We start from the raw sequence: 56,904 nt of genomic DNA, 5'->3' as shown, positions 1-56,904 counted from the left end.
GCAGGCGAGGCCGCGCTCGATCGCCTCCACCGCGCGTTCGACACGGCCCGCGCGGGCGAGGAGGAACGCGGTCCAGCGGGCGAGCCTGTCCACCTGCACGAGCACGCCCCGGCGGCTCGCGACGGTGACCTGGGCGTCGTAGAGCGCGCCCACGGCGGTCAGCATGCCGGACGCCACGTCGGCCGCGTCCTCCCAACGCTTCGCCTCCGCGTAGGAGTTGACGAGTTCCCTGGCGATGTTCAGGTGCAGGGAGGGCGCGAGAGTGGGCGAGGTGGCGGCCAGGGCCGCGCGGCGCAGCCGGACGCTCTCGGCGCTGTCGGGGCCTTCGAGCAGGTCGACGGCCTGGGCGAGGAGCCAGGTGACGCGCCCGGTGTTGAGGAGGCCGGGGCGGGCCGCGGACAGGTCGAGCGCGGCGGTCGCGGCGGCCCGCGCGCCGTGGGCGTCCGGCGGGTCGCGGGTGAGCAGCAGGTCGGCCAGGTTGCACTGGGCCTGGGACCAGAGGGCGGGGTCGTCGCCGGGGGCGAGGTGATCGAGGGCGCCTCGATAGCAGCGCTCCGCCTCGCCCGCGTCGTCGGACTCCGCGCGGCGGGAGAGGAGCAGGCCGAGGTTGACCATGGAGTAGGCCCAGTTGACCGTGGAGCGTTCCGGGGAGCGCTCTTCGAGTCCGGCCCTGATGTGGTCGATGCCGAGGGTGAGGTCGGTGGCATCGCCGCCCGGCCGCTCCGAGAGGTGCAGTCCGTAGTTGGTCTGGATCCTCGCCCAGAATTCGGGGTGCTCCCGGCGGTCCAGGCGGCTCGCGCGCGCCAGGAGGTCGCGGGCCGTCTCCCAGACCTCCAGGCGGTCGCCGTCGTCACGCGAGTAGTGGGCGCTGGCGAGGTTGTTGGCGGTGCGCACCCACTCGAAGCTGCCCTCGGGCAGCCTGGCCAGCGCGTGTTCGAGCAGCCCGAACGCCTCGGACAGGTCGGCGTCGAGTCCGGCGTGGACGGCGGCCACCAGACGTTCGCCGAGCAGCGCGGCGAGCGAGGTCTCCGTCTCCTCCTCGCCGAGGTCGGCGGCGAGCGCGAGGCCCTCGCGTGCCGCCTCGATGCCGTCGAGCCCCTCGGCGGCGAAGGCCGTCTCGTACAGCTCGTGCAGCCGCGCCTTCAGATCGCCCCCGAACTCGCTCAGGGACGCGAAGTAGCGCCGCACCGCCTCGTCCTGCGGGGTGTGTCCGTCGCAGAGTTCCTCCAGGAGCCGCTGGCGCCTGTCGAGCACCGACTCGATGGGGGTGCCTGCCGCGTTGCGCAGCTCTTCGCGCCCGGCGTCACGCACTCGGGTCCCTTGCGTCAACTCCGGTTCCGTACGCAGGAGTTCGTCGAGCGCGTCCGGCAAGCTGGTCAGCACGGCGTAGAGCAGCCGGTCCACCCTGGCGTCCTCGCGGCTCTCCGCGAGGTACTGGAGGAAGGTCCCGTAGTTGTCGACCGTCGGCTGCCCCGCCTGCTCCAATGCCGCGCGGGCCGCGGCGGGGTCGGCCAGGTCCCGGTCGAGGTCGCGGGCCAGGACGACGGGCAGGAGCCTGCGCGGCAGCGGGATCAGCTGCCCTTCGAAGGCGTCGCCCAGGAAGGCACCGGACCGTTCGGCTTCGCCGAGCAGCGCGGTCACCGACTCCGAGGAGTCGCCCCTGAGTTCGTCGAGGGAGAGCGCGAGCAGCAGCGGCGCCGTAACGCCCGGCCGCAGGACCAGCAGCGGAGCGTCGACGTACGCCCGCGTCCCGCAGCCGGGGCAGTCCACCCACGACAGCCCCTGGCCCGGCTCGGCCAGCACGTCGGCGCGTTCACGGGCGTCGATCACGCGCCACACGACGGCGTCGCTCTCGCGCTCGCACTCCTCGCAGCGCCACGCGTACGACGCCCTCGCCGAGACCGCCATCCCGCCCCCTTGCCGCTGCCCGCCTCCTACTGGCCCCCACCGATCCGCGACAGCAGCGCCGTGAACACCCGTCCGAGAGCCGCGTCCTTCATGGCCTTCTTATGGATGGTCAGGCTCCACTTGCCGCGCGTGTCCCGCTTCACGAGCACCTCGGTCTGCAGGACCACGACGACGAGCACGGGCACCCCGATCGTCATGAGCAGGGACCGCTCGCCCGGCGAGCGGGCGAAGTCGGCGGCCTCGTTCACCGTACGCGCCATGTCCTCCCCCAGGGAGGCCACGTACACCAGGGTGGCGCGCGCCAACTCCCCTTCGGACGCTACCGGTTGTCCCGGGCTCAGATACGCGTCGACATACCCGGCGTCGAGCGTTTCGCTCAACTCCGCCTCGTCCCAGTCGTACTGGCGTGCCGCGCCGAGGAGCCCGAGCTCCTCGGCCACGGCCGCGAGCGCCTGGACGGCGGCCTCGTCGGACAGTTCCCCGATCTCCCGCGTCAACCGATCCTGATCCAACTGACCCCGCCCCATCACGCGTTACTTCACCGACCCCGCCGTGAGCCCCGACACCACGTGCCGCTCGATGAACGCGAACAGCACGATGACGGGAACGATAGCGACCACGGACGCCGCGAACAGGTAGTTCCACTGCACCGTGTAGTTGCCGATGAAGTTGTTGATGCCGACCGTCAGCGGCTGCTTGTCCGGCTGGGTGGTCAGGGTCAGGCCCATCACGAACTCGTTCCAGGACGTGATGAAGGTGAAGATCACGGCCGTCACCACGCCCGGCAGGGCCAGCGGCAGCGTCACCTTGACCATCGCGCCGAAGCGGCTCGTGCCGTCGACCATGGCGGCCTCCTCCAGCTCCGGGGGGATCGAGGAGATGTACGCCGTCAGGATCCACACCGCGAAGGCCAGGTTGAACGCCGCGTTGGTGAGGATCAGGGTCCAGACCGAGTTGAGCATGTCCAGCTGGTGGAACTCGCGGTAGAGACCGACCAGGAGGGCCGTCGGCTGGAACATCTGGGTGACCAGGACCAGGAGCAGGAAGAGCTTGCGGCCCCGGTAGCGCATGCGTGCCGTGTAGTACGCGGCGGGCAGCGAGACCAGCAGGACCAGGAGCGTGGCACCGCCCGCCACCAGGAGCGTGACCTGGAGGTTCTGGCCGAGGTCCGACTCCTTCCAGACGTCGACGAAGTTGGCCCACTCCAGGTTCTGGGGCAGGTACGTGCGATCGCGCAGCTCCTCCTTGGGGCGCAGCGCGGTGACGATCATCTCCAGGTACGGCGCGAGGAAGATCGCCGCGAGGAGCCAGGCGAAGGCCGTGATGACCAGGGTGCGGGGCCGGAAGGTGCGCCGCGGCTTCTTGGGCCCGCCGTCCTTCCGGGGCGCGGGGCGGGTCGCCGTCACGGTGGCCATCAGTCCTCCTCGTTCCACCGGCTGACCTTCAGGAAGATCAGCACGAGCACCACGACCATCAGGAAGTTGACGACCGACATGGCCGCGGACTCACCGATGTCGGTCTCCTTCAGCTTGTACATGAACACCATCGACGTGGAGGTGTCGTAGCCCGGACCGCCCTGGGTCATGGCCCAGATGATCGGGAAGGAGTTGAAGACGTTGATGAGGTTGATGACCACGCCGACGAGGAACGCGGGCCGCAGCATCGGGAGCGTGATGTGGCGGTAGGTCTGCCAGGGGCCCGCGCCGTCGATGCGCGACGCCTCGTAGACGTCCTGCGGGATGGTCTGGAGTCCGGCGAGCAGCGTGTACGTGGTGAAGGGGAGCGACACGAAGACGGCGACGGCCATCATCCACGGCCAGGCGGTCTCCGCCTTGCCGAGCCAGTCCTTGGAGCTGTCGATCAGGCCCAGGTCAAGCATCAGGGTGTTGAGCACGCCCGCGGTCTGGTTGAGCATCCACTTGAAGCCGATGGCGGTCATCAGGACGGATGCCGCCCAGGGGGCGATGAGCGCCCAGCGGGTGATGCGGCGGCCGGGGAACTTCTGGTTGAACAGCTGGGCGAGGGCCAGCGAGAGCAGCATCGTCACGGTGACGACGACGACCGTCCACACCACCGTCCACATGAGGACGGAGCCGAAGTCGCTCTCCTCGAAGAGCTTCTTGAACTTGTCGGTCCCGGCGCTGCCGCGCACCTTGCCGGCGATGGAGATGTTGAGGAACGAGGTACGGATCAGCTCGACGACGGGCCAGACGACCACGGCGAGGATCAGCAGGATGACGGGCGCGATCCAGGGCAGCGGGCCAAGCCTGGCTATGCCGCTGCGGCGGCTGACAGGCCTGGGTGCGCGCCCGCCCCGTCCCCGGCCGGACTCGGCCGGGGACGGAGGGGCCTTCAGTGACACAAGGTCTCCTTGCGAACTGGGTGAACGAGGCGAACTGGGCGAACGAGGGGAAGTGCGGTGCTGACGGGGCCCGTTGGCCCCGTCGGCCACGGCCGGGCCGGGAGGGCTACTTGGCCTCCGCCGTCGCCGTCTCCGCCTTCTTCTGGAGGTCGCCGAGCACCTGCTTGGGGTCGTCGACGACGGCCTTGCCGCCGGTCTTCTTCATCTCGGCGGAGACGAGGTCCCAGGTGGTGTCGCCCAGCGGGTAGAACTTGGCCTGGGGCAGCACCTTGAAGAACGGCTCCAGGTCCTTGTGCTTGCCGCTGGACTGCATGTCCTTCAGCGTGTCCTGGGTGACCGGCATCAGGTTGTACATCTCGTCGAACTGCAGCATCTTCTTGGTGTACGTGAAGTCCAGGAACTTCTTCACGCCCTCCTTCTCCGCGCCGCCGTCCTTGAACGCCATCATCCAGTCGGCCACGCCGAGGGTGCTGGCCAGCGGGCCCGTCTTGCCGGGGATGGGCGCGACGCCGTAGTCGACCTTGCCCTCCTTGGCCATCTGGATCAGGCTCGGGTGGCCGTTGAGCATGCCGACCTTGCCCGCCGCGAAGTCGGCGAAGGCCGTCTTGCGGTCCGTGGAGGCGGGGTTGGCGTACGTCAGGCCGGGCTTGACCAGGTTGGTCTTCAGCCAGTCGAAGGTCTCGACGTTCTTCGCGCTGTCGATGGTGTACTTGCCCTCGGCGTCGGTGTAACCGCCACCGTTGCCGAGCTCCCACATCAGCGACTCGCCCTGGGTCTCCTCGGGGCCGAGCGGCAGCGCGTAGGGGGTCTCCGCGGCCTTCTTGGACTTGATCTTCTTGGCGTCGGCGGCCAGTTCGTCCCACGTCTTGGGCGGGGACTTGATGCCCGCCTTCTTGAAGACGGCCTTGTTGTAGAACATCACGCGGCTGGAGGAGACCCACGGGATGCCGTACTGGGTGCCGTCGACCTCACCGGCCTTGGCGAAGGTGGGGATGAGGTTCTCGCGGGTCTTGGCGGACATCACCTCGTCCGCCTTGTAGAGCAGGTCGTCCGCGACCTTGTCGGCGTAGCCGCCGGTCTGGAGCAGGTCGGGCTCGTTGCCCGCCTGGATCATGTTCTTCACGGACTTGTCGATCTCGTTCCAGTTGATGACCTGGACGTCGACCTTGTAGCCCTTGTTCTCCTTCTCGAACTCCTTCTTCACGTCGGCCCAGTAGACCTTGGAGGCGTTCGACGCCTTGTCGCCGTAGTCGGCCGCGACCAGCTTGATCGTCTTGCTGTCCCCGCTGTCGCTGTCGCCGCTGCAGGCGCTGAGTCCCATGGCCATGGCGAGCGTTGCCGCACCGGTGGCGATTATTCGATTCCTCATGTGCTGACCAACCCTTTGACATCGGTGTCGACTTGAACGCGGGCGAACGCTCGCTCCCCGCGGCGGCGTGGCGCCGAGACTACTCGTCCTGTTTTTCCGCAACAGGCCTAGACCACTTTCGTGGCCAAGCTGAAATACCGCACGTCCGGGCTCACTTGATGGCGCCCGCGGTCAGACCGGCCTGAACCTGTCGCTGGAAGACGGCGTACACCACGAGCACCGGCACCATCGCGATCGTCAGGCCCGCGAAGAGCGCGCCCCAGTCGCCCCGGTAGCCCTGCGAGACGGCGAGCGACGCGAGCCCCTGCGGCAGCACGTAGCTCTTCTCGTCCTCGTTGTTGAGCAGCAGCGGAAGCAGGTACTGGTTCCACTGGCCGAGGAAGTTGAAGATGCCGATGCTGACCAGGCCCGGCTTGGCCATCGGCAGCATGATCTGGAAGAACGTCCGGGTGTGCGAGGCCCCGTCGACCATGGCCGCTTCCTGGACGCCGGTGGGCAGCGTACGGAAGAAGGAGGTCAGGAAGAACGTCGTGAAGGGCAGGGAGTACGCGATGTAGGCGATCATCAGGCCCGGCCTGGTGTCGAGGAGACCGAAGTTCTCCATGACCGCGAAGAGCGGCACCAGGGCGAGGATGACCGGGAACATCATGCCGCCCGCGAAGAGCATGAAGATCACGCGGTTGCCCGGGAAGGTGAAGCGGGCGATGACGTAGGCCGCCATCGAGCCGAGCAGCATGGTGCCGGTCAGCGAACCCGCCAGGATGATCAGCGAGTTCAGCGTGTACTGGCCGATGTTGGCCTTGTTCCACGCGTTGCTGAAGTTCTCCCAGTGGAAGGAGGAGGGCCAGCCCATCGGGTCGCTGAGGATCTCGGCCGAGGGGCGGAACGCGGTGAGCGCGACCCAGATCAGCGGCCCGGCGGCGAGGATCACCCACAGGACGAGGAAGGCGTGCGAGAAGACGTTCAGCGCGCCGCCCGTCTCCTTCTCGCGGCGGGGCGCGGCGGAAGTCCCGGTGCGGGGCGCGGCGGTGGAGGTCGTGGTCATGATGCTGTGGCTCCCGCGGTCTCAGTATTCGATCCGGTCGCGGTTCCCGACCCGCATGACGATCAGGGAGAACACCATGCTCAGGACCAGCAGCACGACGCCGATGGACGTGGCGTAGCCGTACTGGCCGTCCCTGAAGCGTTCGTAGAGGAAGACCGGGGTCACCTTCAGTACGTGCGGGGGCACCATGACCAGGCAGATCGCGAAGGTGTCGAGCGCCTGGATGCCCATGTAGATCCAGCCGGTGCGCACCGCGTCCCAGATCAGCGGCAGGGTGACGCTGAAGAAGGTGCGGGCGCGGCCCGCGCCGTCCAGGAGCGCGGCCTCGTAGATGTCCTGCGGGACCGAGCCCATCGCCGCGGAGAACAGCACGACGTAGAAGCCGACGAAGCTCCAACTGATCACGATGAGCAGCGAGATCAGGCCGAGGGTCTCGTCGCCGCCGAGCCAGGCGGGCCCGTCGACGCCGATCTTGTCGAGGCCGCCGTTGATCAGGCCGCTGTTGGTGTTGAAGACCCGCCCCCACACCACGGCGATGATGGCGACGGACAGGACCTGCGGGAAGAAGTAGACGACCTTGTAGAGCGAGGAGCCCGCGACGCCCGCGATGGCCCGGCCCCTGCGGTGCCGGCCGCCCGAGGTGATCATGTAGGCGAAGAACATGCCGAGGACGAGGGTGAGGACCGGCGCGATCACCAGGAGCAGGGTGCTGACCCGCAGGGAGTCCCAGAACCGGTCGTCGTTCCACATCTTCTGGTAATTGTCGAACCCGACGAAGTTCGCCACCGGGCCGCCGGACCAGTCGGTGAACGAGTAGTAGATCGCCTGGAGGAAGGGCGAGATCACGAACAGCGCGTAGAACGCGAGCGGCACGGCCAGGAAGCCCACGATGAAGCGGTACTTGTCGAGCGTGCGGTAGCGCCGGTCGTAGCGGACGCGTTCGGGCGTGAAGCGGGGCGGCAGCACGATGGCCAGGGCGAACAACAGCCCGTTCACCGGCCTCGGTGCTTGCCTCGGGGCCGCCTGCTTCTTGGGAGGTGGGGAACTGCTGGAACTGCCCACCCTGGTGTCGGTCTTCACGCTGCTCAGCCCCGCCCGCCCGGTCAGACCTTCTTGATCTTGGTGATGTCGGGGTCCTTGAGGATCCGGTCCGACGCCTTCTGCATGGTGTCCATCGCCTGCTTGGCGCCGATCTGGCCCTGCATGAACTTGTGGATCATGTTGTTGAAGTCCTCGCGGAACAGCTCGTTGTACCAGTCGAAGAACTTGGGGATGACGATGTTGTCGCCCGCCGCCTCGATGGCCGCCTTCGCGCTCGCCGTGCCCGAGGGAAGCTTCTGGCCGTCGATGGCGCCCTTGACGACGGGCAGCGAGCCGACCTCCTTGAAGAGGTTGAGGGCGGCCTCCTTGCTGTACATCATCCGCAGCCACTCCAGGCCGCCCTGACGGTTCTCGGCCTTGGCCGGGACGATGAAGGGCTCACCGGCCGGGGCGTAGAGCGTGCCGAACGGCATCTTGTCGCCGGAGTCGAGCGACGGGGTGGCGCCCACCGTCATCTGGAAGTCCTTGGGCGTGGTGTCCTTCGCCTCGTTCTCCACCCAGGAACCGTCGGGCACGAAGACGCACTTGCCCTCCTTGGTCCAGGCGGTCTGCATCTCGGTGTGCGCCTCGGTGCCGTCGAAGCCGGTGAGGACGTACTTCTTGGCGACCAGTTCCTCCCACGCCTCGAAGACGTCCTTGACCGCGTCGTTCTTCCAGGCGGTCGGCTCCAGGTAGTCCATCGCCGTGATGACGTCGCGGCCACCGCGCTGGGCGAACATCGCGTACATGCTGAAGAACATGTAGCGGGGGTGGCCGCCGGGGTAGCTCCAGCCGTGGATGCCCTTGGCCTTGGCCTTCTTACAGACCGCGAGCATCGCGTCCCAGGTCTTCGGATACTCGGAGTCGAGGCCCTGCTCAAGGAGCTTCTTGGAGTACCAGTTCCCGTACACCGTCAGCGCGATGTTGAGCTGGTAGCACGCCTTGCCGCCGAAGCGGCCCATCTCCTCGACGATCGGCACCAGCGTCTCGCGCACGGTGACGTTCGGATCGTCCCAGGAAGGCGCGTCGAGCACCTCGACGAGCTCGGCGACCTGCTTGTTGTGCACCAGCTTGCCGATGTTCATCTCGTCGGCGCCGGAGTTGTTGACGACGTCCGCCGTGGGCTTGCCCCGGACCAGCTTCGGCTGGACCTGGGTGGCGATCTTCTCGGTGGGCTTCTGGTCCGGCTTGGCCTTGGGGTACTTCTTGGCGTACATGTCCGTGACGAACTGGGCGTACTTGTCGCCGTATCCGCCGTTGAAGATGTAGACCGTGAGGCCCGCGTCCGTCTTCACGCCGAGCGGGTTCTTCTTGGACTTCTCGCCCTTCTCGGCCTTGTTCTCGTCACCGCCCCCACTGGCGCAGGAACTGAGCGCGCCGACGGCCGGCACCGCGAGCAGCCCGGCGGCCGCCGCCCTCTTCATGACCTCACGACGGTTGACGCTGGTGGATCCCATGCTCAAGTCCTCGCTCTCCAGGACTCAGGCGGTGAACCGGACCCTCCCCGGCACCGCGGTGGTGTGAAGCTGGGGTCGTGCGGGGGCGCGTTCGAGCACCGTCCCGGATCCGCCCTCGTGAGACGGCCGGGCGAATGCCGACAGGTATAGTCCACTCGCGCTCGGCTGGGCAAGATCGAATACAGGTTTGGTCTGCAGGCTTGTCCGAGTTGAGACCTGCGCCGCATGCGGAACGCCCCCTGCCGGACCGGCGGGGGGCGTTCGCGTTCAGCACCGGGACGTCACCCGGAGAGGTCCAGGATCCGGATGTCGTCGTGGAGGACGACGCGCGTCGGCACGTCCCCCTTCTCCAGGGACTCGTCGGGCCGGTAGAGGCCCCACTTGAGGTAGCCGAAGTCCGTCGGGTTCTCGGGGTGGAAGGTCCGCACGTCGTCGTACGACCTGCGCGGCGTGAACCCCGATTCCCCGGGCAGCCGGGTGGAGATCCGGTAGTGGCCCGTGCTGTCGTCCGTCCACTTCACGTCCACGCGGAAGCGCATCCACCGGTTGACGTACGGGCGGATGTCGTCGACCACCGTGGACTGGAGGCCGAGGAGCGGCGACCGGAAGGCGATGCTGTTCCGCTTGGTCATGAGGTAGAAGGACGGGCGGTTCCCGCCCGCGTGCTTGCCCTGGAAGATGATGTCGCCGGTGTCCGAGTCACCTGGTTCGTAGGTCTTCCAGTCCTTGAGCAGGACGCTGAACTCGTAGCGGTGCTCGTCGCCCACGTGGATCCTGCCCTCGGGGACATCGTTGGTGGCGCTCTCGCTGCGCGGGGCCCCGTCGGACTCGTAACCGGAATCGCCGAGGGTCACCTTGTGGGCGACGGCGTGGTCCGGTCCCGAATCGACGACGTACGACGCGTCGTCGGCCTTCGCGTGCGTCGTGGTCAGTTTCGGGATGCCGGAGTCCAGACGGCCGTTCTGGTAGTCGACGGTCAGCAGGGTGGTGGCGCCCCCGCCGTCCTGGCCCGCCTCCGCGGTGGCGAGCGAGGCGGCGGCGAGCAGCCCCGCGAGGCCCGCGGCGGCGAGGGAGCGCTTCGTTGTCCTCTTCATGATCAGACCTCCGGCCTGTCCTCGATGCGTACGAGATGGTGACCGCGCAGCGTGTACAACCGGCCGCGGCTGTCGGCGTTGACGTGCGGACCGCTGTACCACGCGCCGTTGATCCCGGGCACGACCGTGCTGACGGCGAAGGTCTTCGGGTGGAAGCGGAACAGGGTGGTGTCGGAGACGCCGTAGACGACTCCCCCGCTGGTCACCATGGCCGCGAACCCGGGGCAGATGTCGTGCAGGTCGGCGGTGTGGATCACGCGCCGGATCGTGAGGTCGACGACGAAGAAGCCGCCGCTCCTGGTGAGCCCGTACAGGTGCCTGCCACGGACCGCGAGCGCGGCCACGCCCGTGGACAGGGGCAGGTCGACGCGCCAGTGCTCCCGCCCGGCCACCGGGTCGAAGGCGACGAGCGTGCCGCGCGGCCCCTTCGTGGTCGGGTTGTCGCCCCCGAGGTAGGCGACGCCGTCCCGGGTGGCGACGGCACGCACCAGCTGGGTCTCGTCGACGGGGTCGACGAACGCGGACTTCTCGCCCGTCTTCGGCGCGTACGTCCACAGGGAGCCGCCGCCCTCGGTGTCGGACTGCACCCCGACCAGCATGAGTTCGTTGACCGCGTCGTAGCAGAGGTCGAGCGGGCGGTTCTGCTCGCTCGGGAACCGCGCGACCTGGTGGGGCTGTTCGTCGTCGGCGGGGTCGTACGCCCAGATGCCCTGTGCGTTGTACTGGCCGGTGTAGAGCACCCCGTCCAGGACCTCGGCGTCCTTCGCCTCGCCGGGTGCCCTGAGATTGGCCGCCTTGCCGGGGCGGCGCAGGTCGTGGCGGGCGACGACGTTGTTGCCGCCGACGTAGACGTACCGCCCTTCGGCGGCGATGCCCATCGCGGTCTGCGGGCTGACGGGGGCGCCCGCGGGGCCGAGTTCGGTGATGACGGACGCGCCGGATGCCGTGTCGATCTCGCCGACGAAGCCGTAGCCGGAGACGACGACCAGCGCGCCGTCGGTGTGGTCGAGGCCCCAGATCTCGCCGAGGTCGGGCCCGTCGTACGCGAGGGGGGTGATCGTTCGGGTCGCCATCGAGTACGAGGAGAGACCGGCGTCACCGGCGAAGTGGACCAGGTCGCCGTCGGACGTCAGGTTCTTGGCCACCGTGCCGTCGGTGGGTGTCACGGAGAAGGACGTGAGATCCGCCAGGTCCATGACAGCCAACTGTGCGCGTCCGGTCGAGGCGGAGGTGCTGACGACGAGGCGGTCGCCGAAGACGGCGAGCTCCCGGATGCTGGGATCCTTCTTCAGCTCCGGCGGCGTGATGTCGGTGAACGTGCCCGCCGCCCTGTCGTACGCGTACAGGGACGCCCTGCTCGCCCCGCCCCCGCCGCCCAGGACGCTCCCGGCACCGAAGAAGACGGTCGTGTCCGTGGCGGCGACGGCCCTGGCCAGGGTGGCCTTCGGGTCGGGCACGCCGAGCCCGGTCACCTTGCCGGTGCCCGGGTCGTACCTCCACAGCGCGGGCGCCTTGCCCGGCACGCCGCCCACCGCGTACACCGTGCCGTCCGGGGCGACGGCGAGCTCGCGGACGTCACGGTCCTCGGTCCTGCCGATGCCCACGGCGGCCTCGTCCGGAGAGCGCAGGTCCCAGCGGAAGAGGTTCGGCCTGCCCTCGTCCGCCTTGGTCAGGACGCCCGCGTACAGGTACCTGCCGGTGGGGTCGGCGGCGAGGGCCTGCACCGAGTGCCCCGTGCCGAGGTCGGTGCGGGACACCACCTTGCGGGTCGGCAGGTGGAAGGCGATGAGCCGGGTCGGGGAGAGGTTGCGCGAGCCGATGTAGACCGTGTCGCCGACCAGGACCGCGCTCATCAGCGCGAACTGCTCGATGGCGGGGCCCAGATCGGTGATGGTGGCACCGCGGGTCCTGGTCGGCGAGGCGTGCGCCTGCCCGGTGAGCAGGGAGGCCGACGCGGCGGCGAGCCCGACGGCGCCACCCGCCAGGAGCAGTTGGCGCCTGCCCACGGGTGGTAGGGGTGGTTGTCGCATGCGGGACTCCTCTGTGTGGGGGGGGTGTGCGGGGATGTGTGGGGATGCGGGGGGATTCAGGCCGATGTCGCGAGGGCGGAGGGCCGCACGGCATGGGCGAAGGGTCTTCCGGAGCAGTAACGCTCGATCTCGTCGATGGCACTGCCGCTGATCCGCTGGAGCTCGCCGCCGAGTGATCCGGCGATGTGCGGGGTGAGCAGGACGTTCGGCAACGTGTAGAGCGGTGAATCGGCGGGCGGCACCTCCGGTTCGGTGACGTCGATGACCGCGTGGATGCGTCCGGTCGCGGCCTCGGAGACGAGGGCGTCGGTGTCGACGAGGGACCCGCGGGCCGTGTTGATGAGCGTGGCGCCGTCCCGCATCAACGACAGCCTGCGCGCGTCGATGAGGTGGTGGGTCTCCGGCAGGGCGGGCGCGTGCAGCGAGACGACGTCCGACGCGCCGATCAGTTCGTCGAGCTCCACGTGCCGGGCGCCCAGTTCGGCGGCCCGCGCCGCGTCGATGTGGGGGTCGGCGACGAGCAGGTCCAGGTCGTAGGGGACCAGCAGTTCGAGCAGTTTGCGGCCGACGAGCGAGGCGCCGACCACGCCCACGGTCCTGCGGTGGTTGCCGAACCCGGGGAAGCGCCGCGCCCAGTCGAGAGGCGCGCGGTGCTCGCGGTAGAGGCCGCCGATGTCGAGGACCCGCTTGTTGGCGAAGAGGATCGCGGCGACCGTGTACTCGGCGACGGGCACGGCGTTGGCCGCCGCGGCCGACGACACCGCGAGCCCCCGGTCCCAACACGCCTGTGTCACGTGGTGCTTGACGCTGCCCGCCGCGTGGACGACCGCCTTCAGGGCGGGTGCGCGTGCCAGCACGTCCGCGTCGATGACGGGGCACCCCCACGAGGTGATCAGGAGTTCCACCTCCGCCAGGGCCGGTTCGTGGGCGAGGTCCTCCGCCACGTGGTCCGGGTCGATGTCGACGTGCGCCGCCAGCCGCCGGATCGCGGCGGCGGGGAACAGCGCGTCGCGGTGGCGCCTGCCCATGGCGAACAGGGCGCGGGGACGGGTGGTCCTGGTCGGGTGCATGCGGGAACTCCTCATGGTGTGGGCCTACTTGATCGCGCCGGCGGTCATGCCGGACTTCCAGAACCGCTGCAACATCAGGAAGACGGCGATCAGCGGGGCGACGGACACCAGGGAGCCGACGACGGCCAGCAGGTAGTCCTCGGGGTGGCCTTGGGACAGCGCGGACGAATACCACACGTACAGACCGAGGTTGACGGGATACAGGTCCTGGTCGGACAGCATCACCAGGGGCAGGAAGAAGCTGTTCCAGATCTGCGTGAACTGGAAGAGGAAGATGGTCACGAAGCCGGGCGCGAGCATCGGCAGGGCGATGCGGCAGAAGGCCCGGAACTCGCTCGCCCCGTCCATCCGCGCCGCTTCCAGGACCTCGTCCGGCACGTAGGCCGCGCTGAAGACCCGCGCCAGGTACACGCCGAACGGGAAGACGAGGCCCGGCACGAACACGCTCCAGAAGGTGTTGACCAGGCCCGCTTCGGCGGCGAGCAGGTACAGGGGGATCGCCATGGCCGTGCCGGGCACCATGACGCCGAGGAGCACGAGGGAGAACAGCCGCTCCTTGCCGGGGAACGTGAGCTTGTCGAAGGCGTAGCCCGCGGCGACGCTGAAGACCGAGGCGAGGAGGGAGCCGACACCCGCGTACGCGACGGTGTTGAGCACCCAGCGCAGGTAGATGCCGTCGTCGGCCGTGAACAGGTGCCGCAGGTTCTCCGCGAGGTGCATCTCGTCGCCCGGGGCGAAGCCGTTCGTGCCGAACAGGTCCTCGCGGCTCTTGGTGGAGGACAGCAGCAGCCAGGTCAGGGGCAGCAGGGTGTAGAGCGTGGCCAGGGCGAGGAGTGCGGTGACCCCGGCCCTGGACAGGAGTGCCGAGGGCGGCTTCCCGGTGCGGCCGCGCCGACGGGGGCGCGTGGCGGGGTCTTTCGTGGATGCCGTCTCGGGAGCGGGGGCGACGGGAGGTGCGGATGAGGTGGTCACGACTTGCTCCCGCGGCGTGAGAATCGGGTGACGGCGAACGACAGCACGGCGGCGAACAGGGCGATCAGCAGCGAAGCGGCTGCCGCGAGGCCGAAGTCGTTGTTCTGGAAGGCGGCGGTCTGGACGTACATGTTCGGGGTGAAGCTGCTGCCGATCGCGCTGGAGGCGTTGTAGATGACCTTCGGCTCGGTGAAGAGCTGGATCGACCCGATGACGGTGAACAGGACGGAGAGCGCCACCGCGGGGCGGATCATCGGGACCTTGATGGAGAGCGCCGTCCTGAGGGCGCCCGCTCCGTCGACCTTCGCGGCGTCGAGGGTCTCGCGGGGCACGGCCTGGAGGGCGGCGTAGAAGATGACCATGTTGTAGCCGGTCCACTCCCACACGGCGATGTTGGCGGCGGAGAAGACGGCGTTGTCCGCCGACAGGAAGTTGATGTCGAGGCCGCCGGACGCGAGCAGGTCGATCACCGGGCTCAGTCCGGGCGTGTAGAGGTACACCCAGATCAGCGCGGCGATGAGGCCCGGCACCGCGTGCGGCAGGAAGAGCGCGAGCTGGAAGAAGGAACGGGCCTTGGCCAGGCCCGTGTCGAGCAGCAGGGCGAGGGCGAGGGCGCCGCCGATCATCAGGGGGATGTAGACGGCGCAGTACGCGGCGATGACGAGGAATCCGTCGCGGAACTCCGGGTCGGACAGGGCGTGTACGTAGTTGTCCCACCCGGCGAAGACGCTCTCTGTGCCGCCGAAGCCCAGGCCGGACGTGCGGGTGGTGAACAGGCTCAGCCATCCCGCGTACGCCAGCGGGGCGAGGGTGACGACCGCGAACAGTCCGAGGAACGGTGACAGGAGCAGCGCGGCGGTGCGGCGCTGTCCACGGGTGGACGGGGATGCCATGACGGCCTTTCGGGGGACGAGGCGGGGGTGAACGGGTGTCCTACGGCGCGGTGACCTTCATGCCGCGCTGCCTCATCTGCTTGACGGTGGCCCGCTCGGCGAGCGAGAGGACACCGGGCAGGGACGTGCCGTCGGCCGCCTTGGGGAGCTCGTCGACGATGGCGGTGTTGGTCGTCCCCATGACCGGGCCCCACGTCCAGCCCTGCGGGATCGCCTCGTAGGACGCCTTCCCGATGGCGTAGACGTCCTGTCCGCCGTAGTACTCCGTCCCGAACGCGGCCTTGGTGACCGGCACGAGCGACGGGTCGGCGGGGAACAGACTGCTGGTGCCCGAGGCCACCCACGCCTTCATGCCCTTGGGGTCCGTGGTGATCCACTTGATGAACTCGGCGGCGGCGCCGCTGTTGTCGGAGCCCTTGGGGATCACGAAGGACGAGCCGCCGTACATCCCGGAGGCGGGCTTGCCGTCCCAGGTGGGCACGGGCGCGACGGCCCACTTGCCCTTCTGGTCGGGGACAGTCGCCTGCTGGGCTCCCGCGCACCAGCTGGCGCAGACGTAGGCGACGGTCTGCTCCTTCTGGACGCTCGTCCAGAACGGGTCGAGCGAACTCAGGGAGCGGACCAGGCCCTTGTGGGCGAGGTCGCCCCAGTAGTCGGCGGTCTTCTTCGAAGGACCGTCGTCGATGTCGACCTTCCAGGAGTCCTTCCCCGTGCCGAACCAGCGGCCGCCCGCCTGCCAGGCGAGGGCGGTCAGCAGTCCGGGGTTGTCGGTGTAGAGGACTCCGCCGCGGGCGTCGGGGTCGGCCTTCTTCACCTGCTCGGTCATCTTGCGGTAGGCGTCCCACGTGGTCGGCACGTCGATCTCGTGCCGGGAGAAGAAGTCCTTCCGGTACATCATCATCAGCGGGGCCGCGTCGCGGGGCACCGCCCAGGTCCTGCCGCCCAGGTCGACGAGTTGCCGTGCCGCGGCGGGGAACCGGTCCTTCACGAGCGGGCCGAGCGTCGCGCTCAGGTCCTCGATCTTTCCCTGGGCCGCGAACTCCGGCAGGTTCGGGTACTCGACGACCGCGACGTCGGGAGCGGTACCGGCCTTCACGGCGTTGGTGAGCTTGGAGTAGTACTCCTGGCCCGACGGCACCGTCTCGAAGGTCACCTCGATGTCCGGGTGGCTCCGGTTGAAGGCGGCGGCCACCTCGTCGGACCCCTTGACGAAGGACCAGAAGGTGACCTTTCCGGTCTTCTTCGCGGCCGGGGACGAGCCCTGGCCGGGGCCTCCGCAGGCGGTGGCGAGCAGGGCCAGGGCCAGGACGGAACCGGCCAGGGCGGTCGTGGTTCTGCGCAGCATGATGTGCACCGATCGTTCGCTGGGGCGTCGAACGAAAGCATTGAGCAGTATTCACGCCTCGTCAATGCTTTACGTTTCACTCGATGCCAAACGAAAGCACATGATGCGGAGGCGTCACCCCTCGCCGGGTGCTTACGCCCCGCCGGAGTGCCCGCCGGGGTGCCCGCCGGAGCCCCCTCCTGGCACTCCGCCGGAAACCCCGCTCGAAGCCCGCACCCGCAGCTCCGGGCGGAGCAGCAACTCGGCCAGCGGCGCGCCCGGTTCGGCGATCCTGCGCCGCAGCAGGTCGACCGCCCAGGCCCCCACGGCCCGCTTGGGCGGCGCCACGGCCGTCAGCGGCACGTCACTCAGCTCGGCGACCTCGTCGTCGTACGTCACGATCGCCAGGTCCTCGGGAACGCGCAGGCCACGCGCCTGGAGGAGGCCGACGAGGGTGACGGCGTCGAGGTCGTTGTGGACCAGGGCGGCCCGGACGTCGCCCGCCTCGACCGCGCCCGCGAACTCCTCGAACCACTCGGTGGACGTGGACCCCTCGATCGGACCGATGCCGTACTCCGGGCCTGCCGCGAGACCGAGGGCCCCGCACGCCGCCTCGTAACCGTCCCTGATCAAAGGCGTGTTGGGGCTCTCCGCCCTGGCGACCAGGGCGATCCGCCGGTGCCCGAGCCCGGCGAGGTGCCGCACGGCGAGGCCGGCGCCGTGGGCGTGGTCGGACGCGACCTGTTCGAGCCGCCCGGACCAGGCGCCCGCCCGCCGGTCCACGAGGACGACCGGCACGTCGAGACCCGCGAGCCACTCGTCGGTCCGCTCGGCGGGTTCGAGCCCCGCGCGCGGCATCAACAGCAGGCCGTCGGTGCCAGCGGCGACGAGCCTGCGCACCTGCTCCTGGTTGTCCGCGAGCGTCTCGCCGGAGACCGCGAGCACGACGCGCACCCCGTGGGCGCGCGCCGCGTCCTGCACTCCCCGGATGATCTCGGGGTAGTAGTAGTCCCCCGGCGGGACGACCAGGCCGAACGCCTGCTCCTGCCGCGCCGCCGACCGGGGCGCGGCGGATCCCGCGGCGTCGGCCGACCGGGCCGCGCCCGGCGACATGGCGCCGCCGTGCACGCGGACGACGAGGCCGCGGCCCGCGAGGTCGCGCACGTCCTGGCGCACGGTGACGGCGGAGACGCCCAGCTCCGCGGCCGCCTCCTTGACCGTGATCGTCCCCTGCCGCTCCACCATGCGCAGGACCGCCTCACGCCGCTCTTCAGTCAGCACCCGCCTACCCCTCTCTTCGCGAGTGAAGTCGTTTGCTTTCACTCGACAAACGAAAGGTACCAACGACGGCGGGGCGCGCGGGGCGCCCCGTAAGGGGCGCGAGGAACGGCGCGCCCAGCCCGCGACGCCCCGCACACAAAACACTCCCCCCGCTCTTCCCCCGCGGGCACATCGTGGTCGCTCGCGCAGTTCCCCGCGCCCCTTACGGGGCCCCGCCCCTACGGAGCCGCGCGGGGGGGGCGGCTACCTTTAGCCCAGCAGCCTCTTCAGCGCGCGGTCGAGCAGCGCGGTGAGCTGGCGCGGGGGGAGGCGGTCCGGCTCGCCGACCGCGTCGAAGGTGAGGCCGTCGACCACGGCGAGCAGCAGCTTCGCGTCGGCGTGCGGGTCGAGCGGCGGTACGCGCCCGGCGCCGAGCCCGGCGGCCTTGGCCTCGCGCAGGGTCGCGGTGATGCCGTCGAGCAACTGGGCCTGGGTCTCCCGCTGGATCGCCGCCAGCGCGGGGTCCAGCGCGGCGCGGGCGGCGAAGGCGACGTAGACCCGGCACTCGGTGCGGCGTTCCTCGTCCAGCGGGAGGAGCTGGCGCAGCACGCGGGACAGGTTCCGCCTCGGGCTGCGCCCGACGGGCAGGCCCGAGATGCGGGTCCGGGTGCGCTCGACGACGTGCCGGAAGGCGAAGGCGAGCATCTCGTCCTTGGTGGCGAAGTGGTGCTGCACGGCTCCGATGGAGACCCCCGCCGCCCCGGCCACCTCACGGACGCTGACCTGTTCCAGGCCCCGAGTGGCGACGATCCGCGTCAGCACCTCGGCGAGCTCGTCGGCCCTTGACATCGCGGCGCCCTTCCCTACCGTACGAACGTATGGAGCAACCATACACTCGTATTGGACCTTCGGGAGTCCGTCGGCGGCCCGGACTTCCCCTTCTCATCGGTACGCTGGCCGTCGCCGCGCTGCTCTGGGGGCAGTGGGCGTTACCGGGCGAGTCCCGGGACGGCGTGCCCTGGCCGGTCTGGGGGTGCCTCGCGCTGGGGCTGAACCTGGCGCTGACACTCCTCAGCCCGCGTGCGAAGCGGGCCCTGGTGCGCGCCCTGCAGAAGTATGTGATCAACCCCCCGATGCGGCTGCTGCTGCACCTCGGGCTGATGCCGCTCGGCCTCGCGCTGCTGGAAACGCGCGGACGGGTCACCGGCAAGCCGCGCCGCACCCCCGTCGGCAACGGCAGGCAGGGCGACGACTTCTGGATCGTCGCCGAGCACGGCGAGCGCGCCGGGTACGTGCGCAACATCCGGCGCGATCCCCTCGTCCGCCTCCGGTTCCGCGTCGGGCTGCGCTTCCACTGGGTCGAGGGCCACGCCGAGGTGCGCCCCGACGACGACCCGTGGGCGCTGCAGCGCACCCTCAGCCGCTGGCACCCGCTGCGCGCCCTGAACGCCGTGACGGTCCAGGTCATGAGCGCGGAACCGGTGGTCGTCCACGTCCGCCTCGCCCCGAGGCACGGCATCAGGAAGACCGGCACCGGAAGCACCGCGTGCCGGAACCGGGCCCCGGCGCGAGAACCGCAGGAAACGCCCTGAGCCGCTAGGGGTTGTCTTCAGTTGTCACGCCCACATCAGGAGTGAGGCGAGGGTGACGGCTGCCTGGTAGGACTCGGCGGTCTTCTCGTAGCGGGTGGCGATGCCGCGCCCTTGCTTGAGGCGGTTGCCGATCTGGTCGGCCCGCTCGGGAATGGTGTGGGCGATGCCCCTGCGCCTGAGCCAGGTCCGGATGGCTTTGGAGCTGTAGCCCTTGTCGCCGAGCACGTGGGCGGGCCGAAGACGGGGCCGTCCCGGCCCGGGGCGGGGCACCCGGATCCTAGGGGCGCGAGGAACTGCGCGCCCAGCCCGCGACATGCCGCAGACGAAGCGAACGCCCCCCTTCGCCCGCAAGCGCGTCGCCCCCCGGGCGCACAGTTCCCCGCACCCCTGACGGGTCTCCCCCGACGGAGCCGCACACGCGGCCGCACCCAGAGGCACGGGGAACCACGCAACCGCACCGGGGCCGACCCGCGACCCAACCCCGCCCCCGCCGCCCCCGGCAACAGCCTTGACACCACTCGCCACTTGACGCCCTACTAGACCTTGCGCACTGCTCGTGACAACGTTGTCCAACTTGCAAGGGGAGGGCTCGGGGATGCCGCACAGGGCACGTAGACCTCGATACAGACACCACCGTTCAGCCGCCGGAGCCGGAGCGGGAGCGTTGGCGCTCGCGCTCGTCGTGACCGCACAAGGCGCCGCCCGAGGCGCCGTCGCCGAGCCGGAGCAGAAGCCCCGCGCCGAGCGGGAGTTCGTCTCGTCCTTCGAGGAGGGCGAGGCCCAGCCGGACTGGCTGAGCACCGTCGAGACGGGGCCGGACGGCAAGAAGAAGGCCGCGGGCGTGAACGGCGAGTTCAGCTCGGGCCTGCCGGGGAGCGTGAACGACCACGTCACCGAGGTCCGCGCGAGCGGCGAGAACACCGGCTCCGGCGAGGTCGCCGCGAATCTCGTCGACGGCGAAGCCACCAGCAAGTGGCTGACGTTCGCGAAGGACGGCTGGGCCGAGTTCGACCTCGACCAGCCCGCGAAGGTCGTGACGTACGCGCTGACCTCCGCCAACGACCACGCCGAGCGCGACCCGAAGGACTGGACCCTGAAGGGTTCCACCGACGGCAAGGACTGGACGGTCCTCGACGAGCGCAAGGGCGAGACCTTCGCCGGTCGGCACAAGACGAAGACGTACGACTTCGCGAACACGAAGGCGTACGCCCACTACCGCCTCGACGTCACCGCGAACAACGGCGCCGACGACGCCCTCCAACTCGCCGACGTCCAGCTCTCGGTGGGCGGCACGCAGGCCCCCGCCCCCGAGGACATGCTGAGCCTGGTGGACCGCGGCCCCAGCGGCTCCCCCACCGCGAAGTCGCGCGCCGGTTTCACCGGGAAGCACGCGCTGCGCTACGCGGGCAGCCACAAGGCGGACGGGCGCGGCTACTCGTACAACAAGGTCTTCGACGTCAACGTGAAGGTGCGTGCCGACACCGAGCTCGGGTATCGCGTCTTTCCCTCCATGGCCGAGGGCGACCTCGACTACGCCGCCACGAACGTCTCCGTGGACCTCGCCTTCACCGACGGCACCTACCTCAGCGACCTCAAGGCCGTCGACCAGCACGGCTTCCCGCTGACCCCGCAGGGCCAGGGCGCGTCCAAGGCGCTCTACGTCAACCAGTGGAACAACATCGAGGCGCGCATCGGCCAGGTCGCGGGCGGCAAGACCGTCGACCGGATCCTGCTCGCGTACGACTCCCCGAAGGGGCCCGCGAAGTTCCGCGGCTGGCTCGACGACGTGTCCCTGAAGGAGAAGGCGCCCGCGAAGCCGAAGGCGCACCCCTCCGACTACGCCGACACGACCCGCGGCACCAACTCCAGCGGCGGCTTCTCGCGCGGCAACACCTTCCCCGCCACGGCGGTCCCGCACGGCTTCAACTTCTGGACCCCGGTGACCAACGCGGGCTCCCTGAGCTGGCTCTACGACTACGCACGCGGCAACAACGACGACAACCTGCCGACGATCCAGGCGTTCAGCGCGAGCCACGAGCCGAGCCCGTGGATGGGCGACCGGCAGACGTTCCAGATGATGCCGTCGGTCGACAAGGACACCCCGAGCGCGTCGCGCACCAAGCGGGCGCTGCCGTTCAAGCACGAGAAGGAGACGGCGCGCCCGCACTACTACGGCGTGACGTTCGAGAACGGTCTGAAGACCGAGATGGCGCCGACCGACCACGCCGCGATGATGAAGTTCACCTTCCCCGGTGACGACACGAGCGTGATCTTCGACAACGTCTCGGAGAAGGGCGGCCTCACCCTCGACAAGGAGAACGGGACCGTCTCCGGCTTCTCCGACGTCAAGTCCGGTCTCTCGACGGGCGCGACGCGCATGTTCGTGTACGGCGTCTTCGACGACGACGTCACGGCGGGCGGCAAGCTGGAGGGCGGCGGTGGCGGCGACGTCACCGGCTACCTGCGCTTCGACGCGGGCAAGGACCGCACGGTCAACCTGCGCATAGCCACGTCCCTGATCAGCCTGGACCAGGCGAAGGACAACCTCGCGCAGGAGATCCCGTCCGGCACCTCCTTCGACCGCGTGAAGAACCGCGCTCAGCGGCAGTGGGACGACATCCTCGGCAAGGTCGAGGTGGAGGGCGCGAGCGAGGGCCAGCGGACGTCCCTCTACTCCTCCCTGTACCGCCTGTACCTCTACCCCAACTCCGGCTTCGAGAAGGTCCGTTCGGAGAAGGGCGGCAAGTCCGCGTACAAGTACGCGTCCCCGTTCTCGCCCCAGACCGGGCCCGACACCCCGACCCACACCGGCGCCAAGATCGTCGAGGGCAAGCCGTACGTCAACAACGGCTTCTGGGACACGTACCGCACGACCTGGCCCGCGTACTCGCTGCTCACCCCGAAGAAGGCGGGCGAGCTGGTCGACGGCTTCGTGCAGCAGTACAAGGACGGCGGCTGGACCTCGCGCTGGTCCTCGCCGGGCTACGCGGACCTGATGACGGGCACGTCGTCGGACGTCGCGTTCGCCGACGCGTACGTCAAGGGCGTGAAGTTCGACGCCGAGGCCGCGTACGACGCGGCGGTCAAGAACGCCACGGTCGTGCCGTCGAGCGCGGGCGTCGGCCGCAAGGGCATGGAGAAGTCGCCGTTCCTCGGCTACACGCCGAGCGAGACCCACGAGGGCCTCTCCTGGGCGCTCGAGGGGTACCTCAACGACTACGGGATCTCCCGCATGGGCGACGCCCTCTTCAAGAAGACGGGCAAGAAGCGCTACCAGGAGGAGTCGGCGTACTTCCGCAACCGCGCCCAGGACTACGTGAACCTCTTCGACGACGAGGCGGCGGGCGCGGGCACGAAGCCCGGCTTCTTCCAGGGCAAGGACGGCAAGGGCGTGTGGCGCGTCCCCTCCGACAAGTTCGACCCGCGCGTGTGGGGTCACGACTACACGGAGACCAACGCCTGGGGCTACGCCTTCACCGCCCCGCAGGACTCCCGGGGCCTGGCCAACCTGTACGGCGGCCGCAAGGGCCTCGGCGACAAGCTCGACACGTACTTCGCGACCCCCGAGACGGGCTCCGCCGAGTTCGCGGGCTCCTACGGAGGCGTCATCCACGAGATGACGGAAGCACGTGACGTCCGGATGGGCATGTACGGCCACTCCAACCAGGTCGCCCACCACGCCACGTACATGTACGACGCGGCAGGCCAGCCGTGGAAGACGCAGGAGAAGGTCCGCGAGGTCCTCTCGCGGCTCTACACCGGCAGCGAGATCGGCCAGGGCTACCACGGCGACGAGGACAACGGCGAGCAGTCGGGCTGGTACCTCTTCTCCTCGCTCGGCTTCTACCCGCTGGTGATGGGCAGCGGCGAATACGCCATCGGCTCGCCGCAGTTCACCAAGATGACCGTACACCTGGACAACGGCCGCGACCTGGTCGTCAAGGCGCCGAAGAACAGCGCCAAGAACGTCTACGTCCAGGGGCTCAAGGTCAACGGCAAGAAGTGGAACTCGACCGCGCTCCCGCACAAGCTGATAGCCAACGGCGGCGTCCTGGAGTTCGACATGGGCCCGAAGCCGTCGGCGTGGGGCTCGGGCAAGAACGCCCAGCCGACGTCGGTCACCCAGGACGACAAGGTGCCCTCGCCGAGGAAGGACGTCCTCAAGGGTGAGGGCGCGCTCTTCGACAACTCCTCGGCCACGGACGCCACTTCGGACTCGGCGATCGAGCTCCCTGTCGACAAGGGGACGAAGGCGGTGCAGTACACGCTGACGTCGTCCACCGACAAGGCGAAGGCGCCGCGCGGCTGGGTGCTCCAGGGCTCCAAGGACGGCGAGAAGTGGAAGGGCCTGGACAAGCGCTCCGGTGAATCCTTCGCCTGGGACAAGCAGACCCGGGCCTTCACCGTGGGCAAGCCGGGGACGTACGCGCACTACCGGCTCGTGCCGGACGGGAAGGGGACGCTCGCGGAGGTGGAGCTCCTGAGCTGATCAGCGTCCCCGGGCGCGGGCCGCGAGGCGGTCGGCGAACTCGACGACCAGGTCGCGCAGTTCGTCCGGCCGCTCGACGGTGAACGGCAGGTCGAGGGAGGCGAGTACCGGAGGGATCCAGTCGAGCCGCTCCGCGCGTACGTCGACCAGCCGCCAGCACGCCGCTTCGGAGCCCGCGCCCGCCCCGGGCGCGGGCTCCGTCACGTTCGCGACGCTCTCCGGCAGCCGCGCCCTGATCTGCTCGACCGTCCCGTGGATCCGCAGCGTCACCTCGTAGCGGTACTCCGCCGTCGCGAACCCGGAGAGCACCCGCCTCGCCGGATCCGGCCCTTCCGGCTCCTCGAACGCACCCGGCAGGGCCCTGGCGTCCGTCACGCGGTCGAGCCGGAAGGTGCGGTCCTCGCCGACTTCAGGGTCCTCGCCCGTGACGTACCAACGGCCCGCGTGTGACACGACGCCGTACGGATGCAGCGTGCGCTCGCTGCGCCGCCCCCCGCGGTCGGTGTATCTGATCGCGACCGGCCGACGGTGCCGCACCGCGTCGGCGACGGCGAGCAGGACCCCGGAGTCGGGAGCGGTGGTCTCGCCCGAGGGCTCCGTGAAGGCGAGCGATTCCATGACCGTGTCGAGCCGGTGCGCGAGGTGCTTGGGCAGCACCCGCCTGATCTTGGCCGCCGCCGTCTCGCCCGCCGTGGCCGTCGCGGTCGCCAGCCCCGCCCGTCGCCCCGCGACGAGGCCGAGCAGCACCGCGAGCGCCTCGTCGTCGCTCAGCATGAGCGGCGGAAGCCGGTAGCCAGGGCCGAGGCGGTAGCCGCCGTAGCGCCCGCGCACCGCCTCGACGGGTACGTCGAGCTCGATCAGCTGCTCCACGTACCGCCGCACGGTGCGTCCGTCGACGCCGAGCCGGTCGGCGAGTTCCGCGATCGTCCGGGTGCCGCCGGACTGCAAGAGTTCGAGGAGGGTCAGCACGCGCCCTGTGGTTCGGGACATGGTGCGCACCCTCCCGCGAATACTGGCAAATACTGGACGGAACCTGTCCACTATAAGTTCTAGCGTGCGAGGCGAAGGGCAACGAACACCGCCCCTCCCCACCCCCTCCGCACCGCCAGGGAGCACACCATGGACTTCGTCTCGATCCGCATCATCACCGGCGACGTCGCACGCCTCGTCGAGTTCTACGAGAAGGCCACCGGCGTCCCCGCGACCTGGGCCACCGAGGACTTCGCCGAACTCAGGACCCCGAGCGCCACCCTGGCCATCGCGAGCACCCGCACCGTCCCGCTGTTCGCGCCCGGCTCCTCGCGCCCCGCCGAGAACCACAGCGTGATCACCGAGTTCCTCGTCGACGACGTGGACCGCGTGTACGAGAACCTGACGGGCGTGGTCCCCAGGTTCGTCAAGGAGCCCACGACCATGCCCTGGGGCAACCGGTCACTGCTCTTCCGCGACCCCGACGGCAACCTCGTGAACTTCTTCACCCCGGTCACTCCCGCGGCCGTCGAGAAGTTCGCGCGCTGACACCCGGCACGTCCGTGCCGAACTCGCACCAGACGATCTTGCCGGGATCCCGTTCCACCACGCCCCACTTGTCGGCAAGGGCCGCCACGAGCAGCAGCCCGCGCCCCGACTCGGCGTCGCCGTCCCCGTCGACGTCCACGCCGAGCAGGGGCCAGCCGTCGCCGCTGTCGTGCAGCTCGACGCGGAGCACGCCGCCTTCACGGTTCAGACAGAGCAGGAATCCGCGTCCGGGCGGCACGCCGTGCAGCAGCGCGTTGGTCGCCAACTCGCTGACGCAGAGAGTGATTTCGTCCGCTCGCTCGCGGATCCCCCAGCCGTTGAGGGCGGCGCGCGCGAAGGCGCGGGCCTGGGGCACGGACTGGCGTTCGCGCCGGTAGAAGCGTTCGCGTGGCTCCCGCCGGGACGGGAGTGGAGTTTTCTGATGCACGCGAGGAGGGTCACACTCCGTGCCCCTCGCGGAGCAGTACGTGAAGTCGTACTGAAGCGTTGTACGAGTTCCCGGCGTGAATGCACGGCTTCAGGTGGGGAGTTGGACGGCATGAGCAGCCCAAAGCGACGGCCACGGAGGAACGCCTCGGCGATGAGGATGGTGGGCGCGCTGCTCGCCGTCCACCGCGAGGCGGCGGGGTACACACAGAAGTCGCTCGCCGAGCGCTTCGTCATCGGCGAGGAACTGATCGCCTCCATCGAGCAGGGGCGGCGGCCGCTGAAGCTGGATCTGGCGGTGCAGCTGGATGAACTCCTCGGCACGAAAAGGACGTTGGAGACGGCTGTCGAGAACATGCCGGAGGTGGATCTGGTTCCGAGGTGGGCGGAGGAGTATCTGGATTGCGAGCGGGAGGCGATTGCGATCTCCGTGTACGAGAGTCTGCTCGTGCCCGGGCAGTTGCAGACCGAGGGTTACGCGCGCGCGGTCTTTCGCAGCCGAATTCCGCTGCACGACGAGGACGAGATCGAGCGGTTCGTGGCGACGCGCATCGAGCGACAGGCGATTCTTCACCGCAAGGTTCCACCGATTACCAGCTTCGTGATCTGGGAGGCAGCACTGCAAGACCGGCTCGGCGGCGATGAGGTCTACGCCGAACAGCTTCGCCACCTGCGCGAGTACGCCGAACTCCCGGGACTGGCCTTGCAGATCCTGCCTCTGGGACGCACGGCACACGCTGGCCTCGAAGGCCCTTTCGTCCTGCTGGAGACCCCTGAGCACCAGCGGCTCGCCTATACCGAGACCCAGCGTGGGAGCAAACTCATTGCTGATCCAGACGAGGTAGCGATCCTCACCCAGAAATATGCGATGCTGCGAACGCAGGCCCTGAACTCCGAAGACACAGTGGGTCTGTTGGACCGACTGCTAGGAGAGCAATGAGCGGCAGCACCGCGCTTGAGTGGTTCAAGTCAAGCTACAGCAGTGGCGAGGGCGGCCAATGCCTCGAAGTGGCCTACGCCTGGCGCAAGTCCAGCCACAGCGGCAGCGAAGGCGGCAACTGCCTCGAAATCGCCGCCCACCCCACCGCCGTACACATCCGCGACTCCAAGAACCCGGAGGGCCCGCACTTCACGGTCGCCCCGGACGCCTGGACCGCCTTCCTGTCCCTCCCCCAGGCCCGCGCCTAGCGCCACGCCGAAGCTCCTGAAGCGGCTCGCCGTCGAGACGTACGACCGACTTGACCTCGTCGAGGCGTGCTTGGAGCGGGAGTTCGACGTCAGTTGGATGACGGAGGCGCGGCAGTGGTTCCGGGGTGATCTGGGGCTGCGGATCGCGGGATACGGCTCGCCCGCCGGGCCGCCGTTCATGACGGGGCGCGAGGGCGACACCGTCACCGGACGGGACGGGCGGGACGTGCACGTGGTCATCGGCACGCCGCTGTACGTGGCGATGGCAGACGTGGACCGCGGCCAGGGCCGGGGAGCCTGAGTGGAGGCGAAAGTGGCCTTCCTATGCGGGCTGCTTGGTGATGTTGACCATCCAGGTAATCCCGAACCGGTCGATAAGCGAACCGGCCTCGTCCCCCCACGACTGCTTCTCCAGGGGCAGCGTCACAGTACCGCCGACGGACAGTCTCTCGAAGTAGCCCCGGAGTCTGGCGTCGTCGCCGCCGAGGAAGACCGCGACGTTGTTGCCTGGGGTGTGGGGCATCTCTTCCCGGACGTCCCACGCCATCAGCGTGTAGCCATCTGGGGTGCGGAGCGTGGCATGCATGATCTCCTCGGGGCGAGGCACTTCCGGGTGGCCGTATGCGGCGTAGGTACCCATGTCCAACTGGCCGCCTAGGACGTCCTGATAGAACTCGATCGCCTGGCGTGCGTTCCCGTTGAAGGCGAGGCACGGGTTGAGTTGAGAACCCATCCAAGGCTCCTTGGCGTAAGTGGTTTCGGACGGCTTGAACGTAGCAACGGGCACCGACAACCGTCCGAGCCTGACGGCACATCGATCAGCTGAGATCGACAGCCTGAATGGCACGACCACTACGCCCGCAGCGACAGGTTCCGGGCCCATACCGACGCCGAACACGCTCCTCTGGATACCGTCCTTCGCCTTGCCGGCCGCGCCTACCTGGTGCGGGCCATCCCTGCGGGCGCGAGGAACAGGGATCGAGACAGCCCCAGAGAACGCGACAGTCGGGACCACCCTCGCGCTCACAGGGGTCCGCGAAGAGAGACAGCCGTGATCGACGCCGACCCTGCTCCCTGTCGGGCCTGGTTGTGGCGGTATTGAAGCACCCCGATTGGTCATCTTTCCCGAGTGACGCGGTCCGCTCGGGCCAGCATCGGCACGGCTCCGGTCGCTGTGATCGCCGCCCAGAGGGCTGCCCAGAGCAGGCCGGAGGGATCGCCCGACCAAGTGTCGCGGAGCCAGGCGACCTGGTAGGTGAGCGGGTCGGCGTGGGCCACGGCGCGCAGGTAGGCCGGTGCGGAGTCCAGGGGGTAGAACAGCGGTGCTGCCAGCACGACGGGCAGGGTGGTGAGGGTCAGCAGGAAGTCGCGTGCGGCGTAGGACTGCACGCGGGCGGCGACGGTTGCTCCGGCGGCGATCCAGCCGGCGTCGACGAGGAGCGCGGTCAGCACCGTGGTCATCAGGTGCGGCCCTGACACGTCGGCGAGGCCGCCCAGGACGGCGGCGAGCACGAGGACCATGGCGAGTTGGGCGAGGAAGACCGTGCCGAGGATCGTGACGATGCTGGACAGGTATCCGGCGGGGCCGCCTCCGTGCAGGGCGTAGAAGGCGAAAACGCCCCATTTGCGGTCGTTGGCGACATCGGAGACGGCAGCGGTGCCGGAGCGGAACGCGAGCATCGCGAACATGCCCGGGACGACGAACGCGAGGTAGGCGCCCAGGCTTTGGCCGGGTCCGGAGGCGAGTGCTCCGCCGATGCCGGCGGCGAGGAAGAGCAGGTAGGCGATCGGCTCGATGATCCGGCCGTAGTAGACCTGTCGCCAGTTCCACAGGGAGAGCCAGTGGAAGCGGACCGCGATCAGGGGGAGGGCGAGACGGCGGGCCTGTGGGCGGGTCTGGAGGGTGCTCATGGGTGCGCGACCTCGGCCGATGGAAGCTCGGAGGTGGTGGAAGGCTGGCGGGTGAGGTGGCGGTAGCCGTCCCACAGGTCGTTGGACTCGCCGACGGGGGCCAGGAAGGCGGCCACGGACTGGTCGGCCAGCAGGCGACCGGCGCTCAGGGCCAGCACGCGCGTGCAGTGGTCGGCGAAGCGCGAGGTGTCGTGGGTGCTGACCAGGACGGTGGAACCGTTCTTGGCGCTGTCGCGGAGGTAGTCGAAGACGTGCGCGACGGCGTCGGGGTCCAGGCCGGTGGTCGGCTCGTCGAGGATCATCAGGCGCGGCCGGCCGGCGATGGCTCGGGCGATCTGGCAGCGGCGCAGTTCCCCGCCGGACAGTGTCTCCGCCTGCCGGTCGAGGAACCGCTCCAGGCCGACGACTTCGCAGATCTCCTGGGCCAGGGACCGCACACCGCGCAGGGTCCCGCGGCGGAACGCCAGTCCCATCTCGACGTTCTGACGGACAGTCAACGACCAGTCGATGATCTCTCGTTGCGGGCACCAGCCGAAGTCGGCTGCGCCCACGGAACGCCTGGCCGTACCCGAGTCGGCCTGCTGAAGGCCGCACACGATCTCGAACAGGGTGGACTTTCCCGCCCCGTTGTGTCCGAGCAGAGCGACGACCTCCCCCTCCCCGATGCGGAACGAAACCTCGGACAGGGCCGGGGCGGAGGCGCCGGCGTAGGTTCTGGAGACCGCGTCCGCGGTCAGCAGGGCAGTCATAGGACGCTTTCGAGGAGGTCGGCGATCTGAAGGGGCGAGGCCGCCTCCGTTACGGGCACGACGGTGGTCGCCTCGGGGAGGTGCTGGGCGATCTCGTGCCGGTGAGCACCGGAGAACCAGGGAGACAGATCTGTCTCCGCGGTATAGGGCGCGGGCGGCGATGCGTGGCGTTCGAGGCGAACGATTCGGTCGACCTTGCCCTGGGGGAGGTTGGGGGCGCCCAGGAATTCAGCGGGAGGTACCAGGAGCACCAGGCCGGTGTCCGGGGACACCGTTTCACGGTGGACGCCGCTGGTGATCTTGTCCAGGTGGTGTCGGCGGCTTCCCCTGCGGAAGCCGAGGGGGCCGTCGTACCGACGGAACAGACCGGTGGTCAGGTCGAGTACGGCGAGGCTGTCGCTCACCAGACGCCCTCCGCGTTGGCACAGCACCAGAGAGGTCGAGGTCTTGCCGACGTAGTTGGCCCCGGTGATGAGCAGTCCCCGGCTGTCGGGCATCACCAAGCAGGTCCCCGGGCCGACCGCGGTGGTCGTCCACAGGTGGGAGTAGCGGAAGGGCGGAAGCGGCGACGGTATCTCGGACCAGCCCGTGAACGTGTGATCGGCCACCCGGGTCCAGGCATAGTCGGTGCGTCGGTCGATCTCGATGCGCTTGGTCAGGTGGTCCTTGCGCAGCAGGCTGGTGAAGAAGCCGCGCTCGGGCCATTCCGGGCAGCTCAGGGTCACCACCACATCGGGTTCGCCTGCCGGGGGCCGCGGCAGTTACTGGTCCCGGAAGTAGAACAGGGCCTCGTCGGCGTCGGCCGGGGCGACCCGTAGCCGGGTGGTCACCCCGTAGAAGTCGAAGTACAGGTTCTGGGTCATGAAGGGGCTCCGGTGAGTTCCGTGATGATGTCCGCGACGGCTCGCCCGATGTCCTGCCTCGAATCCAGTGCGATCTCCCAGCGGGTCTCCGTCAGACGGTCCACGTGGTAGGTGGGGGACGGGCGCAGAGCGACCGTCCAGGCCCAGTCGGTCGCGGCCGGGGAGCGCTTGGCCGGCAGGAGGTTGGCGTGGACGGCCCAGGTGGTCCCGGTCGGCGTGGTGAAACTGGGGGCGTGCGCAAGATGCGCGCGCAGCCAGGGGTGGGTCTTCAGCGTCGATTCCCTGACACCGATGGGCCGGGTGTAGGAGTAGACCGTGCGCTCGTTGTGCAGCAGCGCAGTGTCGTCACAGACGAAGTGCCAGCCCAGCCGGGTCAGCTCGAGCAGGACGGACGACTTGCCGGCCTTGGAGGGGCCGTGCAGCAAGACGGCCCGGGAGGGATCCTGCGGTGAGGCCACCGCGCTCGCGTGCACGGGGCGGACGATGGATTTCAAGGGCGGCAGCAGGAACGGCGGGAGCGGCGTCGCCCGGGTCGGCTCCCCCACGTAGCTCTCGTAGAGCTGCCAAGAGTTACCGGCCGTCCGGATGTGAATGTCCTTGCGAACGTGGGCAGCTCCGCCGATGAAACACCCCTCGGTACTCAGGAGGGCGATCGAAAGGTCCGAAGGCGCTCCGCCGGGCGGCCGCAGGTAGTCCTGGAAGTAGTAGCGGACGTGGTCACGGTCCTCGGAATGCCGGAGATGGACATCGACCGTCACACCCCAGAACTGGAACGGAACTACCTCAGTTTCATCCAGTCCTGTTGGACGTTCGCCCACGGTTCGCTCCCCCCGATGAACAGAGTTGTACCGCTGTGACTGCTGGAAATCAGAGAGTCGAGGTCCCGGATCGTCGTACGGCTGATCTGGGGTGCCATGTCCGGCCGCCAGGAAGAAAGAACCGCCGCAACAGCACGGTCGGGCGGGTAGATATCCTGAAGCCTGTGAGTGAGCGGAGATATTCGGCCGTACAGATCTCCGGACTGCCGGAGCCGTCGAATGTCAAAGCTCCCGAATTGCGCCAGAATCACAGGAAATCGAATATCCGGCTCAATGTCATGCGAATAAAAGACACTCGCGTCGTAGACCTGAACTCCAAAGTCGAACCTGGCCCCGAGGTCCACTAATACCGCATCCAGGAATGAGGCCGAAGGGAGTGGCTTTACCGAGATACCTTCGACTCCGGCCTCCTCCATGAGGATCCAGGCCGACTCAACGAGATACAGGGGATGCCCATACGTCAGAAAGCACACGGGGCTCTTCCCATCACCGTCCCTGACCGCCTGGAGCACCTGAGCTGCCATGTTGCGATAGGCCTGCAGCGGATTGGGCCCATCCGCATAGACAGGTTCCAGATCCACCACCTCTGCCTGATACATGTGCCGCAGATCAGCATCAAAGGCAGTGTGGTGAAGAATGACTCCTGCACTGTGCAAGACCTCGTCCGCCTCCACGGTCCTACGCTCGAGTCCACCGATGCCAAGACCGACCAGATAGAGGTCGGCCTCGGCATCGGGGACGCGAAGGTCTTCACGCCTTACACGCACCCTAAGGATTCCTTGCTATCGGATTTCAGGGACCAAGGAAGCGCTCGCGCAGCCGCCCTGGCAGTGCGCACCACTGGCAGTGACAGTTTCCTCGATCGTCGGAACGTACGTCGGGATCACTACGCCCTTTTCCTCCCGAGAGGTTTCGATCCCAACGTCCGCAACCTTCACCTTGACGGCGACATCAGAGATAACAGGCACTTCTCTCCCACTTTCCCAATCGAAGCGTTTCACGGATCGAGGCGGCGAAACTACTCGCTGCCGTCGCAGATATCCTGCCACGCCCAGGCTCCCTCTAGACCCTAAAAACGAACCTGCAAGGAATTTCCGATGCGGTGATAGGGAGACCTTTTCGCCCCTGCGTTACCCGGCAGTCCCAGCCGGTTTATGATGGGCGTCGGAGGTAGCTCGCCATGCGCACAGAACAGTTGGAATACCTGGCGGCGGTCACCAGGCTGGGGTCGCTGCGCCGCGCAGCTGAGGAACTGCACTTATCGCAGCCAGCGCTGAGCGAGACCCTCCGTAACTTGGAACGGGAACTGGGAGTGGAACTCCTGGAACGCAAGCGTTCCGGAGCGAGGATCAGCCATGAAGGGCGTGAACTCCTGCCGCACATCGCCGGGGTGCTGGACGCGGTCGACCGGCTTCGTCGGGCCGCCGACGAACAGCACCACATCAGCCGCACTCTGCGGCTGGGCACGGTCAACGCCGCCACGGTCACGCTCCTGACACCGGCCATCCGGGAACTCCGCGCTGCCCACCCCTCGACTCAGGTGGAAGTCGTCGCGGACCGGCAGGACGGTATCCAACAACACCTCACTGAGGGCGGATTCGACCTCGGACTGGTCAGTTACCTCCGAGACGACGACCTTCCACCCGGTCTACAGACCACCGAACTGCTGCGCGGGCGCCCGGTGGTCTGCCTCCGCCCGGACAACCCCCTGGCCGCGCTCAAGGCGGTCACCGTCTCCGACCTGCTGGCCCAGCCATTGATCGTGATGCGAGCCGGCTACGTCATGCACCGCTACGTCCACCGGCTCCTCAACGGCCCCACGCCGTCCTTCGCATACGCAGCCGACGGCGCCGAAATGGGCAAACTCATGGTCGCCGAAGGACTCGGAGTCACCGTGCTGCCCGACTACAGCGTGCTCGGTGACCCTCTGGAGCGCAGCGGCACCATCACCTGCCGCCCACTGGCAAACGACACCACCGAGCTCCGCGTGATGATCCAACGGCGCCACACACACTCAGTCCCCACAGCAGCCCGGGACCTGCACGCCATACTCGTCCGCCGAGCCGCGGAACGACGCAACCACCGAGCCTCTGGCAAAGGACGGTGCTGAGTCTCAGAGGTCCTTTCACCCTGACGTTTCATCCCCCGATATGTCTTTGATGCGTTGGTGCCGTCACGCCAGAGCGCCAGCAGAGGGGCGTTTCGTTCGGGACCGTCCTGTGTCATCCCAGGACGCCCCTGCCCATGGCCCTTTGCCCGCTTGCCGAGTCGGACGCCCGGGCCAAGAGTCCCAAGGGGCATGAGATTTCGGTCTTCACTGGCGCGCAGATGAGCGTGAAGCTCCACTGCTCGGGAGCGGGCATCCGACGCATCCCACTGTCCAGCGAACGCCAGAGCGGAACCACCCGATGCGAAGTGGCGCAATGGCGTTGGAGGCGCGCCGGGAGCGGTGCGGTTGCGTGAACTGTGGCAGGGCAGGACACGCGGGCGGTCCGCCTCCGGCACGGTGCGAGGCCGTACGCCGCCTCAAAGTCGAGACCGTGGAGGATTTCGGCATGGGCAAGGTCCCCTGCCCCGACTCCTACCCCGTGGCCCAAGAGGTCGAGGAACTCACCAACGCCCCGTAGCGGTCCGGGGCGTGAACTCCCCCTGCGGCAAAGGACGATTGGCGCTGGCTCTGCCGGGAATCCTTAGTACCCGGAAGTCGGGGGAATCTCATGACGGACCACTCTTCAGCGCGTCCGGCCCTGCCTGGGAGGGCCGGATGCGCCGCGTGACACGTAACTCCGCGGTCACCGCATTCGTGCTCATCACGGTGCCCGCCAACAACTCGGGCAACGTGGTGAACACGCTCATGGACGAGTACTCGGAATTCGTGACGGAGGCCGCCGCGGTCTACGGTGAGGCCGACGTCATCGCGAAGGTCGAGCTGCCGTCCATCGACCAGCTGCACCGGCTGGTCATGGACAAGATCCAGAACATTCCCCATGTGCGGGTGACCAGGACGTTCATCATCGTCCCCCGCCACCATCAGATTCGATGAGCACCCTGGTCTCGGCCTCGCTCGCGGCGGCGGGCGCGGCCATGGTCACGACGCTCGCGTCCATCGCCGTCTTCGTGTACCAGCACCGCGCCACGCGACGCGATGAACACAACCTGCGCGTCTTCGACCGGCACCTGTCGCAGTACGAAAGGGTCTTCGTGGCGGCCCGCTCGACCCTGGATGCCATCCGGGACTACGAGATCGTCAGTCGGCGCGCGGCGGACCAGTCCGATCCCTTTCTGTCGCAGCTGCTTTCCATCGTGTCCCAGTCGGCCAACCAGTACTGCGTCGCCGTGGACTGGAAACACAGCTCGGCGATGGCCTATCTCGACATCGAACTGGAGGAGAAATGCCTCCACGCCCGGGACCTGCTCATCCGCTGGCTGTCCCAACGCCGGGTCACGCACGGAGACATCGCCCATGTCAGGCAGGGGGACGTACGCTCGCCGGTTCCCCTGCGCGACATCCCGAGGCTGCGGCTCGGGGATTATCAGGAGCTGATCATCGAGCGGCGCGCGGTGGTGATGCCTGCCGCCGGTGACCCGCGCCTGATCACGGACATCAACCAGGCGCTCTCCAAGGTCATCAGGGAGCTCAAGCAGGTCATGGCGTACTGAACGCCACGGCGGGCGGGATCGAGCGGGATCAGGCCGTGTGCAGCCTCAGCCCGTACCGCTGGAGGATCTCGTTCACCGGCTGGAACCACGTCTCGCCACCGCTGCTGCAATTGCCCCAGCCGCCCGACGTCACGCCCTGGGCCTGGTCGCCGCTGATGAACGAGCCGCCCGAGTCACCGCCCTCGGCGCAGACGCTGGTCTTGGTGAGCTGGTGCACGATGGTGCCGTCGGAGTAGTTGACCGTCTCGTTCTTGGCGAGGAGGTTGCCGCAGTGCCACTTGGTCGTGGAGCCGGAGCGGCAGATCGACGTGCCGACCGGCATCTCCGAGGAGCCCTTGACCAGGCGGTCGGGGATGGTGCCCCAGCCGAGGACGACGGGGACGGTCCACCAGCCGTTGCCGACGGACACCCACGCGTAGTCGTTGTCGGGGAACGAAGAGCCCTGGAACGTACCGATGGTGGAGTTGTCCCAGCCGCGCACGCCCGCGCCCGCCTTGCCGCAGTGCCCGGCCGTGACGAACCCGCCCTGCACCGAGAAGCCGATGGAGCAGCGGACGTTGCCGGTGTAGTACGGGTCGCCGCCGACGGTCCCCGCGGCGAAGGTGCTCGGTCCCGCGGGGACCGTGCCCACCTGGACGGGGGCGCCGGCGGTGGCGCGTGCCTTGCGCAGGAAGGTGCTGACATCGTTGTCGGCACGGTGGCCTCGGACGACGTCGACGACGAGGCGGTTCGCCTTCGCGTCGACCCGCCAACTCGCCACGTTGTCAGGGGCCTTGAGCTTGTCGACCCGCTTCTTCGCCGCGTCGAGCGTCGCGGCGGAGTGCTTGACGATCTCCACGTCGGCGCCCGCGTCGCGCACCTCCCCCGCGGCCTGCCGCCCGGTCAGCGCGACGGTGAGCTTCCCGCTCTCGGCGTCGAACCAGGAACCGGCGTACGCCGAACCCGCCGCCTTCCGTGCGGCGCGCTCGGTCTTGACGGCCTGCCGCTCGTCGGCGAGCCGCTCGCGCGCGGCGGCGGGGCTCAGGCCGAGGTCGCGCTCCATGGCGTCGAGGAGGCCGGGCGAGGCGAGGGCCTTCGAGGTGGCGCCGGAGTCGGAGCGGGGTTCCGCGGCGGCGGAGGGGGCGAGGCCGGTGGCCACGAAGGTGGCCGCCACGAGGGCGGCGGACAGGCCGAGGCTTGCCGTGGTCTTGCGTCTCGCAGTGATCTTGCGTCTCACAGGGGGGACCTCTCGTCGTTCCAACGGTGGGGTGGTGGAGCGGAGTTGAGTGTCTGAGAGCGCTCTCTCCCGATGGTGCGGGAGAGCGTGAGGAGACTGTGAGAGCAAGTCCGGACGCTCGGCGGCACATCTCGGCCGTTCCTGTGGGGCCAGGGGAACGGGTGCGGGTGCAGGTGCGGGTGCAGGTGTGGGTGCGGGCGGGGGGAATCGGCAGCGCACCGAGGGGGTGACCTTCACCCCCGACCCTCGTACTGGGCCGCCAACTCCCCCTTTCTGTTCAGGCCAGTTCGGGCGGCACGGCAGGACCATCACGGCCAGACGGCGAAGCCTGGCCGCGTGACCTTCCGGCGTTTGTAGCGTGGATGGATGAGGAGCGACGGATATCGGGACGTGGCCGAGGCCGCGTGGTCGTGGGTCCTTGACCACGTGCGCGAGGACGAGGGCCCGTGGCTCGTGGAGACGGTGGTGGAGGGCGCTCCGGAAGCCCCGTCACCGGCACAGGACCGCGACTCGCTGTACGCGGGAATCGCCGGCCTGGCCCCGGTGCTGGCCGAGATCGCGCAGTACCGGCAACTGAGCGCGACGGAAGCGGCACTGGCGACCGGCATCGTGACCAGGTTGTCGGCACAGGCCGGGCGGCGGACGGAGCCCTCGCTGTACGAGGGCCTCGCGGGCGACGCGACGGCGCTCAGACTGCTCGCCCCGGGCGAGGAAGCCGTGGCGCTGCGGCGGCTGGCCGTCCTGGCCACCGGCGACGGATGGAAGACCACGCTCGATTTCGAGCCGGGCTCCGACGCGCCCCTGACCGACGTCATCATGGGGACCGCGGGCGTGGTGATGACGGCGGTCTGGGCGAAGAGCGAGTTCACCGAGGTGATCGCGACGACGGGAGGCGAGGCCCTGCTGCGGGCGGCGGACCGTACGGAAGCGGGCCTCGACTGGGGCATGACGCCGGGGAGACCGTCGAGGGCGCCGAACTACTCGCACGGAACGTCCGGGGTCGCGGCCGCGCTGGCGGTCGCGGGCGTCGCCCTGGATCGCGAGGACTTCGTCGAGGCCGCGGTGGACGGTGCCCGGCACGTCCTCTCGGTGGGGTCGTTGAAGGACGCGGGCTTCGTCGTCCCGCACACGATCCCGCCGTCGCGCCGGGAGGTGGAACCGGTGACGTACACGTGGTGCCACGGCCCGGCGGGCACCTCGCACCTGTTCACCGCGCTGGCGCACGCAGGGGTCACCGAGGTGGCGGGCCACCACGTCGACGAACTGCGGCAGCGCTGTCTGACCTCGATCCTCACCTCGGGTCTGCCGGAACGCCTCCGTCCAGGCTTCTGGGACAACGACGGCCGCTGCTGCGGAACGGCAGGCGTGGGAGACGTCCTGCTGGACGCCGCCCAGGACTGCCGGGCGGCGGAGAGGAGGCAGACCCTGCTGCGGGCCGCGCACCGCATGGGCGATGCGCTGGTCGACCGGGTCGTCAGGGACGGCGCGGGCGCCCGTTGGCGCTTTGTGGAACACCGCGAGGACCCGCCGCTGCTGCCGCCCCGGACGACGTGGATGCAGGGCGCGGCAGGTATCGCGGCCTACCTGCTGCGCCTCGCCCGGTACGGCGAGACCGGCCCCGACGCCCCGGTCGTGGACCGCCCGGACCAGTGGTGGGCGGTACCGGCACACCTGCGCAGTACCCGGACGGATTCATGAGTGAGTGACCTCCGCACACCTGACGGGCAGAACCCCCATCCCGGCCTCACCTACGGCGAGCGGACGACCGCGACCGATCCCACCGCTCACGGCCACTCGGCCAGCTGCCTGTTGCTGACCCATGCCCCTAGCGGGCGCGGACCAGCGGCAGGAAGATCGTGTCGACGATCTCCTCGATCACCTCGGGCGGGACCGGACGCTGCGTCATCATCGCCTCGCTCCGCAGCAGATCGAAGGGGAGCGAGGCGATCCGCGGCGTCAGCCGGGCCGGGTCGATCTCGCCGCGCGCGATGGCGCGGTCCATGATCTCGTCGCGTCCCGAGCGGCGTCCGGCGAGGATTTGCTCGCGCAGATCGGCGTAGCTGGAGTCGGCCTCGGCGAAGTACCCGGCGAGCAGCAGGCTGAGCTGGGCGAGGAACGGGCCGCGCTTCTCGCCCAGTTCGGTGAGGGTGGCGAGCAGGTCGCCGCGGAGCGAGCCGGTGTCGGCCGGGGGGATCTGCTGGATGACGTTGCGGCGCACGACGGCCGCCTCGACCAGCTTCTGCTTGTCGGCCCAGCGCCGGTAGAGCACCGGCTTGCTGGTGCCGGCCCGCTTGGCGACGGAGTCGACGGTCAGGTTCGCGTACCCCCGCTCGGTCAACTCCTCCCAGGCCGCTTCGAGGATGGCCGTCTCCAGCGCTTCGCCACGGCGTCGCTCCACAACACTCCTCAGGGCTTAAGAACCTTTGACGTTTCTTATCCGCACACCCTACTCTTCCGAATAAGAAACCAAGACGTTTCCTAAGGGGGTGCGTATGAACACCGAACCGCACAAGCGGTGGAGCGGGCGGCTCGTCGGCCTGGTGGCCGTCCTGGCCCTGGTGAACTTCGTGGTCGACTCGGCCATCACCGCGCCGCTGGTCGTCCTGCCGGAGATGCTCGACCACTTCGGCACCGACCAGGCGGCCTGGCTCAACGCGACCGCGATGCTGGCCGGAGTGCTGTGGGCGCCGCTGCTCGGCAGGAGCGCCGACATCCACGGCAAACGCAAGGTGCTCGTCGTGACGCTGCTGGTCAGCTGCGCGGGCGCGCTCTTATGCGCCGTGGCGCCCACCATCTGGGTGTTCGTGGCGGGGCGCATGCTGCAAGGGGCCTCGCTGGCCGCCGTGTTCCTCTCCGTCGCGATCGTGCGAGGCGTCTGCGCGCCCCGCATCGCGATGATCATCGTGGGCATCGTGACGTCGGGATCCGCCGTGCTCAACATCGCGTCCCGGTTCCTCATCGAGCGACTGGCCACGGAGTTCGGCTTCCAGATCCTCTTCCTCGTATCGGCCGCCGTGGCGATCGCGATGGCGATCTGCGTGCACCACGCCCTGCCCGAATCGCTGGTCAGGACGCCGGGCAGGATCGACGTCGGCGGTGCGCTGCTCCTCGGCGGAGGGCTCGCCGGGGTGCTCGGCTACGTCAGCCTGGGCGCGGAGCTCGGCTGGGCGTCCTTCGGGCCGCTGGCTCTCCTCGCGGGCGGCCTCGCGGCGCTGGCCAGGTGGTTCCTGGTGTCGAGCCGGAAGCCCGACCCGCTGATCGACGTCAGGAACCTCGGCGGTCCACTGGTGCTCACGCTCCTCGTCGTCTTCCTCGCCGCCGGTTCGTACCAGAGCATGCTGCAACTCGTCCCGCTCATCGGTGACGTCTCCGGGGACCAGAACCTCGGGTACGGGCTCGCCGACCAGGGCTCCGTGGCACTGCTGCTCGCGGCGCCGGGGGTCGGGGTCACGCTCGGGGGTCCCGCGGCCGGGTGGATCGCGGCCCGCGTGGGCCCCGCGTCGACGCTGGCCGGGGCGATCGCGCTCGGCACGGTGGTGACCTTCGGGATGTTCCTCGGGGCCTCCCGGCTGCCCGCCGCGCTCTGCTGCGGATTCCTCCTCGGCGTGACGGTGGGCGCGCTCGGGACGTCCGGCTTCAACATGGCGGGGAGCCTGGCGCCCGCCGAACGGCAGGGCATCGTCTCCAGCCTGGTCATGGTCATGGTCTCGATCGGCTCCGTGGTCCTGAACTTCGTGGGCGCGGCCGTGCTCGAGTCGACCACCGTGGTCGTCGACGGCGAGACGACGAACTCGGCCACGGGCGTCTTCAGTTACATCGGCATCGCCTCCGGCGCGTTCGTGATCGCCGCGGTGCTCGCGGCCGTGCTCGTACGCCGCACGCGCCTCAGCGGCGCCTCTTCACCTTCCGGTTCTTCACCTTCCGGGTCTTCATCTTCCGGCCACGACCGCACGTCGTCGTCGGCCGATCTCGAACGGGCTTAGCAGACAGAGGAGTTGACGTATGGACACGAAAAGGACAGCGAAGGGCACGGTCCTGGTCTCCGGCGCGAGCATCGCGGGTCCCGCCGTGGCGTACTGGCTGCGGCGGTACGGATTCGCGGTGACGGTGGTCGAGAAGTCGGCCGCGCTGCGGGGCGGCGGGTACCCGATCGACGTGCGGGGCACCGCGGTGGAGGTGGTGCGCCGCATGGGCATCCTGCCGCGGCTCCGCGAAGCACACATCGACTCACGGCGGTTGACCTTCCTCGACGCCGACGGCGGTACGGCCGCGGTGGTCCATCCCCAGGTGGCGGCCGGCGGGGTCGAGGGACATGACGTGGAAGTGCCGCGCGGGGAGCTGGCGGAGGCGTTGTACGGGGTCGTACGGGACGAGGCGGAGTTCCTCTTCGACGACTCCATCGAGACGCTCACGGAACACGAGCACGGTGTCGACGTCGTCTTCCGCGGCGGCGCCCGGCGCACGTTCGATCTGGTCCTGGGCGCGGACGGGCTGCACTCGCACACCAGGAAGCTGGTGTTCGGCCCCGAGCGGCGGTTCCACCGCTATCTGGGGTACTGCTTCGCCATCTTCACCATGCCCAACACCCTCGGGCTCTCGCACGAGGTACGCATCTGGAACACGCCGGGGAGGGCGGCGGCACTCTACGCGGTGCGTGACAGCACGGAGTTGTACGCGTTCCTCAACTTCGCCCGGCCCGAACCGCCTTACGAGATCCTCCGCGACGTCGACGCCCAACGCGACCTGGTCGCCGCCACGTTCGCCGACGACGGGTGGGAGATCCCGGCGATGGTCGCCGCCTTGCGCGAGGAGGCCGACCCGTTCTTCGACACCGTGAGCCAAGTGCGCCTGCCGCACTGGTCGAAGGGCCGGGTCGCGCTCCTCGGCGACGCGGCCCACGCCCCGTCGTTCCTGACCGGGCAGGGCTCCAGCCTCGCCCTCGTCGGCGCCTACATGCTCGCCCGCTCACTGGCCGCGCACCGCGACCACGCCACGGCCTTCGCCGCCTACGAACGCGACACCCGCGGGTTCGTCGAACTCAACCAGTCCCAGGTCGGCAAGGGGGACGCGGCGCTCTTCCCCACCACGGCGGAGGCGCTCGAACGGCGCAACACCAGACTCCGCGCCCTCACCACGGCCCCACCGCGCACCGGCCGCCCCGCGCACACGGCGCTCACGCTGCCCGAACCTGAGCCCGGCCCCGGCAGGTCAGCGGCGGATGCCCGGGTCGCGGTGACGTGACTACACCGCGAAGCCGTTGACCCGCTCCGGCGTGACCCGGACGACCAGCCGGACCTCCGTCGCCTTCTCGTTCGGCGGGTCCTCGCCGAGATAGCGCTGCGAGAGACGCTTCGGCAGCGCCTTGTCCGGGTCGGGCAACAGCTCGGCGGTGCCCCGGATCTCGGCGGAGCGGTACGGGTTGGCCAGATCGAAGACGGCGATGCTGACGCGGGGGTCGCGCTCGATGTTCCGGGTCTTCTTGCGGCCCGCGGTCACGGAGATGAGCAGGGTGTCGCCCTCGCGCACGAACCAGACCACCGAGGACTGCGGGCCGCCATCGGGGTTGACCGTGGCGAGGGTGGCGAAGTTCTTGCCGTCGAGGAGCTCGGCGGTGGCGGGATCGAAGCCGTCGAAGAGTGTCATGTCGCGTGACAACAACGCGCCCGCGCGACATCTTCCCCGTGCGAAACGTCCTAGCCGACCGACAGGCTCGTGAAGTGGAGCGTGACGGTCTGGGCGTTGCCGGTCTGGGGGTTGTCGACCTTGACGACCCTGGGCTCTTGCAGGGTGTACTGCTTCTTCACGGCGCCCGTGTGGTCCAGCACGCTGAGGGACGCCGTCTGGGGCTGGGTGCCGCCGTTGACCAAGTCGGTGAACTGCTGGGACTGTTCGGCGCCGCGGACCACGGTCACCGTGCCCGAGCTCTGCTGGCCGGGGATGAGCTTGTTGGAGGGGAACTCCTGCTCCGTGGGCTGGTCCACGTTCAGCGCGGCGACTTCGGCGAGGGACTCGGTGCCGCCGTCGACGCTGAACTGGAACGTGCTGTTGCTGAGGGCGTCGCCCTGCATGAAGTTGGTCTCCCCGCCTTCGGCTCGGGAGGACAGGTTCGAGTTGCCCTTGTCGTTCTTCTCGCTCTTCTCGCTCTTCTCGCTCTTCTCGCTCTTCTGGGACGAGCTGGCGCTCGACGCGTCGGTGTCCGAGGACTCGGAACCGCACGCGGTCAACAGGCCGAGGGACAGCAGGGCGGCGGTGGCCACCCCTGCCATGCGGCGGCGCGCACCGAAAGGGGAACGGGACATGGAGAGACTCCTTGAGCTGGGTGTCGGACGACTTGAGTCTGCGAGCCCGCCGGTCCCAGCCGCCACAAAAGGCGGGCAGAGCGGGAAGCTGGGACGCGCAACTCCCCTCCGACCAGGGGGAACGAAGCACGGATGGAACGCTGGAACGGGACGCCGCGCCCGGTGACCGACGAGGTGGTCGGCCGCAACTCGCCGCTCGGGAGCGTCGACCCTTGCGCCCGGAGCGGCCCGTGTAGTCGTCTGGGCCGCATGGGAAAGAGGAGCATTGCCGCAGCGACCGCCGCGCTTGTCGCGGGGTCCCTTCTGCTGGGCGTACCGCATGCCGGTGCGCAATCCGATACGCGATCCGGTGCGCGCGGCGCCGGGTCCTCCCCCGGCGCCGGGGTCGATCTGGACACCGTGACGATCCCTGAATTGCAGGCACGCATGGCGAAGGGTTCGCTGACCTCATCGGCGCTGACCCGGGCCTATCTGCGACGGATCGAGAAGGTCGACCCCAAGATCCACGCGGTCCTGCGCACCAGCCCGACGGCCTTGCGCGAGGCCGCCGCCAGCGATGCCAGGCACCGGAGCGGCAAGCCCCTGGGCCCCCTCGACGGCATCCCCGTCCTGCTCAAGGACAACGTGGACACCCGTGACATGCCGACGACGGCCGGATCGCTCGCGCTCGCCGGGAGCCCGCCCCGCACCGATGCCGCCCTGGTGACCCGGCTGCGTGCGGCGGGAGCGGTGATCCTCGGCAAGACCAACCTGTCCGAATGGGCCAACTTCCGTGGCGCCAAGCCGACTTCGGGATGGTCGGCAGTGGGCGGACAGACCAACAACCCGTACGTCCTCGACCGCAATCCCTGCGGCTCCTCCGCCGGGTCGGGCGCCGCCCTCGCCGCGTCCCTCTCGCAGGTGGCGATCGGCACCGAGACCGACGGCTCCATCGTGTGCCCCGCGGGGATGAACGGCGTCGTCGGCCACAAGCCGAGCCTCGGTCTCGTCAGCCAGTCGGGCGTGGTGCCGATCTCCGCCGAGCAGGACACGGCGGGGCCCATGGCACGCAACGTGACCGACACCGCGCTGACGTTCTCGGTGCTGAGCGGCGCCGAGCCCCAGAAGGCGGCGGACGACCGGGGCGCCGGCCTGCGCGGCAAGCGGATCGGCCTGTGGCGGCTGCCCTCGCTCGGAGCCGACGTGGACGCGGTGATGACCCGTACGGCGCAGAAGCTGCGCAAGGCCGGTGCCACGGTCGTCGAGGTGACGCCCCCGTACCAGGCGCGGCTCGCCGAACTCGAATTCCCCGCGCTGCTCAGCGAGTTCCACCGGGACATCGACACCTACCTCGGCACGCGCCGAGGACCCAAGGACCTCGCGGGGCTCATCGAGTTCAACCGCACCCACCCCGAGGAGCAGAGCTGCTTCGCCGGGCAGGAGCTGTTCGAGCAGGCCCTCGCGGCGCCGCCCACCACCGACCCCGAATACCGCGCGATGCGCGCCGAGTTGAAGGACCTCTCGCGACGCTCCATCGACGAGACCATGGCCGCCCACGACCTGGACGCCATCGCCTCGCCCACGAACCCGCCCGCCTGGACCACCGACTGCGCGCGCGGCGACAACGACGTCATCCCCTCCTCCACCCCGGCGGCCGTCGCCGGATACCCGTCCCTCTCGGTGCCCGCCGGGTCCGTGAAGGAACTGCCCGTCGGTCTGCTCCTGATGGCCGGTGACCGCCAGGACACCGAGCTGCTCTCGCTCGGAGCGGCGGTGGAGCACCGCCTCAAGGCGTGGCGTGCGCCGCGCTACCTGCCGACGCTGGACTCCCCCGGCCAGTAACTCGAACAATCCGGATGCGCAGGGACTGCCGGGCGACTACTGTCCCCGGCATGTCCGTGACCAAGTAACTCCAGGTGCCCCGCCCGTCCCACGGGCCGATGGCACGGAAGCGTCCGTCTTCCTCAGCCCCGCCGCCTCGCCGTGGCCAGGGGCCGACCTGGAGTGCCCACGTCATGAACCAGCTCCCCGTACAGGCTTCTCCGCGCCGCATGCCCGCGCTCGCGCTTCTCTCCCTCCTCCAGTTCCTCATCGCCGTCGACGTCACCGTCGTGAACGTCGCCCTGCCCTCCATCGGGGCCCACTTCGCGACCGGGACAGGATCCGTGTCCTGGGTCGTCACCGGCTACACCCTCGTCGGCGGCGGCCTGCTTCTGCTCGGCGGTCGCCTGACCGATCTGCTCGGCAGGCGGCGGATGTTCCTGCTCGGCGCGGTGCTCTTCGCCCTCGCCTCGCTGGCCGCGGGACTCGCGCCGAACCTTCCGACGCTGATCGCCGCGCGCTTCGCGCAGGGCGCGGGCGAGGCCCTCGCGTCACCCGCAGCCATGTCACTGATCGCGCTCCTCTTCCCCGCCCCCGCCGAGCGTGCCAAGGCGCTCGGCATCTGGGGCGCGATCTCCGCGAGCGGCCTCATCGTCGGCGTCCTGCTGTCCGGCGCGCTCGTCCAACTCCTCGACTAGCGCTGGATCTTCGGCATCAACGTGCCGATCGTCACGGCCGTCGTGGCGCTCACCCCGGCGTTCGTACGCCCTGACGGTCCGCGCGGCGCGGACGGGGCTGCCCGGCTCGACCTGCTGGGGGCCGTGCTCCTGACGGGCGGCCCGGTCGCCCTGGTGTACGGCGTGCTGAGCGGCTCGGCACCGGCGGTGGTCTTCGGCCTCGCGCTGCTCGCCGCGTTCGTCCTCGTCGAGGCCCGGTCGAAGAGCCCGCTCGTCCCGCTCTCCTTCTTCACGCACCGCACCCGCGCGGTCGCGAACGCGGCGACGGTGCCGCTCAGCGTGGGGCTCTCCACCACGTTCTTCCTCGCCACGCTCTACCTCCAGGACGTCATCGGACTCACCCCGCTCCAGGCGGGGTTGGCCTACCTGCCGTTCTGCGCCGCGCTGCTCGTCGCGGTCTCCCAGGTCTCCCGTCTGATCCGCGCGCTCGGCACCACGCGGACCTCGGTCGCCGGCCTGCTCCTGACGGCGGCGGGACTCGCCTGGCTGGCCCGCCTCCCCGACGCGGGCACCGCGTCCGGCGTCCAGCGCTCCGTGGACCAGCTCGGCGGCTCGCTCGGCCTCGCGGTCCTCGTGGGCGCGACGGTGGGCGGCGCGGGGGCCCAAGTGGCCGATTTCCGGGCGGCGTTCGCCTGGGCGGCGGTGGCCGTCCTGGTCACGGCGGCGGCCGTGGCGCTCGCCCCGCGACAGAGGTAGTCCACAGAATCAGCTCGACAACGCGAGGTCGTCGTGTCTAAGATCCACGGCGACATCGCGTGCCGGTCACCGACCGGGTGAGGCATGGAGGTGTCGGGAGATGCCTTATGGAGGCATTCCTTGTCAGTCGAGTTGAACCACACGATCGTCCACGCCCGGGACAACCGGGAGTCCGCCGCGTTCTTCGCGGACCTGCTCGGACTCGAAATCACCGGTGAATGGGGCCCGTTCGTCGCGGTGGCCCTGAGCAACGGAGTCACTCTGGACTTCGCCACCGTTCCCGCGGAGCACATCACCCCGCAGCACTACGCCTTCCTGGTCTCCGAAGCGGAGTTCGACGCGGCGTACGCGAAGATCAGCGAGCGCGGCATCACGCACTGGGCGGACCCGCACCAGAAGCAGCCGAACGAGATCAACCGCAACGACGGCGGGAAGGGCATCTACTTCCTGGACCCGTCGGAGCACGCGATGGAACTGATCACGATCCCGTACGGCGGCTGGCCGGCGTAGAGGGCCGGGGCCCCGTCAGGGGCGCGGGGAACTGCGCGCCGAGCCCCCGCTGAGCCGCACGGGAAAAGACGAGGGCTCGCATCCCCAATCCGGGGATGCGAGCCCTCAACTACCAACTGCGGCAAGCCTACTTACGGATCAGGCTGCGCAGCACGTACTGCATGATGCCGCCGTTGCGGTAGTAGTCCGCCTCACCGGGAGTGTCGATGCGCACGACCGCGTCGAACTCCACACCGGTGTCGGTGGTGACCTTGACCGTCCGAGGCGTGGAGCCGTTGTTCAGCTCGGTGACGCCCTCGAAGGAGAAGGTCTCCTCGCCGGTCAGACCCAGCGTCTCGGCGGACTGGCCCTCCGGGTACTGGAGCGGCAGGACGCCCATGCCGATGAGGTTCGAGCGGTGGATGCGCTCGTACGACTCGGCGATGACGGCCTTGACGCCGAGGAGCGCGGTGCCCTTGGCGGCCCAGTCGCGGGACGAGCCCGAGCCGTACTCCTTGCCCGAGAGGACGACCAGCGGGATGCCCTGGTCGATGTAGTTGCGCGAGGCGTCGTAGATGAACGAGACCGGCGCGTCGGCCTGCGTGAAGTCACGCGTGAAGCCGCCCTCGGTGCCCGGCGCGATCTGGTTGCGCAGGCGGATGTTGGCGAACGTGCCGCGGATCATGACCTCGTGGTTACCTCGGCGCGAGCCGTAGGAGTTGAAGTCACGACGCTCGACGCCGTGCTCCGTGAGGTACTTGCCCGCCGGGGTGTCGGCCTTGATCGCGCCGGCCGGGGAGATGTGGTCGGTGGTGACCGAGTCGCCCAGCTTGGCCAGGACGCGGGCGCCCGAGATGTCCTCGACGGGGGACGGCTCGTGCGCCATGCCCTCGAAGTAGGGGGGCTTGCGCACGTAGGTCGACTCGGTGTCCCACTCGAAGGTGTTGCCGGTCGGGATCGAGAGCGCCTGCCACTGGGCGTCGCCCGCGAAGACGTCGGAGTAGGACTTGTTGAACATGTCCTCGCCGATGGAGTTGGCGACGACGTCGTTGACCTCGGCCTCGGAGGGCCAGATGTCCTTGAGGAAGACCGGGTTGCCGTCCTGGTCGGTGCCGAGCGCCTCGGTCGTGATGTCGACCTTCATCGAGCCCGCGATGGCGTACGCGACGACCAGCGGCGGGGACGCCAGGTAGTTCATCTTGACGTCGGGGTTGATGCGGCCCTCGAAGTTCCGGTTTCCGGAGAGGACGGACGTCACGGCCAGGTCGTGGTCGTTGACGGCCTTCGAGACCTCCTCGGGCAGCGGGCCCGAGTTGCCGATGCAGGTGGTGCAGCCGTAGCCGACGAGGTTGAAGCCGACCTTGTCGAGGTACGGGGTCAGGCCCGCCTTGTCGAAGTAGTCGGTGACGACCTTGGAGCCGGGCGCGAGGGTGGTCTTGACCCACGGCTTGCGGGTCAGGCCCTTCTCGACGGCCTTCTTCGCGACGAGCGCGGCGGCGACCATCACGTACGGGTTCGACGTGTTGGTGCAGGAGGTGATGGCCGCGACCGTCACCGCGCCGTGGTCGATCTCGTAGGTCGAGCCGTCGGGGGCCGTGACCGTGGTCGGGTTCGACGGGACGCCGTTGGTGGTGGCGGGGGCGTCGGAGGCCGGGAAGGACTCCTCGCCCGCCTCGTCCGCGGTGTCGACGTAGTTGCGCACGTCGAGGGCGAACTGCTGCGCGGCGTTGGCGAGGACGATGCGGTCCTGCGGGCGCTTCGGGCCTGCGATGGAGGGAACGACCGTCGACAGGTCGAGCTCCAGCTTCTCCGAGAAGTCCGGCTCGGCGGCCGGGTCCAGCCAGAGGCCCTGCTCCTTGGCGTACGCCTCGACGAGCGCGACCTGCTGCTCGTCACGGCCGGTCAGGCGCAGGTACTTCAGCGTCTCGTCGTCGATCGGGAAGATCGCGGCGGTCGAGCCGAACTCGGGCGACATGTTGCCGATGGTGGCGCGGTTCGCGAGGGAGGTGGCGGCGACGCCCTCACCGTAGAACTCGACGAACTTGCCGACGACGCCGTGCTTGCGCAGCATCTCGGTGATCGTGAGCACGAGGTCCGTGGCGGTGGTGCCCGGCTTGAGCTCACCGGTCAGCTTGAAGCCGACGACGCGCGGGATGAGCATCGAGACCGGCTGGCCCAGCATCGCGGCCTCGGCCTCGATGCCGCCGACGCCCCAGCCGAGCACGCCGAGGCCGTTGACCATCGTGGTGTGCGAGTCGGTGCCGACGAGCGTGTCGGGGTAGGCCTGGCCGTTGCGGACCATGACCGTGCGCGCCAGGTGCTCGATGTTGACCTGGTGGACGATGCCGGTGCCCGGGGGGACGACCTTGAACTCGTCGAAGGCGGTCTGGCCCCAGCGCAGGAACTGGTAGCGCTCCTTGTTGCGGCCGTACTCCAGCTCGACGTTCTGGCCGAAGGCGTCCTTGGTGCCGAACTTGTCGGCGATGACGGAGTGGTCGATGACCAGCTCGGCCGGGGCCAGCGGGTTGATCTTCGCCGGGTCGCCGCCGAGCTCCTTCACGGCCTCGCGCATGGTGGCGAGGTCGACGACGCAGGGCACGCCGGTGAAGTCCTGCATGATCACGCGGGCCGGCGTGAACTGGATCTCCTGCGAGGGCTGGGCCTGCGAGTCCCAGGAGCCGAGGGCACGGATGTGGTCGGCGGTGATGTTCGCGCCGTCCTCGGTACGGAGCAGGTTCTCCAGCAGGACCTTCAGGCTGTAGGGAAGGCGTGCGGAGCCCTCGACCTTGTCCAGCTTGAAGATCTCGTACGACTCGTCGCCCACGCGCAGCGTGCTGCGGGCGTCGAAGCTGTTCGCCGACACGACAGTCTCCTTCATATATGTGCGCGTTTCCGTCACATCCTGCCGCCACGACTCCTCGTCGATCCGCTAAGGTAAGGCTTAGTTAGGTAACCCTTACCGAGTGGCGGCTTCTGGTGCGCCTCGGCAGATATCTCGATGTCGAGATAACTCTAGTACATGACCCGCCGCGGCGACGAGGTGCGCCCTCTCACACTCCCGCATGCCCACCTTCGGGCCTGTCAGGCACCCCGCCGAGCACGGCCAGATCGAGCGCCCGCAGCCGCGCCGGATCGGCGACGACCTCGTACGCCGCGACGCGGTCGCCCTCGACCCTGATGACGAGCGCGAGCAGCAGCCTGCCGTGCGGGGCCACGACCAGGCCCACCGCGCCGTCGACGAGCGCGGGCTCCGCGAAGCGGGCGTTGCGCCGGAGCAGGACCGTCTCGTCCGCCACCGCGCGCGCTCCGCGGATCACCGCGGCGCGGCCCGCGGGCAGCGCGGACAGGTCCGCCGTACGGACGACGTCGGGGGCGAGGACCATCAGGAGCGCCTCCAGGTCACCGCCCCTGGCCGCCGCGAGGAAGGCCTCCACGACGTGGCGGTGCGCGCTCAGCGTCGGGGCGTCGAGCGGCGAGGTGCCGCGGACCTTGTGGCGGGCGCGGCTCGCCAGCTTCTTCGTGGTGAGCGGCGTGCGCTCCACGACGGGTGCGATCTGGTCGAACGGCACGGCGAACAGGTCGTGCAGCACGAAGGCGACCCGTTCGGCGGGGCCCAGCCTGTCGAGTACGACGAGCAGGGCGCGGCCCACCGAGTCGGCGAGGAGCACCTCCTCCTCCGGGCCCGCGACGGCGGCGCCGGGCTCGGGCAGGTGTTCGCCCGCAGGTTCCTCGTGACGGGCCGCGGCCGAGCGCAGCTGGTCCAGGCAGATCCGGGAGACGACGGTGCGCAGCCAGCCCGTGAGGTTCTCGATGTCGCCCGCCTCGGAGCGGCCGAGGCGCAGCCAGGTCTCCTGGACCGCGTCGTCCGCCTCGGCGAGCGAGCCGAGCATGCGGTAGGCGACGCCCCGCAGGTGGCCCCGGTGCGCCTCGAAACGGTCCGCCAGCGATGCGTGCTCGTCCTCGCGCCCGTCCATCGGTCACCTTTCCCCGTCGTACGCCGTCACCTTCGTGTCCCTCGCGGCCGAGCCGCCGTGACACTAGCGCGACGAAGGAGCACCACCATGCCCGCCACCCTGCCCACCGCCCTCGACCAGCCGCTCCTGCGCGGCACCGTCCTGGGGGACCTCCGGCTGCCCAACCGCGTGGTGATGGCCCCGCTCACCCGGGCCCGCGCCGACAACCCCGGTCTCGTACCGAGCGAACTGCACGCCGCCTACTACGGGCAGCGGGCCTGCGCCGGGCTCATCGTCACCGAGGGGACCTGGGTGAGCGAGCGGGCCGTCGGCTTCGTGAACGTCCCCGGCGTCCACAGCGCGGCGCAGGTCGCCGGGTGGCGGCGGGTCACCGACGTCGTCCACGCGCTCGGCGGCCGCATCGTGCAGCAGCTCTGGCACACCGGCGCCGCCTCGCACCCCGACCACCTCGGCGGCGCGCTGCCCGCGGGGCCTTCGGCGATCGACCCGCGCGCGAAGTCCTTCACCCCCGGCGGGTTCAAGGAGACGGTCACGCCGCGCGCGATGACCCGCGCCGACATCGAGGCCACCGTCGCCGAGTTCCGCGCGGCGGCGGCCAACGCGCGGCGCGCCGGGTTCGACGGGGTCGAGATCGGCGCGCTCGGCGCGTTCCTGTTCGCCCAGTTCCTCAACCCCCGTCTCAACCACCGCACCGACGCCTACGGCGGGGACCGGGCAGGACGGCGGCGCCTGCTCCTGGAGGTCGTCGACGCGGTCGCCGCCGAGTGGGAAGGGCGGCGCGTGGGCGTGCGCCTGTCGCCCTACATGAGCCCGACCGAGCGCTTCGTGGTCGACGAGGAACTGCTCGCCGACCACGACGAACTCGTGACGGCCTTGAACGACCGCCCCCTGGCCTACCTCCACCTGCGCGGGCCCGACCTGGAACGGCCGGACGAGAGCCCCGACTTCGCGGCGTTCGCGCGCTACCGGAGCCGGTTCGAAGGACCGCTGATTGCGAACAACGGCTTCGGCAGAAAGTCCGCGAACGCCCTCGTCGGCGCGGGCTTCGCCGACGCGGTCTCCTTCGGCACGCACTTCGTCGCCAACCCCGATCTGGTCAGCCGGTTCGCGCTCGGGCGCGCTCTCGCGGCGGGCGACCCCGCCACGTACTACCAGGGCGGCGCCGAGGGGTACGTCGACTACCCCTCGGCGGGCTGAGCGAGCGACGAGGCCCGTACGAGGAGGGCGGCAGGGACGACGACCGGGCCCGGGGCCCGCACGGCGGCGCCCTCGACCAGGTCGGCGAGGAGGCCCACGGCGGCGCGCGCCGTCCGCTCCGGGTCCAGGGTCACCGTGCTCACGGGCGGGTCCGTCGCCGCGTACCCGGGGTCCTCGCTCGCGCACACCACGCGCAGGTCACCGGGGACGCGCAGGCCGAGCCTGGCGGCGGCCGCCAGGAGCTGGCGACCGCCCGGGTCGTACGCGGCGTAGACGGCGTCGGCGCGGCCTCGGCCGCTGAGCAGCGCGTCGAAGCCGTGCCCCGGCTCGTCGGCCACGTCGAAGGGCACGATCAGCGCGGGCGCGCCGCGCTCCGCGCACCACCGCTCGTACGCCGCCGTCACCGCGCGCGCGTAGTGCTCGCCGCCGTGCCCCGACTGGAGGGCGATCCGGCGGGCGCCGGACGCGGCGAGGTGGTCCAGGACCTCGCGCGTGGTCGCCTCGTGGTCGTTGTCGACCCAGTGGTCGCCGGGGCGCGGGTCGCCGGGGATGCCGTCGAAGACGAGCGGGATGCCCCGGGCGCGCAGCGCGTGGACCATCGGGTCGCCGCGCGGACTGTCCATGATCAGCATGCCGTCGACGGCGAGGCTGTGCCACGAGTCGTCCGCGGCGCGGTCGGCGGGCAGCGTGGTCAGGGCGTAGCCGCGCGCGTGGGCCGCGGAGGTGGCCGCGGTGAGGGCGCGCGAGAAGTAGGCGATCTCCGCGTAGTTCCAGGCGGTGGCGAACGTGGTGACGGCGATGCCGAGCGTGCGGCTGCGCGGCGGTCCCGGCGTGCCGTAGCCGAGCCGCGTCGCGGTCTCGCGGACCCTGCGGCGGGTGGCGTCGCCGACCCTGCCGGTGCCGTTGAGGGCGTGCGAGACCGTCGCGGTGGAGACCTCGGCCGCGCGGGCTATGTCGGTGAGGGTGGGCTTGTGCGGTGGCACGCGGCACATCGTACGGAATCCGTCGTCCGGGGTGGGTTCTGGTTAACGGATTACTCGTCGAAGGTCTGGTGCGGGTCGTGGGGCCGTCCGTGCCGTCGCTGCGCGGCGGGTTCCTCCCACTCGCCCATCCGACACCGTCACCCGTTCCGTTGGAGTGTGGTCATGCCTTTGCCGTACGTCTCCGGGCCGTCCCGGCGCGCCCTCCTCGCCGCCGCGGGAGCCGCGGGAGCCACGGGAGCCGCCGGGCTCGTCACCGTGGCGGGACCCGCCGCCGCCTCGTCGCCACGCCGGTCCGCCGCCCTCGTCCTGCACAACGCCCGTGTGTTCACCGGCACTTCGCACCACGGGCGGGCCGATGCCGTGGCCGTCGGCCGTGACGGACGCGTCCTCGCCGTCGGCACCGACGCCGCCCTGCGCCGTTACATCGGGCGGGACACCGACGTCGTGGACGCGCGCGGCGGCACCGTGATGAGCGGCGTGCACGACGGGCACGCCCACCCGACGAGCGCCGCGAGCCGTTCGCTGCGGCCGTCGCTCGCCGGGGCCGAGCAGACCGTCGAGGAGCTGCGGAAGACACTGACCGGGTTCCTGAAGGACTCCGCCGACCAGGAGCCCGACGGCTGGCTGGTGGTCGAGGACTGGAACCCGGTCGGCCTGCTGCCGCACGGCACGGCCCCGCACCACTCCATGCTCGACACGCTGCCGACCCGCCGCCCGATCGTCCTGAGCGGCGGCGACGGGCACAACCTGTGGGCCAATCAGCGCGCCCTGGACATCGCGCAGATCACCGCCTCGACCCCCGACCCGGTCGGCGGAAAGATCGTCAAGGGTACGGACGGCAAGCCGACCGGCGTGCTGAAGGACGACGCCCAGCCGCTCGTCATGCGGCATGTCCCCGAGCCCGACGAGACCCGGTTGGCGGACGCGGCGGCGAAGATCCTCGCCGAGGCCGCCGCGTCCGGGATCACCACGTTCATGGAGGCCGTGGTGGGACGGGGCGAACTGGAGCTGTACCGGCGGCTCGCCGAGTCGGACCGCCTGCTCCAGCGCTTCGTGCCCGCCCTGCGCATCGAGACCGACCAGACCAAGGACCCGAAGGCCGCGGTCGCGTACGCGAAGAAGCTCAGTGCGGAGTTCGAGGACGTACGCAAACTGCGCTTCGGCACGGTCAAGGTCTTCCTGGACGGCGTCATCGAGTACCCGGCGCAGACCGCGGCGCTCCTGAAGCCCTACCTCGACAAGGACGGCAGGCCCACCGACAACCGGGGCGACCTGTACGTGTCGGCGGCGGACTACGGACGGCTCAGCGCCGCCTTCAACGCCGAGGGCTGGCAGATGCACGCGCACGCCATCGGCGACCGTGCCGTACGCACCTCGCTCGACGGCTACGCCTACGCCCTGCGCAAGACGGGCCGCCGTGATCTCCGCAACACCACGGCCCACCTCCAACTGGTCGACCCCGCCGATCTGCCGCGCTTCGCCGCGCTCGGCGTCGTCGCCTGCATGCAGCTCCAGTGGGCCGCCCGCAACACCTGGACGATGGAGGCACTGCTGCCCTACATCGGCGCCGAACGCCACCGGTGGCAGTACCCGGCGCGCAGTCTCCAGAAGCGGCGCGCGGCGCTCGCGGGTGGCTCGGACTGGCCGGTCGACCCCCTACAGGTCTGGAACCAGATCCGTACCGCCATCGACCGCGAGGGCATGGAGGGCGGCGGCGACCTGTACCGCGCGCAGGAAGGTCTCAGTCGTACGTCTTCCCTGCTCATGCACACCGCGGGCACCGCGCGTCAACTCCGCATGGAGCACCTCACCGGGTCCGTCGAGAGGGGAAAAGCAGCCGACCTCGTGCTGCTGGACAGGGATGTGACGCGGTGTCCGGTGGCTGATATCAGTTCGGCCGAGGTGCGCCTGACGCTCGTCGGGGGCACAGTGGTGCACGACGCCGAGTCGTCGGCAGGTCGCGCGGCCGCCGCCCGAGTGACGCGGGCGGCGGCGGGGCCCCGGCCCACGTCGTACGCGTCGGTGCACGGCGGGCGGCACGCCTCGTGCGGCTGTGGCTGAACTCCCGTACGGGAAAGGCCCCCCGGACGGCCGATCCTCATATGGCCTACCCCAGCGCGTGCGTCATCTCATATCTGAGATAACCTGCGACACATGGCAGACGACTACCTCGAACGCATCGGCAAGCTCATCCGTGACGCCCGGCAGCACAGGGGCTGGACGCAGACGCAGCTCGCCGAGGCGCTCAGCACCAGCCAGAGCGCCGTCAACCGCATCGAGCGCGGCAACCAGAACATCAGCCTTGAGATGATCGCCCGAATCGGCGAGGCGCTCGACAGTGAAATCGTCTCGCTCGGGTACGCGGGTCCCATGCATCTGCGAGTCGTGGGCGGGCGCCGGCTCTCCGGCGCCATCGACGTCAAGACGAGCAAGAACGCGTGCGTGGCGCTGCTCTGTGCGTCCCTGCTGAACAAGGGGCGCACGGTGCTGCGCCGCGTCGCCCGCATCGAAGAGGTCTACCGCCTCCTCGAGGTGCTCAACTCCATCGGCGTGCGCACCCGTTGGATCAACGACGGCGTCGACCTGGAGATCGTGCCGCCCGCCAAGCTCGACATGGACGCGATCGACGCGGAGGCGGCGATCCGCACCCGCTCGATCATCATGTTCCTCGGCCCGCTGCTGCACGTCATGGACCGTTTCAAGCTGCCCTACGCAGGCGGCTGCGACCTCGGCACCCGCACGATCGAGCCGCACATGATCGCGCTGCGCCGGTTCGGCCTGGACATCGCGGCGACCGAGGGGCTGTACCACGCCGAGGTCGCGCGGGACGTCTCCCCCGACCGCCCCATCGTGCTCACCGAGCGCGGGGACACCGTCACCGAGAACGCGCTGCTCGCCGCGGCCCGCAGCGCCGGTACGACGGTCATCCGCAACGCGTCGTCGAACTACATGGTCCAGGACCTCTGCTTCTTCCTGGAGGCGCTCGGCGTCGCGGTCGAGGGCATCGGCACCACGACCCTGACCGTGCACGGCGTCCCGAACATCGACGTCGACGTGGACTACTCCCCCTCCGAGGACCCGGTCGAGGCGATGAGCCTCCTGGCCGCCGCCGTCGTCACGGAGTCCGAACTGACCGTGCGCCGCGTGCCGATCGAGTTCCTGGAGATCGAGCTCGCGGTCCTGGAGGAGATGGGCCTCGACCACGACCGCACGGCGGAGTACCCCGCCGACAACGGCCGGACGCGCCTGATCGACCTCACGGTGCGGCCCTCCAAGCTGGAGGCGCCCATCGACAAGATCCACCCGATGCCGTTCCCCGGCCTGAACATCGACAACGTCCCCTTCTTCGCGGCCATCGCGGCGGCGGCGCAGGGCAAGACGCTGATCCACGACTGGGTGTACGACAACCGCGCGATCTACCTGACGGACCTCAACCGCCTCGGCGGGCGCCTCCAGTTGCTCGACCCGCACCGGGTGCTCGTCGAGGGCCCCACCCGCTGGCGCGCCGCCGAGATGATGTGCCCGCCCGCGCTGCGGCCCGCCGTGGTCGTCCTGCTCGCGATGATGGCCGCCGAGGGCACGTCCGTGCTGCGCAACGTCTACGTGATCAACCGCGGCTACGAGGACCTGGCGGAGCGGCTCAACTCCGTGGGCGCGCAGATCGAGACGTTCCGGGACATCTGATCCCCGCTGCCCCGGGGACCGCTCCCTGAGGACGCCCGCCGCCCGCACCCCTTCGTGGGTGCGGGCGGCTCCGTCCTGTCCTGCCCTGTCCTGCCCTGCCCCTACTGACCCGAGGCCGCGAGTGCCTTCAGGTCGACCGTCTCGTCCTTGCTCGGCTCCTTCGGGTTCACGGACTTGCCGTAGTCGCCGAACGTCGCCTCGTTGGGCTTGTCGCCGCCCTTGACCGTGCTGCGCAGGATGTACGGCTCGCCCTCGGTCGCGACGTACATCGTGTGCGTCTCGTCGCCGACCTTCTTCGTCAGGGCGAGGGCGTCCTTGCCGTCGACCGACGTGGTGTCGCCCTTCTTCATGCCCTTGCGCTCGGACTTGTTCTCGTCCATCGACGCGACCAGGCCCTGCTTGTCGCACATCCCGGAGGTCGAGGCGTCGTCGGCGGGCATCTTGACCCACTTGTCGGCGACCTTGGACACCACCTTCTGCGACCCCGGCTGGTTCTTCAGGGCGGTCTTCCAGTACGCCTCGTCGCCCCGCAGGTAGAGCGTCCCGTTCGTATGTCGCAGCTCGGCCTCGGAGCCGTTGGTGCCGATGGTCCCCTGACAGTTCTTCTCCTGGTCGACCGCGAGGTCCAGGCTCACCGTCTTCCCGTCGGCCTGGCGCATGTCGCCCTTGATGCGCATCGAATCGGCCTTCTTGGTCGCCTCGACCGCCTTGGCCGCGACCTGGTCCGCGCTGTCCTTGGCGAACGGTTTGC

General features: G+C 69.6%; 53 protein-coding genes (2 of these 53 cut by a window edge). 20 read left to right on the top strand and 33 right to left on the bottom strand.

Translation table 11 applies throughout. The features are described from left to right. The 16 genes from KY5_RS31395 to KY5_RS31320 form a co-directional block, all read right to left on the bottom strand. On the bottom strand, positions 1–1,908 hold the 5' portion of the coding sequence (locus tag KY5_RS31395) for a CHAT domain-containing protein (protein WP_098245371.1). Its footprint begins 1,404 nt before the window's first position; the window shows 1,908 of its 3,312 coding nt (coding positions 1–1,908); it begins with the start codon at positions 1,906–1,908; its stop codon lies beyond the left edge, outside the window. Positions 1,909–1,934: 26 nt separating this feature from the next. Then, the gene (locus KY5_RS31390) at positions 1,935–2,420 is read right to left on the bottom strand and encodes a hypothetical protein (RefSeq protein ID WP_159072633.1); all 486 of its coding nucleotides are present in this window, start codon (positions 2,418–2,420) and stop codon (positions 1,935–1,937) included. 21 nt (positions 2,421–2,441) lie between these two features. Beyond that, positions 2,442–3,323 (bottom strand): carbohydrate ABC transporter permease, encoded by an 882-nt coding sequence (locus tag KY5_RS31385; RefSeq protein WP_098245369.1) that lies wholly within the window; start codon positions 3,321–3,323, stop codon positions 2,442–2,444. Continuing rightward, positions 3,323–4,270, bottom strand: a complete 948-nt coding sequence (locus KY5_RS31380) for a carbohydrate ABC transporter permease (protein WP_199843327.1) — start codon at positions 4,268–4,270, stop codon at positions 3,323–3,325. Before KY5_RS31380 ends, KY5_RS31385 begins: the two co-directional genes overlap by 1 nt. 106 nt (positions 4,271–4,376) lie before the next feature. Beyond that, complete coding sequence (locus KY5_RS31375; protein WP_234362944.1) at positions 4,377–5,639, bottom strand: extracellular solute-binding protein; 1,263 nt, start codon at positions 5,637–5,639, stop codon at positions 4,377–4,379. Between the two features lie 151 nt (positions 5,640–5,790). Then, positions 5,791–6,684 (bottom strand): carbohydrate ABC transporter permease, encoded by an 894-nt coding sequence (locus KY5_RS31370; protein ID WP_098245367.1) that lies wholly within the window; start codon positions 6,682–6,684, stop codon positions 5,791–5,793. 21 nt (positions 6,685–6,705) lie between these two features. Continuing rightward, on the bottom strand, positions 6,706–7,647 hold the full coding sequence (locus KY5_RS31365; RefSeq protein ID WP_234363242.1) for a carbohydrate ABC transporter permease: 942 nt from the start codon (positions 7,645–7,647) through the stop codon (positions 6,706–6,708). 140 nt (positions 7,648–7,787) lie between these two features. Next, positions 7,788–9,221, bottom strand: a complete 1,434-nt coding sequence (gene ngcE / locus KY5_RS31360) for an N-acetylglucosamine/diacetylchitobiose ABC transporter substrate-binding protein (RefSeq protein ID WP_098245365.1) — start codon at positions 9,219–9,221, stop codon at positions 7,788–7,790. Positions 9,222–9,502: 281 nt separating this feature from the next. Beyond that, positions 9,503–10,315, bottom strand: coding sequence for a heparin lyase I family protein (locus tag KY5_RS31355; protein WP_098245364.1), 813 nt, complete (start codon positions 10,313–10,315; stop codon positions 9,503–9,505). A gap of 2 nt (positions 10,316–10,317) precedes the next feature. Continuing rightward, positions 10,318–12,345, bottom strand: a complete 2,028-nt coding sequence (locus tag KY5_RS31350) for a PQQ-binding-like beta-propeller repeat protein (RefSeq protein ID WP_098245363.1) — start codon at positions 12,343–12,345, stop codon at positions 10,318–10,320. A gap of 56 nt (positions 12,346–12,401) precedes the next feature. Then, positions 12,402–13,415: a hydroxyacid dehydrogenase gene (locus KY5_RS31345; protein ID WP_098245362.1), complete on the bottom strand. Its 1,014-nt coding sequence runs from the start codon at positions 13,413–13,415 to the stop codon at positions 12,402–12,404. A gap of 24 nt (positions 13,416–13,439) precedes the next feature. Beyond that, entirely contained in the window at positions 13,440–14,387 is a 948-nt protein-coding gene (locus KY5_RS31340; protein WP_098245361.1) for a carbohydrate ABC transporter permease, read from the bottom strand. After that, positions 14,384–15,280 (bottom strand): carbohydrate ABC transporter permease, encoded by an 897-nt coding sequence (locus tag KY5_RS31335; RefSeq protein ID WP_098245360.1) that lies wholly within the window; start codon positions 15,278–15,280, stop codon positions 14,384–14,386. The genes KY5_RS31340 and KY5_RS31335 overlap by 4 nt, the downstream gene beginning before the upstream one ends. Before the next feature lie 40 nt (positions 15,281–15,320). Further along, a complete protein-coding gene (locus KY5_RS31330; RefSeq protein ID WP_098247581.1) occupies positions 15,321–16,625 on the bottom strand; it encodes an ABC transporter substrate-binding protein in 1,305 nt (434 codons plus the stop codon). Positions 16,626–16,757: 132 nt separating this feature from the next. Then, positions 16,758–17,885 carry a LacI family DNA-binding transcriptional regulator gene (locus KY5_RS31325; protein WP_098245359.1) on the bottom strand — a complete coding sequence of 376 codons (1,128 nt, stop codon included), beginning with the start codon at positions 17,883–17,885 and terminating at the stop codon, positions 16,758–16,760. A 249-nt stretch (positions 17,886–18,134) separates the two neighbouring features. Further along, on the bottom strand, positions 18,135–18,713 hold the full coding sequence (locus KY5_RS31320; protein ID WP_159072632.1) for a TetR/AcrR family transcriptional regulator: 579 nt from the start codon (positions 18,711–18,713) through the stop codon (positions 18,135–18,137). Positions 18,714–18,742: 29 nt separating this feature from the next. On the opposite strand from KY5_RS31320, the gene KY5_RS42720 reads away from it, so the two are divergent. Further along, complete coding sequence (locus KY5_RS42720; protein ID WP_234362943.1) at positions 18,743–19,456, top strand: nitroreductase/quinone reductase family protein; 714 nt, start codon at positions 18,743–18,745, stop codon at positions 19,454–19,456. A gap of 24 nt (positions 19,457–19,480) precedes the next feature. Here the strand turns inward: KY5_RS42720 and KY5_RS31310 are convergent, their stop codons facing one another. Next, positions 19,481–19,726 (bottom strand): transposase, encoded by a 246-nt coding sequence (locus KY5_RS31310; RefSeq protein WP_159072631.1) that lies wholly within the window; start codon positions 19,724–19,726, stop codon positions 19,481–19,483. Positions 19,727–20,051: 325 nt separating this feature from the next. Here KY5_RS31310 and KY5_RS31305 point away from each other — a divergent pair, with 325 nt between their 5' ends. After that, positions 20,052–23,945, top strand: a complete 3,894-nt coding sequence (locus tag KY5_RS31305; RefSeq protein WP_098245356.1) for a GH92 family glycosyl hydrolase — start codon at positions 20,052–20,054, stop codon at positions 23,943–23,945. Here the strand turns inward: KY5_RS31305 and KY5_RS31300 are convergent, their stop codons facing one another. Next, the gene (locus KY5_RS31300) at positions 23,946–24,935 is read right to left on the bottom strand and encodes a helix-turn-helix transcriptional regulator (RefSeq protein ID WP_098245355.1); all 990 of its coding nucleotides are present in this window, start codon (positions 24,933–24,935) and stop codon (positions 23,946–23,948) included. A 129-nt stretch (positions 24,936–25,064) separates the two neighbouring features. On the opposite strand from KY5_RS31300, the gene KY5_RS31295 reads away from it, so the two are divergent. Then, on the top strand, positions 25,065–25,463 hold the full coding sequence (locus tag KY5_RS31295; RefSeq protein WP_098245354.1) for a VOC family protein: 399 nt from the start codon (positions 25,065–25,067) through the stop codon (positions 25,461–25,463). On the opposite strand, the gene KY5_RS31290 is transcribed toward KY5_RS31295, so the two are convergent. Then, a complete protein-coding gene (locus KY5_RS31290; RefSeq protein ID WP_098245353.1) occupies positions 25,429–25,890 on the bottom strand; it encodes an ATP-binding protein in 462 nt (153 codons plus the stop codon). The two genes, KY5_RS31295 and KY5_RS31290, sit on opposite strands and share 35 nt — an antisense overlap. Positions 25,891–26,043: 153 nt before the next feature. Between KY5_RS31290 and KY5_RS31285 the strand changes: the two genes are divergently transcribed. Genes KY5_RS31285 through KY5_RS42295 form a run of 3 tightly spaced genes read left to right on the top strand, consistent with a single transcriptional unit; the run spans position 26,044 to position 27,378 of the window. Next, positions 26,044–26,829 (top strand): helix-turn-helix domain-containing protein, encoded by a 786-nt coding sequence (locus KY5_RS31285; protein ID WP_199843325.1) that lies wholly within the window; start codon positions 26,044–26,046, stop codon positions 26,827–26,829. Then, on the top strand, positions 26,826–27,077 hold the full coding sequence (locus KY5_RS31280) for a DUF397 domain-containing protein (RefSeq protein WP_098245351.1): 252 nt from the start codon (positions 26,826–26,828) through the stop codon (positions 27,075–27,077). The genes KY5_RS31285 and KY5_RS31280 overlap by 4 nt, the downstream gene beginning before the upstream one ends. 16 nt (positions 27,078–27,093) lie before the next feature. Beyond that, positions 27,094–27,378, top strand: a complete 285-nt coding sequence (locus KY5_RS42295) for a DUF7019 family protein (protein WP_418952885.1) — start codon at positions 27,094–27,096, stop codon at positions 27,376–27,378. 21 nt (positions 27,379–27,399) lie between these two features. On the opposite strand, the gene KY5_RS31275 is transcribed toward KY5_RS42295, so the two are convergent. The 6 genes from KY5_RS31275 to KY5_RS31250 all read right to left on the bottom strand — a co-directional run bounded on the left by KY5_RS31275 (position 27,400) and on the right by KY5_RS31250 (position 32,185). Next, positions 27,400–27,810, bottom strand: a complete 411-nt coding sequence (locus tag KY5_RS31275; RefSeq protein ID WP_098245350.1) for a VOC family protein — start codon at positions 27,808–27,810, stop codon at positions 27,400–27,402. 383 nt (positions 27,811–28,193) lie between these two features. Beyond that, positions 28,194–28,988 carry an ABC transporter permease gene (locus tag KY5_RS31270; RefSeq protein WP_098245349.1) on the bottom strand — a complete coding sequence of 265 codons (795 nt, stop codon included), beginning with the start codon at positions 28,986–28,988 and terminating at the stop codon, positions 28,194–28,196. After that, entirely contained in the window at positions 28,985–29,737 is a 753-nt protein-coding gene (locus KY5_RS31265; RefSeq protein ID WP_098245348.1) for an ABC transporter ATP-binding protein, read from the bottom strand. The genes KY5_RS31270 and KY5_RS31265 overlap by 4 nt, the downstream gene beginning before the upstream one ends. Beyond that, positions 29,734–30,462 carry a hypothetical protein gene (locus KY5_RS31260; protein ID WP_234362942.1) on the bottom strand — a complete coding sequence of 243 codons (729 nt, stop codon included), beginning with the start codon at positions 30,460–30,462 and terminating at the stop codon, positions 29,734–29,736. Before KY5_RS31260 ends, KY5_RS31265 begins: the two co-directional genes overlap by 4 nt. 134 nt (positions 30,463–30,596) lie before the next feature. Beyond that, on the bottom strand, positions 30,597–31,418 hold the full coding sequence (locus KY5_RS31255; protein ID WP_159072629.1) for a hypothetical protein: 822 nt from the start codon (positions 31,416–31,418) through the stop codon (positions 30,597–30,599). Next, complete coding sequence (locus KY5_RS31250; protein ID WP_159072628.1) at positions 31,379–32,185, bottom strand: SAM-dependent methyltransferase; 807 nt, start codon at positions 32,183–32,185, stop codon at positions 31,379–31,381. The genes KY5_RS31255 and KY5_RS31250 overlap by 40 nt, the downstream gene beginning before the upstream one ends. A 413-nt stretch (positions 32,186–32,598) precedes the next feature. On the opposite strand from KY5_RS31250, the gene KY5_RS31245 reads away from it, so the two are divergent. The 4 genes from KY5_RS31245 (at position 32,599) to KY5_RS31235 (ending at position 35,078) form a co-directional block, all read left to right on the top strand. Beyond that, positions 32,599–33,528, top strand: a complete 930-nt coding sequence (locus KY5_RS31245) for a LysR family transcriptional regulator (RefSeq protein ID WP_098245344.1) — start codon at positions 32,599–32,601, stop codon at positions 33,526–33,528. Between the two features lie 349 nt (positions 33,529–33,877). Continuing rightward, positions 33,878–34,045: a hypothetical protein gene (locus KY5_RS41930; RefSeq protein WP_159072627.1), complete on the top strand. Its 168-nt coding sequence runs from the start codon at positions 33,878–33,880 to the stop codon at positions 34,043–34,045. 146 nt (positions 34,046–34,191) lie between these two features. Continuing rightward, positions 34,192–34,461 (top strand): Lrp/AsnC family transcriptional regulator, encoded by a 270-nt coding sequence (locus tag KY5_RS31240; protein ID WP_159072626.1) that lies wholly within the window; start codon positions 34,192–34,194, stop codon positions 34,459–34,461. Continuing rightward, the gene (locus KY5_RS31235) at positions 34,458–35,078 is read left to right on the top strand and encodes a hypothetical protein (protein WP_098245342.1); all 621 of its coding nucleotides are present in this window, start codon (positions 34,458–34,460) and stop codon (positions 35,076–35,078) included. Before KY5_RS31240 ends, KY5_RS31235 begins: the two co-directional genes overlap by 4 nt. A 28-nt stretch (positions 35,079–35,106) precedes the next feature. Here KY5_RS31235 and KY5_RS31230 read toward each other — a convergent pair whose 3' ends face one another. After that, positions 35,107–36,294 carry a S1 family peptidase gene (locus KY5_RS31230; RefSeq protein WP_234362941.1) on the bottom strand — a complete coding sequence of 396 codons (1,188 nt, stop codon included), beginning with the start codon at positions 36,292–36,294 and terminating at the stop codon, positions 35,107–35,109. A 366-nt stretch (positions 36,295–36,660) separates the two neighbouring features. On the opposite strand from KY5_RS31230, the gene KY5_RS31225 reads away from it, so the two are divergent. Next, positions 36,661–37,992, top strand: a complete 1,332-nt coding sequence (locus KY5_RS31225; protein ID WP_234362940.1) for a lanthionine synthetase LanC family protein — start codon at positions 36,661–36,663, stop codon at positions 37,990–37,992. Between the two features lie 127 nt (positions 37,993–38,119). On the opposite strand, the gene KY5_RS31220 is transcribed toward KY5_RS31225, so the two are convergent. Then, complete coding sequence (locus KY5_RS31220) at positions 38,120–38,692, bottom strand: TetR/AcrR family transcriptional regulator (protein ID WP_098245339.1); 573 nt, start codon at positions 38,690–38,692, stop codon at positions 38,120–38,122. Between the two features lie 94 nt (positions 38,693–38,786). Here KY5_RS31220 and KY5_RS31215 point away from each other — a divergent pair, with 94 nt between their 5' ends. Both KY5_RS31215 and KY5_RS31210 read left to right on the top strand, forming a co-directional pair. Continuing rightward, on the top strand, positions 38,787–40,277 hold the full coding sequence (locus tag KY5_RS31215) for an MFS transporter (protein WP_098245338.1): 1,491 nt from the start codon (positions 38,787–38,789) through the stop codon (positions 40,275–40,277). Positions 40,278–40,296: 19 nt separating this feature from the next. Continuing rightward, positions 40,297–41,535, top strand: coding sequence for an FAD-dependent monooxygenase (locus tag KY5_RS31210; RefSeq protein ID WP_098245337.1), 1,239 nt, complete (start codon positions 40,297–40,299; stop codon positions 41,533–41,535). Here the strand turns inward: KY5_RS31210 and KY5_RS31205 are convergent, their stop codons facing one another. Both KY5_RS31205 and KY5_RS31200 read right to left on the bottom strand, forming a co-directional pair. Then, on the bottom strand, positions 41,536–41,937 hold the full coding sequence (locus tag KY5_RS31205) for a PPOX class F420-dependent oxidoreductase (protein WP_098245336.1): 402 nt from the start codon (positions 41,935–41,937) through the stop codon (positions 41,536–41,538). A gap of 50 nt (positions 41,938–41,987) precedes the next feature. Further along, positions 41,988–42,593 carry a hypothetical protein gene (locus KY5_RS31200; protein ID WP_098245335.1) on the bottom strand — a complete coding sequence of 202 codons (606 nt, stop codon included), beginning with the start codon at positions 42,591–42,593 and terminating at the stop codon, positions 41,988–41,990. A gap of 249 nt (positions 42,594–42,842) precedes the next feature. Here KY5_RS31200 and KY5_RS31195 point away from each other — a divergent pair, with 249 nt between their 5' ends. From KY5_RS31195 to KY5_RS31185, 4 genes are all read left to right on the top strand, one after another. Continuing rightward, entirely contained in the window at positions 42,843–44,414 is a 1,572-nt protein-coding gene (locus KY5_RS31195) for an amidase family protein (RefSeq protein WP_098245334.1), read from the top strand. 173 nt (positions 44,415–44,587) lie between these two features. Continuing rightward, positions 44,588–45,091 (top strand): MFS transporter, encoded by a 504-nt coding sequence (locus tag KY5_RS42715; RefSeq protein ID WP_234362939.1) that lies wholly within the window; start codon positions 44,588–44,590, stop codon positions 45,089–45,091. A gap of 21 nt (positions 45,092–45,112) precedes the next feature. Next, the gene (locus KY5_RS42710; protein ID WP_234362938.1) at positions 45,113–45,826 is read left to right on the top strand and encodes a hypothetical protein; all 714 of its coding nucleotides are present in this window, start codon (positions 45,113–45,115) and stop codon (positions 45,824–45,826) included. 120 nt (positions 45,827–45,946) lie between these two features. Next, complete coding sequence (locus KY5_RS31185) at positions 45,947–46,336, top strand: VOC family protein (RefSeq protein WP_098245333.1); 390 nt, start codon at positions 45,947–45,949, stop codon at positions 46,334–46,336. 127 nt (positions 46,337–46,463) lie between these two features. Here the strand turns inward: KY5_RS31185 and acnA are convergent, their stop codons facing one another. Beyond that, positions 46,464–49,178, bottom strand: a complete 2,715-nt coding sequence (gene acnA, locus KY5_RS31180; RefSeq protein WP_098245332.1) for an aconitate hydratase AcnA — start codon at positions 49,176–49,178, stop codon at positions 46,464–46,466. 187 nt (positions 49,179–49,365) lie between these two features. Next, complete coding sequence (locus tag KY5_RS31175; protein WP_098245331.1) at positions 49,366–50,289, bottom strand: sigma-70 family RNA polymerase sigma factor; 924 nt, start codon at positions 50,287–50,289, stop codon at positions 49,366–49,368. Positions 50,290–50,376: 87 nt separating this feature from the next. Here KY5_RS31175 and KY5_RS31170 point away from each other — a divergent pair, with 87 nt between their 5' ends. Next, positions 50,377–51,486, top strand: coding sequence for an alkene reductase (locus KY5_RS31170; RefSeq protein WP_098245330.1), 1,110 nt, complete (start codon positions 50,377–50,379; stop codon positions 51,484–51,486). Here the strand turns inward: KY5_RS31170 and KY5_RS31165 are convergent. Next, positions 51,468–52,478 (bottom strand): LacI family DNA-binding transcriptional regulator, encoded by a 1,011-nt coding sequence (locus KY5_RS31165; protein WP_098245329.1) that lies wholly within the window; start codon positions 52,476–52,478, stop codon positions 51,468–51,470. The two genes, KY5_RS31170 and KY5_RS31165, sit on opposite strands and share 19 nt — an antisense overlap. A 153-nt stretch (positions 52,479–52,631) precedes the next feature. Between KY5_RS31165 and KY5_RS31160 the strand changes: the two genes are divergently transcribed. Together KY5_RS31160 and KY5_RS31155 are read left to right on the top strand one after the other, a co-directional pair. Then, positions 52,632–54,530: an amidohydrolase gene (locus KY5_RS31160; RefSeq protein WP_098245328.1), complete on the top strand. Its 1,899-nt coding sequence runs from the start codon at positions 52,632–52,634 to the stop codon at positions 54,528–54,530. 93 nt (positions 54,531–54,623) lie between these two features. Further along, positions 54,624–56,153 carry a helix-turn-helix domain-containing protein gene (locus KY5_RS31155; protein ID WP_098245327.1) on the top strand — a complete coding sequence of 510 codons (1,530 nt, stop codon included), beginning with the start codon at positions 54,624–54,626 and terminating at the stop codon, positions 56,151–56,153. 101 nt (positions 56,154–56,254) lie between these two features. Here the strand turns inward: KY5_RS31155 and KY5_RS31150 are convergent, their stop codons facing one another. Continuing rightward, on the bottom strand, positions 56,255–56,904 hold the 3' portion of the coding sequence (locus KY5_RS31150; RefSeq protein ID WP_234362937.1) for a hypothetical protein. Its footprint extends 97 nt past the window's final position; the window shows 650 of its 747 coding nt (coding positions 98–747); the start codon falls outside the window, past its right edge; it ends in the stop codon at positions 56,255–56,257.

The organism is Streptomyces formicae, from assembly GCF_002556545.1.
GTDB lineage: Bacteria > Actinomycetota > Actinomycetes > Streptomycetales > Streptomycetaceae > Streptomyces > Streptomyces formicae_A.
Note: the sequence above shows the minus strand (reverse complement) of the source record. Positions and strands in the feature narration are given on the sequence as shown.

Excerpts from the sequence above, each read along its gene's own strand:
- KY5_RS31155 (WP_098245327.1), top strand. The coding sequence starts at position 54,624 with ATGGCAGACGACTACCTCGAACGCATCGGCAAGCTCATCCGTGACGCC.
- KY5_RS31210 (WP_098245337.1), top strand. The coding sequence starts at position 40,297 with ATGGACACGAAAAGGACAGCGAAGGGCACGGTCCTGGTCTCCGGCGCG.
- KY5_RS31355 (WP_098245364.1), bottom strand. The coding sequence starts at position 10,315 with ATGAAGAGGACAACGAAGCGCTCCCTCGCCGCCGCGGGCCTCGCGGGG.
- KY5_RS31320 (WP_159072632.1), bottom strand. The coding sequence starts at position 18,713 with ATGTCAAGGGCCGACGAGCTCGCCGAGGTGCTGACGCGGATCGTCGCC.
- KY5_RS31285 (WP_199843325.1), top strand. The coding sequence starts at position 26,044 with ATGAGGATGGTGGGCGCGCTGCTCGCCGTCCACCGCGAGGCGGCGGGG.
- KY5_RS42720 (WP_234362943.1), top strand. The coding sequence starts at position 18,743 with ATGGAGCAACCATACACTCGTATTGGACCTTCGGGAGTCCGTCGGCGG.
- KY5_RS31170 (WP_098245330.1), top strand. The coding sequence starts at position 50,377 with ATGCCCGCCACCCTGCCCACCGCCCTCGACCAGCCGCTCCTGCGCGGC.
- KY5_RS31265 (WP_098245348.1), bottom strand. The coding sequence starts at position 29,737 with ATGACTGCCCTGCTGACCGCGGACGCGGTCTCCAGAACCTACGCCGGC.
- KY5_RS31205 (WP_098245336.1), bottom strand. The coding sequence starts at position 41,937 with ATGACACTCTTCGACGGCTTCGATCCCGCCACCGCCGAGCTCCTCGAC.
- KY5_RS31370 (WP_098245367.1), bottom strand. The coding sequence starts at position 6,684 with ATGACCACGACCTCCACCGCCGCGCCCCGCACCGGGACTTCCGCCGCG.
- KY5_RS31385 (WP_098245369.1), bottom strand. The coding sequence starts at position 3,323 with ATGGCCACCGTGACGGCGACCCGCCCCGCGCCCCGGAAGGACGGCGGG.
- KY5_RS31165 (WP_098245329.1), bottom strand. The coding sequence starts at position 52,478 with ATGTGCCGCGTGCCACCGCACAAGCCCACCCTCACCGACATAGCCCGC.
- KY5_RS31350 (WP_098245363.1), bottom strand. The coding sequence starts at position 12,345 with ATGCGACAACCACCCCTACCACCCGTGGGCAGGCGCCAACTGCTCCTG.
- KY5_RS42715 (WP_234362939.1), top strand. The coding sequence starts at position 44,588 with ATGAACCAGCTCCCCGTACAGGCTTCTCCGCGCCGCATGCCCGCGCTC.
- KY5_RS31215 (WP_098245338.1), top strand. The coding sequence starts at position 38,787 with ATGAACACCGAACCGCACAAGCGGTGGAGCGGGCGGCTCGTCGGCCTG.
- ngcE (WP_098245365.1), bottom strand. The coding sequence starts at position 9,221 with ATGGGATCCACCAGCGTCAACCGTCGTGAGGTCATGAAGAGGGCGGCG.
- KY5_RS31330 (WP_098247581.1), bottom strand. The coding sequence starts at position 16,625 with ATGCTGCGCAGAACCACGACCGCCCTGGCCGGTTCCGTCCTGGCCCTG.
- KY5_RS31200 (WP_098245335.1), bottom strand. The coding sequence starts at position 42,593 with ATGTCCCGTTCCCCTTTCGGTGCGCGCCGCCGCATGGCAGGGGTGGCC.
- KY5_RS31295 (WP_098245354.1), top strand. The coding sequence starts at position 25,065 with ATGGACTTCGTCTCGATCCGCATCATCACCGGCGACGTCGCACGCCTC.
- KY5_RS31270 (WP_098245349.1), bottom strand. The coding sequence starts at position 28,988 with ATGAGCACCCTCCAGACCCGCCCACAGGCCCGCCGTCTCGCCCTCCCC.
- KY5_RS31335 (WP_098245360.1), bottom strand. The coding sequence starts at position 15,280 with ATGGCATCCCCGTCCACCCGTGGACAGCGCCGCACCGCCGCGCTGCTC.
- KY5_RS31225 (WP_234362940.1), top strand. The coding sequence starts at position 36,661 with ATGAGGAGCGACGGATATCGGGACGTGGCCGAGGCCGCGTGGTCGTGG.
- KY5_RS31175 (WP_098245331.1), bottom strand. The coding sequence starts at position 50,289 with ATGGACGGGCGCGAGGACGAGCACGCATCGCTGGCGGACCGTTTCGAG.
- KY5_RS31195 (WP_098245334.1), top strand. The coding sequence starts at position 42,843 with ATGGGAAAGAGGAGCATTGCCGCAGCGACCGCCGCGCTTGTCGCGGGG.
- KY5_RS31305 (WP_098245356.1), top strand. The coding sequence starts at position 20,052 with ATGCCGCACAGGGCACGTAGACCTCGATACAGACACCACCGTTCAGCC.
- KY5_RS31280 (WP_098245351.1), top strand. The coding sequence starts at position 26,826 with ATGAGCGGCAGCACCGCGCTTGAGTGGTTCAAGTCAAGCTACAGCAGT.
- KY5_RS31245 (WP_098245344.1), top strand. The coding sequence starts at position 32,599 with ATGCGCACAGAACAGTTGGAATACCTGGCGGCGGTCACCAGGCTGGGG.
- KY5_RS31275 (WP_098245350.1), bottom strand. The coding sequence starts at position 27,810 with ATGGGTTCTCAACTCAACCCGTGCCTCGCCTTCAACGGGAACGCACGC.
- KY5_RS31375 (WP_234362944.1), bottom strand. The coding sequence starts at position 5,639 with ATGAGGAATCGAATAATCGCCACCGGTGCGGCAACGCTCGCCATGGCC.
- KY5_RS31345 (WP_098245362.1), bottom strand. The coding sequence starts at position 13,415 with ATGCACCCGACCAGGACCACCCGTCCCCGCGCCCTGTTCGCCATGGGC.
- KY5_RS31160 (WP_098245328.1), top strand. The coding sequence starts at position 52,632 with ATGCCTTTGCCGTACGTCTCCGGGCCGTCCCGGCGCGCCCTCCTCGCC.
- KY5_RS31235 (WP_098245342.1), top strand. The coding sequence starts at position 34,458 with ATGAGCACCCTGGTCTCGGCCTCGCTCGCGGCGGCGGGCGCGGCCATG.
- KY5_RS31300 (WP_098245355.1), bottom strand. The coding sequence starts at position 24,935 with ATGTCCCGAACCACAGGGCGCGTGCTGACCCTCCTCGAACTCTTGCAG.